The organism is Flagellimonas hadalis (genome assembly GCF_007785775.2).
GTDB lineage: Bacteria > Bacteroidota > Bacteroidia > Flavobacteriales > Flavobacteriaceae > Flagellimonas > Flagellimonas hadalis.
Genome location: NZ_VNIK02000010.1, coordinates 1 through 57,671, shown reverse-complemented (window position 1 = coordinate 57,671; position 57,671 = coordinate 1). Strand labels below are relative to the sequence as shown.

At 46.6% G+C, this 57,671-nt stretch carries 40 protein-coding genes (1 of these 40 running past the window's edge); 20 read left to right on the top strand and 20 right to left on the bottom strand.

What is annotated here, in order from left to right; translation table 11 throughout:
• The 17 genes from FOT42_RS13835 to FOT42_RS13755 all read right to left on the bottom strand — a co-directional run.
• A protein-coding gene (locus FOT42_RS13835; RefSeq protein ID WP_151891127.1) for a T9SS type B sorting domain-containing protein crosses the window boundary here: on the bottom strand, positions 1-6,092 show its 5' portion. 4,696 nt of this gene lie to the left of the window's left edge; 6,092 of the gene's 10,788 nt are visible here — the first part of the coding sequence; its start codon is at positions 6,090-6,092; its stop codon lies beyond the left edge, outside the window.
• 328 nt (positions 6,093-6,420) lie between these two features.
• Positions 6,421-7,440 (bottom strand): LLM class flavin-dependent oxidoreductase, encoded by a 1,020-nt coding sequence (locus tag FOT42_RS13830; RefSeq protein WP_151891126.1) that lies wholly within the window; start codon positions 7,438-7,440, stop codon positions 6,421-6,423.
• Between the two features lie 37 nt (positions 7,441-7,477).
• On the bottom strand, positions 7,478-7,747 hold the full coding sequence (locus FOT42_RS13825) for an ArsR/SmtB family transcription factor (protein ID WP_151891125.1): 270 nt from the start codon (positions 7,745-7,747) through the stop codon (positions 7,478-7,480).
• A gap of 176 nt (positions 7,748-7,923) precedes the next feature.
• Positions 7,924-9,402 carry a sodium:solute symporter family protein gene (locus FOT42_RS13820; protein ID WP_151891124.1) on the bottom strand — a complete coding sequence of 493 codons (1,479 nt, stop codon included), beginning with the start codon at positions 9,400-9,402 and terminating at the stop codon, positions 7,924-7,926.
• A gap of 39 nt (positions 9,403-9,441) precedes the next feature.
• Entirely contained in the window at positions 9,442-10,386 is a 945-nt protein-coding gene (locus FOT42_RS13815; protein WP_226789903.1) for a dihydrodipicolinate synthase family protein, read from the bottom strand.
• A gap of 19 nt (positions 10,387-10,405) precedes the next feature.
• The gene (locus FOT42_RS13810) at positions 10,406-11,578 is read right to left on the bottom strand and encodes a sialidase family protein (protein ID WP_226789902.1); all 1,173 of its coding nucleotides are present in this window, start codon (positions 11,576-11,578) and stop codon (positions 10,406-10,408) included.
• 27 nt (positions 11,579-11,605) lie between these two features.
• Complete coding sequence (locus tag FOT42_RS13805) at positions 11,606-12,733, bottom strand: exo-alpha-sialidase (protein ID WP_192938400.1); 1,128 nt, start codon at positions 12,731-12,733, stop codon at positions 11,606-11,608.
• A 199-nt stretch (positions 12,734-12,932) separates the two neighbouring features.
• Complete coding sequence (locus FOT42_RS13800) at positions 12,933-14,303, bottom strand: arylsulfatase (RefSeq protein WP_192938399.1); 1,371 nt, start codon at positions 14,301-14,303, stop codon at positions 12,933-12,935.
• Positions 14,304-14,352: 49 nt separating this feature from the next.
• Entirely contained in the window at positions 14,353-15,996 is a 1,644-nt protein-coding gene (locus tag FOT42_RS13795) for a RagB/SusD family nutrient uptake outer membrane protein (RefSeq protein ID WP_151891121.1), read from the bottom strand.
• A gap of 26 nt (positions 15,997-16,022) precedes the next feature.
• Positions 16,023-18,992 carry a SusC/RagA family TonB-linked outer membrane protein gene (locus FOT42_RS13790; protein ID WP_192938398.1) on the bottom strand — a complete coding sequence of 990 codons (2,970 nt, stop codon included), beginning with the start codon at positions 18,990-18,992 and terminating at the stop codon, positions 16,023-16,025.
• A 126-nt stretch (positions 18,993-19,118) separates the two neighbouring features.
• A complete protein-coding gene (locus tag FOT42_RS13785) occupies positions 19,119-20,135 on the bottom strand; it encodes a LacI family DNA-binding transcriptional regulator (RefSeq protein ID WP_151891119.1) in 1,017 nt (338 codons plus the stop codon).
• A gap of 165 nt (positions 20,136-20,300) precedes the next feature.
• Positions 20,301-22,082, bottom strand: coding sequence for an L-fucose isomerase (locus tag FOT42_RS13780; RefSeq protein ID WP_151891118.1), 1,782 nt, complete (start codon positions 22,080-22,082; stop codon positions 20,301-20,303).
• 44 nt (positions 22,083-22,126) lie between these two features.
• The gene (locus tag FOT42_RS13775) at positions 22,127-23,797 is read right to left on the bottom strand and encodes a ribulokinase (RefSeq protein WP_151891117.1); all 1,671 of its coding nucleotides are present in this window, start codon (positions 23,795-23,797) and stop codon (positions 22,127-22,129) included.
• Positions 23,798-24,001: 204 nt separating this feature from the next.
• Positions 24,002-27,160, bottom strand: a complete 3,159-nt coding sequence (locus FOT42_RS13770) for a M1 family aminopeptidase (protein WP_151891116.1) — start codon at positions 27,158-27,160, stop codon at positions 24,002-24,004.
• Between the two features lie 11 nt (positions 27,161-27,171).
• The gene (locus FOT42_RS13765; protein WP_151891115.1) at positions 27,172-28,032 is read right to left on the bottom strand and encodes an ABC transporter ATP-binding protein; all 861 of its coding nucleotides are present in this window, start codon (positions 28,030-28,032) and stop codon (positions 27,172-27,174) included.
• A 22-nt stretch (positions 28,033-28,054) separates the two neighbouring features.
• Positions 28,055-28,258, bottom strand: a complete 204-nt coding sequence (locus FOT42_RS13760; RefSeq protein WP_151891114.1) for a helix-turn-helix domain-containing protein — start codon at positions 28,256-28,258, stop codon at positions 28,055-28,057.
• Positions 28,259-28,261: 3 nt separating this feature from the next.
• Positions 28,262-28,771 carry a DUF2975 domain-containing protein gene (locus FOT42_RS13755; protein WP_151891113.1) on the bottom strand — a complete coding sequence of 170 codons (510 nt, stop codon included), beginning with the start codon at positions 28,769-28,771 and terminating at the stop codon, positions 28,262-28,264.
• Positions 28,772-29,053: 282 nt separating this feature from the next.
• Here FOT42_RS13755 and FOT42_RS13750 point away from each other — a divergent pair, with 282 nt between their 5' ends.
• Complete coding sequence (locus FOT42_RS13750; protein WP_151891112.1) at positions 29,054-30,118, top strand: cellulase family glycosylhydrolase; 1,065 nt, start codon at positions 29,054-29,056, stop codon at positions 30,116-30,118.
• Positions 30,119-30,130: 12 nt separating this feature from the next.
• Here FOT42_RS13750 and FOT42_RS13745 read toward each other — a convergent pair whose 3' ends face one another.
• The gene (locus tag FOT42_RS13745) at positions 30,131-30,814 is read right to left on the bottom strand and encodes an NUDIX hydrolase (protein ID WP_192938397.1); all 684 of its coding nucleotides are present in this window, start codon (positions 30,812-30,814) and stop codon (positions 30,131-30,133) included.
• 38 nt (positions 30,815-30,852) lie between these two features.
• Here FOT42_RS13745 and FOT42_RS13740 point away from each other — a divergent pair, with 38 nt between their 5' ends.
• From FOT42_RS13740 to FOT42_RS13720, 5 genes are read left to right on the top strand one after another with little or no spacing between them, the layout of a single operon-like run.
• Positions 30,853-31,740: an SDR family oxidoreductase gene (locus FOT42_RS13740; protein WP_226789901.1), complete on the top strand. Its 888-nt coding sequence runs from the start codon at positions 30,853-30,855 to the stop codon at positions 31,738-31,740.
• A 16-nt stretch (positions 31,741-31,756) separates the two neighbouring features.
• The gene (uxuA, locus tag FOT42_RS13735) at positions 31,757-32,974 is read left to right on the top strand and encodes a mannonate dehydratase (RefSeq protein ID WP_151891184.1); all 1,218 of its coding nucleotides are present in this window, start codon (positions 31,757-31,759) and stop codon (positions 32,972-32,974) included.
• A gap of 38 nt (positions 32,975-33,012) precedes the next feature.
• A complete protein-coding gene (locus FOT42_RS13730; protein WP_226789900.1) occupies positions 33,013-34,395 on the top strand; it encodes a 3-keto-disaccharide hydrolase in 1,383 nt (460 codons plus the stop codon).
• Position 34,396: 1 nt separating this feature from the next.
• Positions 34,397-35,725 (top strand): Gfo/Idh/MocA family oxidoreductase, encoded by a 1,329-nt coding sequence (locus tag FOT42_RS13725; protein WP_151891110.1) that lies wholly within the window; start codon positions 34,397-34,399, stop codon positions 35,723-35,725.
• Between the two features lie 6 nt (positions 35,726-35,731).
• A complete protein-coding gene (locus FOT42_RS13720) occupies positions 35,732-36,928 on the top strand; it encodes a Gfo/Idh/MocA family protein (protein ID WP_151891109.1) in 1,197 nt (398 codons plus the stop codon).
• 62 nt (positions 36,929-36,990) lie between these two features.
• On the opposite strand, the gene FOT42_RS13715 is transcribed toward FOT42_RS13720, so the two are convergent.
• Positions 36,991-38,022 (bottom strand): LacI family DNA-binding transcriptional regulator, encoded by a 1,032-nt coding sequence (locus FOT42_RS13715; protein WP_151891108.1) that lies wholly within the window; start codon positions 38,020-38,022, stop codon positions 36,991-36,993.
• Positions 38,023-38,193: 171 nt separating this feature from the next.
• On the opposite strand from FOT42_RS13715, the gene FOT42_RS13710 reads away from it, so the two are divergent.
• From FOT42_RS13710 to FOT42_RS13670, 9 genes are all read left to right on the top strand, one after another.
• Positions 38,194-39,288 (top strand): GHMP family kinase ATP-binding protein, encoded by a 1,095-nt coding sequence (locus FOT42_RS13710; protein WP_151891107.1) that lies wholly within the window; start codon positions 38,194-38,196, stop codon positions 39,286-39,288.
• Between the two features lie 2 nt (positions 39,289-39,290).
• Positions 39,291-40,190, top strand: a complete 900-nt coding sequence (locus tag FOT42_RS13705; RefSeq protein ID WP_151891106.1) for a sugar phosphate nucleotidyltransferase — start codon at positions 39,291-39,293, stop codon at positions 40,188-40,190.
• On the top strand, positions 40,183-41,109 hold the full coding sequence (locus tag FOT42_RS13700; RefSeq protein ID WP_151891105.1) for an SDR family NAD(P)-dependent oxidoreductase: 927 nt from the start codon (positions 40,183-40,185) through the stop codon (positions 41,107-41,109). Before FOT42_RS13705 ends, FOT42_RS13700 begins: the two co-directional genes overlap by 8 nt.
• Before the next feature lie 6 nt (positions 41,110-41,115).
• Positions 41,116-42,927 (top strand): sodium:solute symporter family protein, encoded by a 1,812-nt coding sequence (locus FOT42_RS13695; RefSeq protein WP_151891104.1) that lies wholly within the window; start codon positions 41,116-41,118, stop codon positions 42,925-42,927.
• 31 nt (positions 42,928-42,958) lie between these two features.
• Positions 42,959-44,881 carry a glucosamine-6-phosphate deaminase gene (gene nagB / locus FOT42_RS13690; protein ID WP_151891103.1) on the top strand — a complete coding sequence of 641 codons (1,923 nt, stop codon included), beginning with the start codon at positions 42,959-42,961 and terminating at the stop codon, positions 44,879-44,881.
• A gap of 567 nt (positions 44,882-45,448) precedes the next feature.
• Positions 45,449-46,378, top strand: coding sequence for a hypothetical protein (locus FOT42_RS13685; RefSeq protein ID WP_151891102.1), 930 nt, complete (start codon positions 45,449-45,451; stop codon positions 46,376-46,378).
• A 45-nt stretch (positions 46,379-46,423) separates the two neighbouring features.
• Positions 46,424-47,125, top strand: coding sequence for a hypothetical protein (locus FOT42_RS13680; protein ID WP_151891101.1), 702 nt, complete (start codon positions 46,424-46,426; stop codon positions 47,123-47,125).
• A gap of 97 nt (positions 47,126-47,222) precedes the next feature.
• A complete protein-coding gene (locus tag FOT42_RS13675; protein WP_151891100.1) occupies positions 47,223-48,167 on the top strand; it encodes a hypothetical protein in 945 nt (314 codons plus the stop codon).
• A 3-nt stretch (positions 48,168-48,170) separates the two neighbouring features.
• Positions 48,171-49,295, top strand: coding sequence for a gliding motility-associated C-terminal domain-containing protein (locus tag FOT42_RS13670; protein ID WP_151891099.1), 1,125 nt, complete (start codon positions 48,171-48,173; stop codon positions 49,293-49,295).
• 15 nt (positions 49,296-49,310) lie between these two features.
• Here FOT42_RS13670 and FOT42_RS13665 read toward each other — a convergent pair whose 3' ends face one another.
• The gene (locus FOT42_RS13665; RefSeq protein ID WP_151891098.1) at positions 49,311-50,318 is read right to left on the bottom strand and encodes a glycoside hydrolase family 43 protein; all 1,008 of its coding nucleotides are present in this window, start codon (positions 50,316-50,318) and stop codon (positions 49,311-49,313) included.
• A 199-nt stretch (positions 50,319-50,517) separates the two neighbouring features.
• Between FOT42_RS13665 and FOT42_RS13660 the strand changes: the two genes are divergently transcribed.
• The 5 genes from FOT42_RS13660 to FOT42_RS13640 form a co-directional block, all read left to right on the top strand.
• Complete coding sequence (locus tag FOT42_RS13660) at positions 50,518-51,126, top strand: RNA polymerase sigma-70 factor (protein WP_151891097.1); 609 nt, start codon at positions 50,518-50,520, stop codon at positions 51,124-51,126.
• A 70-nt stretch (positions 51,127-51,196) separates the two neighbouring features.
• Positions 51,197-52,141 carry a FecR family protein gene (locus FOT42_RS13655; protein WP_151891096.1) on the top strand — a complete coding sequence of 315 codons (945 nt, stop codon included), beginning with the start codon at positions 51,197-51,199 and terminating at the stop codon, positions 52,139-52,141.
• Positions 52,142-52,279: 138 nt separating this feature from the next.
• Positions 52,280-55,654: a TonB-dependent receptor gene (locus FOT42_RS13650; protein ID WP_226789899.1), complete on the top strand. Its 3,375-nt coding sequence runs from the start codon at positions 52,280-52,282 to the stop codon at positions 55,652-55,654.
• Between the two features lie 18 nt (positions 55,655-55,672).
• The gene (locus tag FOT42_RS13645) at positions 55,673-57,250 is read left to right on the top strand and encodes a RagB/SusD family nutrient uptake outer membrane protein (RefSeq protein ID WP_151891094.1); all 1,578 of its coding nucleotides are present in this window, start codon (positions 55,673-55,675) and stop codon (positions 57,248-57,250) included.
• Positions 57,251-57,380: 130 nt separating this feature from the next.
• The coding region (locus tag FOT42_RS13640; protein WP_151891093.1) for an FAD-binding protein at positions 57,381-57,671 on the top strand (291 nt) is incomplete at its 3' end.

Genomic DNA, 57,671 nt, shown 5'->3' with positions numbered 1-57,671 from the left:
TCATTACAATCGACAACAATGGCTGATATGGAAATATCCAAATCATCCAAAGGATAGGTCAGGGTGTATCTTGGCAAATCATATCTACATAGGGTGTTACCACTACCATCCACGGTTCTGATGGAAGGGTACACTTCATCGCCAGAGGTGAGCCCTAGATTGTCAAAAGTATCACTGGTTCTCCAAGTACTTCCATTGTCGTGACTGAACTGAAGTGTTCCATTCAATCCGGATGTTGGGTATCCTGTAAAACTAAATCCTATGGCAGGTGTACAGGTTCCGGTAGTGAACTCGGTGATGACATTGGCTGTCAATGCAGGCGGGTCCACTATATCAATAGGAGTTTGGAAGAGAGTACAACCCATGCCATCTGTAATTCTGATCTCATAGCTGCCGGCCACCACATTGTTGAAGGTATACGATACATTGGCCAAATTGGTTACGGAGGACAATTCTGTTGCTCCTTGGTACAGTGCATAGGTGAACGGGCCTGCTTGTGCAATCTGGGCCGCAGAAAGGCTTCCTCCTCCTACGAGTTGCACATTGGCCACAATACTGCCATTACCACCATTACAATTAGGGTCTTCTGCAACAGCATCCACTTCCCATTCCACGGCGGGGTTTACGATAATATCTTCTTCGACGACCTCACAATACCCAGGGTCCCCATTACTATCACGCACATAGAGGTCAAACCCTGTTGGGTTTGCAGTGGCAGTGGCATTGTCAATAGGGAAATTGATTGTTGCCCCAAAATCAGTTGGAACCGGTGTTGCCCCATTGGGAACAAGGGCATAGATCAATATTCCATTGCCTCCCGAAGCAGTTACTTGTATAGATCCATCGGCACAACTGCTCACATCTGTTGCCGTAACATTTACCACTAATTGTGGTTCAATGGTCACTGGGGTGGCCACATCGGCGCATCCCAAAGCATCCTTTACATTTACCGTATACGTACCATTGGAAAGTCCTGTAAAGATATAAGTGTTGGATGTAGCTGGACTTGGTGCCTGCCATGGACCGCCATCGATTTGGAAGAGATAGCCTCCGTTTCCTGAGGTCACCGTAAGTTGTATGGTCGCATTGTTCCCCCCATCGTAGCAAGTGGTGAAATCCACATCATATGCCAACAGGTCCGGTGCATCCAAGGTGATGGTTGCGCTTCGTGCTTCGCATCCGTTGATGTCCCTGGCGACGATCACATAATCTCCTGCAGCCAATCCATTGAAGCTGTTGCCGGATGCATTGGGGAAGGGAACCAAATTATTGCCCGAACCGTCCTCCAAAGCATATTCGTAAGTGGGTGTTCCCCCGGTTACGGTCGCTTGAATGGAGCCCAACGGATCGTTACAACTGGGATTTTGCAGAATGCTGGTATTTATGGAAAGAGCCGCTGGCTCATCGATGTCTTGATTCAGGGTGATGGAACAAGCAGTATCATCTGCTTTGCGAACCATCACACTTTGTGTGCCGGAAGGCAATGACGTTGCCGTGGTCACTGGTGATGTTGTGGAAGTGATCCAGTTGGTCCCCCCATCTATGGAATACTCAAATCCAGCGGTTGCATCAAAGTTCTCCACTTCAAAAGTGATGGAACCATCGTTTGCTCCGTTACAGCTAATGTCGGTATGTCCTAGAACACCAGCGCCAAAGGCATTGCCAGATTCGATGACCACGGGGATGTCCATGGTTCTTGGACAGGTTTGTGGAATTTGTTCCACCAGAATATCGTCTATGGCCACATCGTTTCCACTGTTGCCACTTTTCTTCGAGATAAGTATAAAATCCAGTTCTTCATGGATTCCTGGATTGATGAAAAATTCAAATTCGTCATGCCAGGCCCTATCTTTGGGAATATCGTGTGTCTGAACTTCGCCAATTACGGTGCCGGTGCCTGGAACCCGCATTTGCACATAAATATCGGGATCGAGTTGGCTACCGCTCCCGAGCAAGTTGATGGCCGCAAAGGAAATCCGCATATCTTGATTTGGGATGATATCCTTGATTGCCTTCCTATAAATGATTTGGGTAGGTGTTGGCGTTCCTACGTTGATGACCAGATAGCGTCCATTGGGATCTGCTCCATTGCTGGTATGGTCCATCGGTCTGATCCATGGCCCAAACGGAGAAACAATATAATTGGTTATGGAATATTCAAAATCATTGATCTGGGTATTGCTGCCCACTTGGTCTTCGTACGTATATCCATAAACATAAGGGCTGGCCACAGTAGGCCCACTTCCAAAATCCTCGTGCAAAAGCACACTTGGATTAGGCGGATCATTCTCCGTATATTCCACAGTTACCGTATAAGTGCCAGGGGCAATTCCTGAAAAGGTACCGTCCGTAGAACTCGTACTGGGCGCCGTATTGATGGTGTAGTTGTAATCGTAAATGGTTTGATCGGCCGATAGGACCACATTTCCATTGCCATCACAATCATACGCTAGATCCAAATCAAAGTTTGGGATAGGTAGTGGTGGATCTATGGTGATCGGCAATGTGATCTCGCATCCACGGGAATCCCTGGCAATAAGAATGTGGTTTCCGGGAGGCAATAGACTGGTCCTCACCGATGGATCCATAGGGTCGTCCGCAATGAAAGAACTTCCTCCATCAAAACTGAACTCATAGGGTGCCGTTCCACCTTCCACGTTGGTAAAGCGGGCCTCAGAATTCCCATTCACATCACAGGTCCCTGTACTTGAGATACCCGCATTGGCCTTGAAGGTCTCCGGGTCATCCAAAGTAAAGGTGGTTTGGTCTTCACAGCCGTCCTGACTACGGACCTGTACAGTATAGGTGCCGGGCGATAGGTTCACAAAGGTCGGGTCCGTCTGTTGGGTGGCCCAATTGTCTATACTGAAGGCGTAAGGAGTCTGTGCTCCTGATACGTTCATGGTGACCTGGCCCGTATTGGATCCTTCGCAGGTAATTTCCGAATCAATGGTAGGTGCAGCAACGGTTAGTCCGCCCAAATCGTTTATGCTAACCTCATTGGAAAGAGCGAAACAGTTGTTACTGTCCACGATCACAAATTGATACGTGCCATTCTCTCCTGAAGGGAAATTGAACACTCCGGGAGCAATGGTGTCCCGTTGGAACTCATTGATCGGAATCTCGGTGATATCATTGTATGGTGCGACCCCGTCCTTTTTCCAAATGGCATAGGAATAGCTCGGCAACCCTTGCGAAGGGGTCAATGTAATGATTCCATCGGTACAGGTGATATGTTTGGTGATCGTTGCACTGACCACTGGATCGGGGATATCAATGATCGAGAAGGTCTCGGTCACTTGGCATCCGTCATCTGTGGTGACCACGACCACGTAATCTCCATCCGTGAGGCCTGAAAAAGTATGGTCGCTGCTGCTTTGTGCCAATGCCTCTCCTGCTGGACTGCCAGGAGCTCCTGCGCCGTTGTCAAAGTAGAGTCGGTAATGGTAATTGGCTCGTGCCTCTCCGGCCTGTATCCGCACACTTCCCTGTCCGTTACAGGTTACAGGAACCGTGGAAAGGGCCAGGGTCAGGTTTCGTTCCCTTATCCCTATATCTTCCGTGCTGAATACACAACTTCCATCCAAAGGATCTCCGGTCATGGGATCCAATTGGGTAAACTCCACACGGTAGGTCCCAGAAGTATCAATAGTGAAGTTGGGACCGTTGTTCGCAGCATAAGGGACCACTACGGAACCGGAGTTGGCATCCACCAACTGGAAACCATATCCAGAACCAACGTTCTGTATGCGAATAAATCCATCGGTGGAGCAGAAAATATCCTGACTGTCATAGTCAAAGTCCAGATTGTTCTGGAACACATCAAAATAGAATATACTGTTACAGCCACCAGAGTAGGAGAGGACCAGTCGGTAACGACCCTCCGCATTTGCGGTGAAGGCATTTCCTGTGGTCACTTGGCTCCACGTACAGCCCATTTGGTTGTTGGGACAGTCGGGTCCGGTTTCGGCACAACTGCCCTCGTTAAGCCTTTCCCACGAGATGTTCTGGGCATCGGTGATGTTCAATAGGATGTTTTGGGTGTCATTGGCACCACAAAGGAATATTTTGGGCAATGGAGATCCATCATTGGCACAGGTGACAATCTCACCTTGGATATCGTTGTTAGGGTCCACATCACCATTCAGCGTATTGAAGTAATTGATGATGGGGTTGGTCTGCGTGTTCCCAAAACGGGTCACCTCGGTGCTCTCAACATTGGTGCCGCAGGAAGCGGACTCTTTCACCACGAGATAAAACCCAGTTTCCTGCACGGTGATGGTGGTAGGATCGTTGTCAGGGTCACTATCGTTATAGACTGTGTCGGAAGCATCCAATTGGCCATTTTCGTTGAGGTCCCTGTACCAAGTGTAGGTATCGTAACCTTCCCCGGCGGTGATCTCTGCACTGGCACCGCAGATCTGCACCTCACTTTCAAAACTACAATTGGTAAGGTCGTCCAGAAGGAAATTGGTGGCCCCCACGGTCACAAAACCACAGTTGTTCACATTGGAAACACTGGCATCCCCTAAACCGGTTTGCCCACTTGTCACGCCATCATAGGAGGAAAAAGCGGTATTTTGTATGGTTGAACTACATGCGGCCACAAAATCATGGCAATTATCGGAAACCTCCACCCTGATCCGAATCTCATAGGTATTGCTCCCTTCGATGACCAAAGCATCCGGTATTTGGAAAGTCACTTCCCTGTCATTGGCAGGATTGGTGCTCATGGTGGTGCCCGGAGCACCGGTTAGGTCAACATTCACCAAGGAAACATTTTCTGGGAGAATGTCCTGGATCGTAAAATTCTCGGCATCATCGTTGCCACGGTTCCAGAACCGCAGTACATACTCCAAGGATTGTCCTAGGTTCACACCCGCACCGGTAATGTCGTTGCCCGCCAAATCTTCTACCTTTTTCTCCACTAGGATCTCTGGGTTGATGATCTCCACGGCAACGGTGGTCAAAAACAGGATAACACCTTCACTGGAGGTGCTGATCAGAATTTCGCCACTATCATGATCGTTGGGCAATACGTTGTTACTGGGATTTGGGAGTTTCAAAATATCCGCATCCCATCCCAGGGTATTGCGGCTTGCCGGGTTTCGGGTGTCCACCCAACTCCCTTGGTTACTGATCGTACTGTTAAAAACATTATTGCTTGGGTTGATGGCATCGCTCAAATAGGTCCAACTGGCCGTATTTGAAGCGCGAAACCTCATACTGGGGCCCGTTACCCGATCCCCATCGATGGTACTGGCACCTATCACGGCATTTACGGGAAGTGGGGCTGGTAATGTCCTAAATCCGCTGAACGGAAAGTTTACGCTTGAGTAGGTGCTCCCCATGGCAGCATAGCCATCAAATGTGGAGATATATTTACTGGTGGAGTTCTGGTTCTCATAAATGACCACCATGGTCCAGCCTGCACTCACGTTTTGTTGGTTGGTGGAAGCCACTACGTTTGCCACCGTGTATTCCCCATTGGGATCGGCCAATCCGGAGAGCAAATGGGTCACATTGGCATAGTTAAGATAGGATGTCATGTTCACCCCGCTCAGATAATCCACATCAACCACACCTGGATCGGTCAATCCATCCCCATCACGGTCACCGTCCTTATCATAGATCTGTTCATATTCGAACACAGGGTCGCTGCCCGGTCCAATATCGATATAAGAGGAACTGCCTGGAATCTTGAATTTCACCGATTTGTAAGGGTCGTCCCTATCCGTATCCCTATAAATACCACCCCAATAGAGACCTGCATATACCACTGCCGAGCATGAAGGTGCATTCAATTCGGCACTACTGGAACTGAATGTGCTGGGATCACCATCAATATCGATGTAATTCATGGTGACATTCTGGTTGCTCGAACTGCCATTGTAAGCAATGTTGGGGTTACTGCCCGTGCTGACTATATTGTTGGCCACATAGACCAAATCTCCCTTTACTTTGATATTCCCTTCGGGCAACCTTGGGTTAAAAGGCACCGAAAGCTGTGCATGGGCTGTCGTCACAAATGCAATGAGCAACAAAAAGGCAAAAAGAATTTGGGAGGTCTTCGTTTGAGGTTTACAAGACATTCTTAAATAGGGTTTGGTGTGGTGTAACAATGCATTTTCAAAGCTATTCCAGTAAGCCTTAGTCCGAAATCTTATGTTGTGGACATGCCTGAATTTGTTGTAAACCTTGGCTTTTTTAAGGGTTCGCTAGTTTAAAACCCTGATTTTATGGGGTGTTTTGTAGGGGAAATCGCAGTATTTGGATGATTTTCAGAAGCTTGATGTAGCAATAAATGGTATAAAAGCAGAGATTCAGTTCCTGAGAGTACTTTCGAACTGGGTCTGTATGATTGTATTTTATATAAGCCTGATAGGACAACCCATCGGGCCCGATGAGCAGATAGGAGCCTTACCTATCCCCGTTGATCTCTGACATGATTTCACCAAACAATTGGACGGATTTGATCCTGTCCGCTATAGCGTACATAGTGGTAACAATTATGAGCTCATCCACTTGGGTCTCCTCCAAAAATGCTTGGATCTTTTTTTTGACGGTCTCCTTGCTCCCGATGAACGAATATCTTGCCATTTGATGGATCCTGGGGTGCTGCATGATCTCTTTCAGGTCAGAAGTCATTTCTTCTGTTGGTTCCTCAATATAAGGTGTACTTGTGCCCGACAGAATGTTGATCACCAATCTTAAATTAGAGGTGTACAATCTTTCGGCCTCTCGGTCCGTATCCGCAACAAATACATTGATCCCAGCCAGGACATAAGGTTCCCCCAACGAAGCAGAGGGCTCAAATTGGTTGCGGTAGATGCGTATCGCATCGTAAAAATGTTGGGTGGAAAAATGGCTCGCAAAGGCATAGGGCAGTCCTTTTTTTGCCGCCAAATGGGCACTACTGGTACTGGACCCCAAAATGAAAATGGGCACGTCCATACCTTCGGCCAGCGTGACCCTTACCTTGGCCGACTTATTTTCCTTGGAAAAGTAGTTCTGTATCTTATCTACATCCTCCGGAAAGGAATGCGTCGCATCTATAAACCCCGGTTTTATGGCACGTGTCGTCTCAGGGTCGGTGCCGGGAGCCCTTCCCAATCCCAAATCGATACGATCGGGAAACAAGTGGGCCAAAGTCCCAAACTGTTCCGCAACGATAAATGGGGAGTGATTGGGAAGCATTACTCCACCCGACCCGACCCGTAAAGTTGAGGTGGCCTGTGCCACATGGGCCATCAGTATGGGCGGTATACTGCTGGCAATCGCAGGCATATTATGGTGTTCGGCAAACCACATGCGCTTGAAACCAGCTGCCTCTGCTTCTTTTGCGAGTACCGCGGTGTTGGCAAATACTTCTCCAATACTACTTCCCTTGCTCACTGTGGCCAGTTCCAAAATGGAAAAGGCTATTTTCTTTACATTCATATATTTATATATGTCTATATGTTGTCCAAATAAAAAATCATAATTTTTCCAAAGCCTTCAAATAGCTGTCCCATACGTCCTTGTTCAGTGAATAGTAATAGAAGCGTCCCTCTTTTTGGGGTTCTATCAAATCCGCTTCCACCAATTTTTTGATATGATGGCTGATGGAGGGCTGGGAAAGGTTCAGAAAGGAAACAATGGTGCTGCACTCCAGTTTGTCCTGACTGGATTGGATGGCCTTCAAAATCTTGAGTCGGTTGACATCGCTCAGGGCCTTGGATATTTTTTCAACGCTTTTCAGGTTCAAAGTGCGAGCAGATATATTGATACATGCAAATATATCAATTAATTATCATTCCAGATGCTAAATCAATACCGAACAAACAACAAAAGAGGCTGCCCTTTTGGGCAACCCCTTTATAAACTAAACTCAAAAACAACTAATGCCTGACTGTAATGTACGTCCCTGTGCTGTTTGACGAATCAGCCCACATTAATTTTCTTTTTACCGATCAGTGACACCAAAAAGCCCACAAGGAAAATGGTAACTGTGCCAAAGACAATGGTCAAATAAGTATGGAAGCTGTTCCCAAGCGATTCTGGCCCCAGAAAAATATTGGAAAGGCTCAACCAAAGGATAACCATAAGTCCGGCTATGACACCGACGATTGCCCCAATGGAATTTTTGTGTCGTGAAAAAATGGCCAAGAGGAAAAGGCCCAACATGCCCCCACTGAATATGGAGGCCAGTTTCCACCAAGCATCTAGTGCACTCTTTACGTTGATCATGGCAATGGCGATGGCTATTCCCAAGACACAGATCACGGTAGATGAAATGTAAAGTACACGCATGCGCTGTTTGTCCGTTACCGGTTTCTTTACGAACTTATTGTAATAATCCGTAAGAAATACCGTGGCGGAACTGTTGAAACTGGTGGAGATGGTACTCATCCCGGCCGCAAAAATGGAGGCGACGAGCAAGCCGCTTACACCGGCGGGAAGCACATTCACTATAAAATAAGGAAATACCCGATCGCTCATATTTTCTCCTTGCAACTCAACGGGCAATGTGGCGGCGGATTGATAGTAGGCGTAAAGTGCGGTCCCTATGAAAAGGAACAGAGCGGATATGGGAACGTACAACAATCCCCCCATCAGGGCCGAACGTTGGGCTTCCTTGTCCGATTTGGAGGCCATATACCGCTGCACATAGTTCTGGTCTATGCCATAATTTTGAAGGTTGATAAAGATCCCATAGACCAAGACCACCCAAAATGTTGGCTGGGAAAGGTCAAGGTTAAAGCTGCCCAATCCAAACTTTTCATTGTCCAGGGCCACTTGAATGACCTGCGAAGGTCCTTCGGGCATAGAGAAAAGTATGTAACCCACACACACCACTGCACCCGCGATCAAGATGATTCCCTGTATGGCATCCGTCCACAGCACGGCAGAAATGCCGCCGAGCATGGAGTACAAGGTCACCACCAGCCCCGTGAGTATGATTATGGTGGTAATGTCCCATCCTGCAATGGCATTCAGGGTCAGTGCCAAGAGGTACAATATGGTCCCTATCCGCATCAATTGGGTCAGCAAATAGCAGAACGACACATATACCCTGGCCCAAGGACCATACCGTTGCTCCATGAAGGTATAGGCCGATGGGCTGTTCACCTTCCGGTAGAGGGGGACAAAGAACCGTGCCGCGATATAGGAGGCTATGGGCAGGGAGAGACTGAACACAAAGGCGTTCCAATTGGACTGGTATGCATTGCCTGGCAAGGCCAGATAGCTGATACTGCTCACAAAGGTCGCAAATATGGACATCGTGATCACCCATCCTGGGATGTCGTTGTTCCCTACGGTGTAGGAGGAGGAGGTCTTGGTCTTTTTAAAGAAAGAACCTCCAAAAACCGCGATACCCACGATATAAACAAAGAAAACGATGATATCTAATGTGTTCATTGAATTTTGGTTGGTTTGGTCAATCCATTTCCGATGATGTTAGGATAGGATCTTGTTCAATTTTTTATTGATGAGTTCCAAATTGTTTTTGATCTGTTCCATTTCTTTTTCCAAGAACGGTTTTAGGGGAGGGGCCAGATAGTTTCCACAAATACCCAACAATGAAGCGGCTCCTTTCAACCCCTTCAAATAGCTTGAATCGAACCTGCCCACGGTATAGAGCAGTGACGAGATTTCGAGGATCTGTCGTTGCAATACCTTGATGGTGTCAAAATCGTGCGCCAGTGCTGCTTCGTACATCCGCACATAAAGTTTTGGAAAAAGGTTTGCACCTCCGTTCACCCCTCCATTGCCACCCATCAGGACCGTTTCGGCCATGATTTCCTCAGGACCCACAAATAGGGCAAAATCATCCTTCTTGATGGTGTATCTCAATTTCTGGAAATATACGGTATTCGCCGAACTGTCCTTCAACCCAATAATGTTCTGATGTTTTGACAAACGCTCCGCTGTATCGATGGACATGGATATCTTGGTCATGGAAGGCATGTTGTACAGAAAGATGGGAAGTTTGGAACGATCGGCCAGATCCCAGTAAAATTCATAGAGTTCCTCCTGGCCCAATTGGAAATAGAAGGGGGGAGCGGCCACCACGGCATCTGCCCCAAAATCATGGGCGAGCGATACCAGGTTCAGACTCTCCTCGATGGAAGTGTCCGTTATGCCCACCAGAATGGGGACCCTACCATTCACATGGCTGGTGGTCTCCTCGATGAGTTCCCTGCGGGTCTGGTAACTGAGACTGGTGGATTCCCCGGTCGTACCCAAGATAAAAATACCATGTACACCACCATCTATCATGTGGTCCACTAATCGTCTAGTTCCTTCATGGTCCAAAGTCCAATCGGACAAAAGTGGGGTCAGCATGGGAGGAATAATACCATGGATGGTCTTTGGGTTCTTTTGGTTCATTGGTTTGCTCATTTCTAACAGCGTTGAAAAATTACAGCTTTTGTGGATCGATCACCACGTGTTTTACGGTTTCTCTCAAATAGGTATAGGTAATATGGACCATGCCATCCGATGCTTGGATGACGGCAGGGTAGGAGTAACCGGCAGGATTTCCTGATTCCGCTTCCAAGGTCATTACAGGCTCCCATTGTTTTCCATCTTTTGAAATGGCCACGTTCAGCATATTCCTATTGTTGGGTTCCTTTCCTTTTTTGGTGGTATGGTTGTACACCAACAGTTGTGTCCCGTCGGAAAGGGTGACCGCATCGGTGCCCGAATTGGGGTTGGGCAGTTCGGTGGCCGTCACTTTGCTCCATGTTTTCCCTTGGTCGGATGACCAGCTTTCCGCAACTACATCTTCCCGGGTCCTACAGAGGACCTGCATTTTTCCGTCGGCATAGGTCAAGATACTGGGCTGTATGGCATCAAATTCGACCCCGTCATTGATAGGGCCGACCACTTCCCAAGTTTTTCCAAAATCCTTGGTCAGTTCAAAATGGACCTTCCAGAAAAGTTCATCATCATCGTTTTCGACCTCTGAACTGGAGGGACAGATTATGGTACCGTCCTCCAACTGTATAGGTTTGTTTTTCACAGGGCCCAATAAATGGCCCACTTTTTCATCGGTTCCCAATTTGGTGGGCTCGGACCAGGTCTTGCCATCATCGGTGGAGGTCATCAGCATGCCCCACCATTCACGGGCACTTGGCCCCACTTTATAGAACAGCATCAACGGACCTCCTTTGGGCTGGAAGAGTACAGGGTTCCAGGTGGGATATCGCAACGTATCGTTCTGGACCCCATTGACGACTTCTTCGGGCCAGGTCCATTTCCCATCCACCAATCTGGATACCCGGATGCCCACATCAGGGTTTCTTTCGTGAGTCCCCGCAAAAAAGGCACTGACCATGCCGGAGGGCGTCTCCACTATAGTGGAGGCATGGCATTGAGGTGTCGGTTTGTTGTCCAAGGGATAGATGAGTTCACCTTTTATGTAGGCTCCTTCGCCCGGTTGTACCAACGGGGGCAAATGGAATTTGCCTGTGATGTCATTGGCCACCTCGGTGGAATCGTTGTTTTGGTCTGTTTTGTTCGTCTTGTCCTTGCAAGAGAGAAAAACAATGACCATCATAGGCAATAGGCCATGTAGCATTTTTTTGATCATCTTCTAAGTTTAGGATTGGTTGGTCATCTAGTTGAATTGTGCTGGGTCGAACATGGTATAGGCAATGTACCGGTATGGTTTGTCCTCTTTGGTGAGGGCATTGTTCCAGTAATATACCATTACGATCTTTCCATCTGCATTTTGGGTGATTCTAGGGTAGCCCGTATCCCGGTTCGCACCATCATCACATCGTAAGGTAATCTCATCGCCCCAAGTTTCCCCATTGTCCTTGCTGAACCTAACGTGTACTCTGGAACCATATTCGCTTCGGAAGATATAGCCCAAGGCCAATCTACCATCCTTTAGTTTGGTCAATGCCGGTGGTGAACCTCCTCGTCCAGTATAGGGAGTCGGGTCTTTGAGTCTTTTCCATGTCTTGCCATTGTCTGTGGAGCGGTAGGCTGATATGTAATCCACCCCGTTTTCGGTTCGGGTCCTTATGGTGGTGAACAGTTCTGTGTCCGAAAGACGAAGGGAGGAAGGCATGATGTCGAAACCACCATGCTCTGGGGTGATCCAAGATTCAAGGTTCCAGGAGAGCCCGCCGTCAGTGGTGCGTACCAAAGCGACCCTTCCTTCTTTTCGGTTGGATTTTGCCGTGGTCACGAACAAGGTCATGGACTGTTTCCCATCAACAATATAATCGGTACGGTTGGCTATTCCGGAAATCCCCAGATCAGGGAACTCAAAAGCACCTTCCCAAGATTTGCCCTTATCCATGGAATAGTAGAAATGGGAGGGGCCATCATCGTTGTTGTGTCTGAGGAACGTCAGGATAAACCCAGGATCGGTAAAATCCTTTATGGGCTTGGTCATGGGCACGGGCCTAACCGCTTCCTTCTCTGGAATGTAATTGTCGTGACCCCATGCTTTCTGTCCTGCTTCGTAGGCATCGGAAATTTTCCAAGTCGATCCACCATCCAAGCTCCGGGCATATTTGTTCCGGGAGGTTGAAATGTCATAGGTGTGCAGCCCCCTGTTCTCTGCATAGTAGGAGGCTTCCACAAAACCTATCAGGATTTCGTTGTCCCAAGTCCATATCCCGTGGTTTGCAGGCCAACCGCCATATTTTCCATCTTCATAAAATACCACGCCGTGTTGAACTTGATTTCCGTCCGTTTGTGCTGAGCCAAAAGTGACAAGGCATAGTGCCATTGACAATAGTCTTAGAGACTTTATCCTGACTCCTGAATTATTTTTGTTTTTTTTCATTGTTTAGTTGAATTATCATATTGTTATTGTGCATCGAGTGTTTAATTCTGGACATTCGATCTTAAAAAGATCAAGTTTTTGAAATTCTGATCAAAGACAAGCATGAATCCCGAATGAGTGGGATATTTTTTGTCCCATCTCTTTATTTCTTCATTTTCATTGGATAATCACTTGATGGAACGTAAGCCTCTTTTATGAATGACTCGAGTTTTAATAGAACATCCTTTTCTTTTGATGCCAAGTCGTTCTTTTCACCGGGGTCAACATTCAAATCATAGACTTCCAGTTCAGTGCCTTGTCCATTTCGGACCCCCTTCCAATTATTCCATCTTACCGCCTGCATAAATATTTCCCGGGAATGTCCATAATCCCAATATAGATATTTGTGCAATGGCGATTGTTTTTTTCCCAACAATGTAGGCAATACCGATACTCCGTCAATCTCCCTTTCAAAAGGCAGATTTGCAATTTCAGCGGCTGTTGGCAAAAAATCCCAAAAAGCCCATACTTGGTCCGAAACCGTACCAGCCTTGATTTTCTCTGGCCATCTGACGACCATGGGTATTCTAATGCCTCCTTCATACATGTCTCGCTTGCCGCCTTTATATATTCCATTGCTATTGAAAAAATCAATGTCATGGAGAGTCGATCTATTTGGACCATTGTCGCTCGTAAAAAAGACAATGGTATTGCTGTCGAGACCCAATTGTTTCAATTTCTCCATGATCTGTCCCACGCTCTGATCAACCATATCGACCATAGTTGCATAGTTTTTCTCCACCTCGGGCCAATCTTTGGAAGCGTACTTTGCATTTGAAGGAACAATATGCGAATCTGCTGTTCGTTCATCGTAATCGGAAAAATGTGGCAACGTCAAGGATAGGTACAGGAAAAATGGATTTGACTTGTTGTTATCAATAAACTTGATCGCCTTATCCATAAAGATGTTGTGCGTATATGCCCCTTTCTTTTCACCTCGATTTTCGAACAGTAGATCGATCTTTTCGTTTTCCCACATGTAATCGGGGTAATAATAGTGGGCCTGATCCTGATTGAGTTGCCCATAGTAGTAATCAAAACCTTGATAGTTGGGCACCCCCCACGAACCAGGATTTCCAAGGCCCCATTTCCCCACTCCTCCAGTTTTGTAACCGGCTTGCTTCAATACTTCGGCAACCGTGAGATCATCTGGCAATAAGAAAACCCCATGTGGAATATTGTCCCTTACCCGATTATGGCCATTGTGCATACCCGTCATTAAGGAGGAGCGGGAAGGTGCGCATACCGATGAGCCCGCATAAGCTTGGGTGAATCGCATACCCTCTTGGGCAAGCTTGTCTATGTGGGGTGTTTCAAGTATTTCTTGTCCATAACAACCTATGTCACCAATACCTAAATCATCAGCCATGATAAAAACAATATTGGGCTTTGTTTTGACCTGCACCTGGGCAACCATCAAATTTGACAATAAACAGATGAAACCTAGCAGTACCTTGATATATCTATGAGTCATAATGTTGTTCATTTTAAAGTTTCGTTAAACAACTTCACTTTTAGATTGGCTAATAACCAGGATTTTGTGATAGTTCAGCTCCAAAGTTGGCATCAATGGCGGACTGGGGAATGGGCCACAGGTTATGATAGTCCTGAATTGTGCTTCTCCATTCTTCCTTCAGCCCATATTGTCTTACGCGCTCCACTAGAAGTCCCATTCTGATCAAGGTTTTCCTTCTTCTGCCTTCGTACATGAGTTCCCTTGCCCGTTCATCCAAGATATAATCAATAGAGACATCCCCAGCAGCAATAGGTGTTGCATTGGATCTTTCCCTTATGGCATTGATATCTTCCGCTGCCAGGTCGGGCTGTTCGTTCCTAAAGTAGGCCTCTGCCCGCAATAAATAGGTTTCGGCCAATCGGTATACGTAAACATCTTCCTGTGTGCGCCCAGAATTGTTGATGCCCTGCCAAGGAAGCCCTTCTATTTTCATGGGGTAAGGATACATGCTCCGCAATGAATCTTCTGCTACCGTGGGTGGCTGCGTGGGCTGTCCAAAAAATGCGGAGTTTGGGTTGTTGTAGACGAAATCGCGTCTAAAGTTGAACTTGGAATTCCGGATATCGTTCGCATCGTCCCAGATGTCATAGATGGCATAATTGGTTCCCCTGACCCTTCCAACACCTCTGTTGAGGCTGTCTGTGGGCACATTGGCCAAACCATTGGGGTCGGATATCCTGACCAAAAAGGGAGCCATGTTCCTTATGGCCCTGTTTCCTCCCTGTGATCCACCGCCGCCTTCAACAAAGGGTTCAAACTGCCATACGTAGATGGATTCCATGTTCCCAGAGCTCCTGTTGAAATTGCCAGTGGCAAAAAGGTCGGAATAGACATCGCCGGGTTGGTCAGCACTCACCCCAAAACGGTTTTCCATCAGATGGTACAGATCGGAATCGATCACATTGGAAGCACTGGTAATGGCATTTTGGTATTCCCCCAGACTGATATAGACCTCTGTGAGCAAATGGTCTGCGGCTGCCTTGACAATCCTTCCTTCTTTGGTCGAAGGTACGGTAGGGGGCAACCACTGGGAGGCAAACTCCAAGTCTTCCTTGGCAAATTCATAGACTTCTTGTCTACTGGCCCTCACATAATCAAACTTTGGGGCGGTTTCCACAGTCTCCACAATGGGCACACCGCCGTAGAGGTTGGCCAAGAAATTGTAGGTGTATGCCCTAAAGAACCGTGCCTCGGCAACAACGGCATTTCTTTCGGCCTCGCTATCCCAAATATCGGCCCTTTCAGGGTCGTTCGCATAGCTGATGATGATATTGGCCTGAGCGATCATCTTGGTGTATGCCCAGTTCCAATTGGTGGCTACCTCTGGTGTCACAGGGGTCAGGTAGGACACCCAGTTTCGATAGGTGAAATATTCCGCCCCCGCATCTTCGGCAACATCTGTCCCGGGGAAGTTGGTGATGTAATAGGTGTTATCGTCCTGCACACATTCTTCCCGGGCGTTCCTTACCAAACCGATGAGGTAGGCTTCAAATCCGTTCTTATTGCTTAGGACGGCATCATCATTCAGGGAAGACAAAGGTCTTTCCTCCAACAGTTCGTCCTCATTGCACGATGAGAAACAAAAGATCATGGCCATCGATGCCAAAAGCATCAATTTTCTATAGTCTGAAGATATTTTGAAAGTCAACATAATGTCTTTATTTATTTCTTGATTTTTTAAAAGGTAACATTCAATCCCAATGATATGGTTCTCGGCATCGGATAGATATCATCACTACCTTGTTCAACATCATAGCCCTGACCGTTTTCAGGGTCTGAACCCAACCAATCGGTGAAGGTGTACAGGTTTTTGGCGCTCAAGGAGACCCTTAGACTGGACAGCTTGAGTTTTTCCAATGTTTTTTGGTCAAAATCGTAGGCGAACGATACATCCCTTATCCGTACAAAGTCACGGCTCATGTACCAGTTGGTGTCCAACGGGTTGCTGTAGTTGAGCCCAGGTCTGTTGTTCGAGCGGTTCTCGGGGGTCCACCATCCAGCATCCAGCTGGTTAAGGCTCCTGCCAGGCACCAACGGATTGATGAGGTTGAAGGGGGCTTCCCACCCCAAAAGCGAGTTCACAAAAACAGACATGGAAAAGTTGCCCATCCTGAAATTGTTCCTCAAACCGAGGATATATCTTGGGTTTGTTCCCGAACCGACCACCGTTCTGTCGTCAGGGGTAATCTCTCCATCACCGTTGAGGTCCTTGACCCTCACAAAGCCAGGTTCCGATCCTTCTGGAATATCGGTGTCACCTTCTTGGTAGATGCCATCGAACACATAATCGTAGAAAGAGTTCACGGGCTGACCGATGAACCAGCTATTGGCCACACTGTCATCTTCCCTGCCATCATTGTCCAGATCGGTGCCAAACAGTTTTACGATTTTGTTCCTGTTGAAGGAGAAGTTAAGGTTACTGCTCCATTCAAATTTATCCGTTTTCACGTTCACAGAGTTCAGCAATACCTCGATACCCCTGTTGTTGGTTTCCCCAATATTGGTCAATATACTCGAGTAGCCACCGGTCACAGGAATGCTCCTGCGGACCAACAGATCTTCGGTCTTGCTGTCGTAAAACTCCACAGTCCCACCCAAACGGCCATTGAACATATTGAAGTCCAAGGCAGCATTGGTGGTATAGGTAGTTTCCCATTTTAGGTCACTGTTGCCCAATGAAGAGGTGACCACACCCAAGCTGCTGCTACCGCCATCTCCGAACACATATCTTTCAGTGTCGGACAAACTCAAGGATTGGTAGGGAGAAATTGCTTGGTTACCCACTGCACCATAAGAAAGGCGTAGTTTCAATAAATTGATGGCAGAATCTTCCTTGAAAAAGGGTTCGTCGGAGATGATCCACGCAAAGGCTCCGGAGGGAAACGAAGTGTATTTGTTGTTTTCGGCGAACACTGAGTTACCGTCCCTTCTTGTGGTCAATGTGAACAGGTAACGGTTCTTGAATCGATAGTTCAAACGTCCCATATAGGAGACCCCTTCTGTCTTTTGGGCAAAAGAGGAGTTAGTGCTCACTGAACCGAGCGAAAGGTCGCCGTAGCCCAGTCCGTCTATGCTCAATTGTTCGGCCGCAGCAGTGGTGGTCTCATATTCCGTGTGGTTGCGGCTATAGAGTAAGGTAAGGTCAAAGGCATGGTCCTCACCAATGGATTTGGTGTAGGTGACAATATTTTCCATAAGCCAATCATAATCGTTCCTGTTGAATTTGGAGGCACTGGTAAGGTTTTCCGTATAGTTGGGGTCTTGTCGCATGTAATTGTAGTTATGACTCCAACGGACATTGGGGGAAAAGTTCAATCTATAGCTTAGGTTACCTCCAAAAAGACCCGTGTTCAATTCCGTATAGAAGTTGCTGAACAGGTTGTTGGATATTTCCTCATTGTCCGTAAAGTAGGCTTGCCAGATAGGATTTTGAACGGCTTGTTCAGAGGCCACAGGGAATCGGGTAGGGCTACCGTCCTCATTAAAGAAGGTGCCGAAAGGACTTGACCTGTAAGCGTTTCTCAGGCCACCTTCAACTCCCGAAAGGTCACGTCGGGTATAAATGGCGTTGACACCCAGTTTCATCCAATCCGTCAGACGGAAATCCAAATTGGTGCGGAAGGTCAACCTGTTCTCCTCATCATTGTAGATAAGTCCTTTGTTGTTGCTAAAGGACGAGGATACGTAATAATTGATGCTTTCCGAACGCCCGGATACATTCAGGTCTATGGAATGTATGGCCCCTTGTTGGGAGACTACATCCCATGGATTTGTAGTGTTGCCGTTGAGGTAGTTCTCGGCTTCTTCAGGGGAGAGATAGTTGGCGATGTTTGCTGGGTTGGCCTCTTGGCCAGTCTGGCTTCTCCAATCCAATCTACGCTCCAAATAACGTTCAGGACTGAGCAATTTGATTTGGTTTGCAGCTTCTGAGAGTCCCGTAAAAACATTCAGCTTCACGGAAGGCTTGTCAGAGGTTCCTTTTTTTGAGGTCACCAAAATGACCCCGTTGGCCGCACGGGAACCGTAGATGGCCGTGGAACTGGCATCCTTAAGGATGTCTATGGTCTTGATGTCCTGTGGGTTGATGTCGTTCAAACTTCCATTAAAGATGATACCGTCCAGTACAACCAAGGGATTGTTCTCCCCACTGAGGGAGTTCTGCCCCCGGATCAGGATGCTACCGCTCTGGCCTGGTCGTCCGTCGCCGATGAACTGGACACCTGCCACCGTGTTCAACGATTGGGTGATGTTCACGTTGGGGAGGTCCTTGTTTACTTCTTCCAGATCTATGGAAGATATCGCACCGGTCACGTTCCTTTTGCTCTGCGTACCGTAACCGACAACGACGACCTCGTCCAATTTGCTGACATCCTCGGCAAGGATGACATTGATAACGGATTCATTGTTGACCGGAATCTCTTGGGTCAGGTATCCGATATAGCGGAAAATGAGCGTTGCATTGTCCGAAGGGACTTCGATACTGTAGTTCCCATCAAAGTCGGATATGGTACCGGTATTCGTTCCCTTTACCAAGATGCTGACCCCGGGGAGGACTTCCGAGGCGTTTCCCTCCGTAATGGTTCCTGTCACCATTTTTTGTGACCAGGCTTCGGTAATGCAAGCAAATGCCACAAGGAATAGGCACATCAATAAGCGAATTGATGGTTTAGTTTGTTGTTTCAAATTTTTAGTGTGCATGTTTGGTGGTGTTAAGTAGTTATGACATTCCTTTTTTATTTAAACGTTTAAGCATATGTTGAAAAAATTTACATTCTAAAGTTCCGACTCCACGCCGGTTTCAAGTTTGGTCCCAAGCTGAATTTTTTGGTATTTCTTGCCCTTTCCCTCAATATCGTCAATGAGCAAAGACAATGCTGTTTGTCCCATTTTTTTGATAGGTTGGTTCATATAGGGTATAAAATTTTCCAGAAAGTGGTAGGTCGAGTTTTGGTCAAAGACAATGACATCCACCTTTTTTAGGATGTCCCTGTCCATACCCAGCATTTGCCGGAGCCCCTCTTCGGCCAAGGTATTGGTTTGAAAATAGATGGCATCCACTGGTTCGTTGCTGAAAAGTTCGTTGATGGCTCTTTTCATTTCCTTTTTTGGGGATTCCCGATCGATTTTCACCACAAGTTTCTCGTCCACGACCATCCCAGCCTGTTCAAGAGCCCGGTAATAGCCATCACACCTGTCCGCAAAGTGGGCCAATTTGGATTTATAGGCTACTGTGGCGATTCTTTTGTGTCCTTTCTGGATCAAGTGGTCCGTAGCTGATACGGAAGCGGAAACATTGTCAATGATGACACAATTGGCTTCCATATCCTTAAAATATCTATCTATTAGCACAACACTTGTTTTTTGTTTCAATAAGTTTGAAATGGAAGGCTTGGAATCCTGAGGTGGAGCGATTATAAATCCATCCACTTGTCTGCTCAACAGAAATTCCAACACCTTGTCAAACTTTTCTTTTTTTTCATCCGACGAGCCAAATATCACTGTATAGTCCCGCAGAAAAGCTTCGTCTTCTATCACTCTTGCCAAATTGGAAAAGAAGGGGTTCGAAATATCTGCCAAAATGACCCCGATGGTCTTTGTTTTGTTGGTTTTTAGACTTCGAGCATTTAAATTTGGCTGATAGTTCAACGCTTTGGCCGCTTTAAGGATTTTTTGGGCCGTTTCCTCCGAAACCCTATTTTCCTTTCCTTTGCCTGTCAATACATAGGAAACCAATGGGATGGATACGCCTACTTCTTTGGCAATATCTTTTAGTGATACCTTTGGTTTCATGGTTGCTTTAACGTTTAAACAAACGTAGAAAATAATTTAGTAACACACAAATAAAATTTCGTGTTTTGGTAAAAAAGATTGCTCCAAATTGCCAAATCCATTATTTTCCTGTTGTTTTTTTATCACCTTCGCCATTGGTTTCGCAGTATCGATGCAAAAATCTTGTCAGTACAAAGGGCCATAGTTGTTACAGGCACGATAGTCGGCCGATTCTTCATGCATACCGAATGAGGCCCAATCCTTGGGTCTGAAAATCCGTTCTTCCTCAACATTGTGCATGTTCACAGGGATCCGCAACATGGAAGAAAGGGTAATCAGGTCATGGCCAAAATGTCCATAGCTGAACGCACAATGGTTCGCTCCCCAATTGGCCATCACGGCATAGACATTTTTAAATGGCTTGCTATCGTTCAGTTTGGGAACGAACCATGTGGTCGGCCAAGTGGGGTCGGTTCGAAGATCTAAGGTATTGTGTACCTCTTCCGGAAGTTCCACGGTCCACCCTTCGGCAATCTGCATCACCGGTCCCAGGTCCTTTACCATATTGATTCTACAAATGGTGACAGGCATCCCTCCTTTGGTCACAAAATGGGAGGAATAGCCCCCTCCACGGAAGTATTCGTACATGGCTGGTGGCCAATCGGTCGCGGCCAGGCAGTCATCCACTTCTTCTTGGGAAATTTCCCAAAAGGGTTTCATGGCAGGGTTACCATCCTTGGTCTGCCTTCCTGTCCCATCCAAGGTGGAGGAGCCTGAGTTGATCATATGGATGATGCCATTGGCCGCCCTTCCCTCCAAAGTATGCCCGGTCACCCTTTTTACCGATTCTGGGCTCCAATAGGTCCTAACGTCGGAGAACATTTGGGCCTGATTGGTGAGCAGGTAGCCGAACAACATGGACACCCCATTGAGGCAGTCATTTTCAGTGGCCATGATGAATGGGTTCCGGATTCCGTTCCAATCAAAGGAGGAGTTGAGCAGGGCCTCCATGAAATCCCCATTCGGCATATAATCGTTCCATTGCCTTTGCCCCTGGAAGCCAGCTGCTATGGCATTATGTCCCAAAGCCTCTTCCCCAAAGCCATTTTCCTTTAAAACAGGATTTCCGATCATGAGGTCCCTGCAGATCATCGTCATTTTCACAACGATTTCCCATTCCTCATCCATGCGCTGTCTGGTCTTATGGATGCGTTCCGGATTGCGGTTTTTGCCTTCCATACAGTGCTCTTTGACCCAAACAAGGGCCTTTTGGAATTCCTCTTGGTCAAAGATATTGTGCTCTAACCTTCGGTTTACCTCGCTCATGTCCACATACTCGTTTCGCATGCCCAGGTAGTCCTGAAAAAAGCCTTCGTTGACTATGGAACCTGCAATGCCCATGGACACAGAGCCGATGGACAAATAGGACTTGCCTTTCAGTTGTGCCACCACAAGGCCCGATCGGGTGAACTGCAGTAGCCGTTCCTCAACATCTTCGGGAATTTCCGTACTGTCAATGTCCTGGACATCCACACCGTAGATGCTGAAAGCAGGGAGTCCTTTTTGCACATGGCCTGCCAAGGCGGCTGCCAGATATACTGCTCCTGGACGTTCTGTACCATTGAATCCCCAAATGGCCTTGGGACGTGTAGGGTGCATGTCAATGGTTTCGGTGCCATAGCACCAGCACGGCGTTACGGTAATGGAAAGGCCCACACCTTCCTTCACGAATTTTTCCTCACAAAGCTGGGCTTCGGGCACGCGACCGATCGTAGAATCGGAAATCACGCACTGTACCGGACTGCCATCAGGATATTTAAGTTTGGAGGATATCAGTTCCGATACCCTCTCGGCCATGTCCATGGTGGTCTTTTCCAGGGATTCCCTGATACCGCCCAAACGGGCATCGATCACGGGCCTTATCCCGACTTTGGGAAAGGTTTTCATTAGGTTGTCAATTTTTGTCATATCGGTATTTTTAATTTTTATGTGCTATTGGAAATGAGAATTTTTTAATAGTTCAGGCTTTCCACAAAAGTTCCAAAATCAGTGTAGCGTAGGTAGAGCTGATGGTATTTCTGGACATTTTCGGGAATGGGATGGAACTCTTTCATGAACCCGGATCCCATGGTCTTTTGGGCTTCTTCAAAAGAGTTGTGAAGCTTACAGGCCACGGCGGCGGCCATCGCGGCCCCAAGGGCCACAGGTTGTTCGGCCTTGGCCACCTTGATGGGTTGGTCAAGCACATCTGCAAGCACCTGCATCACAAAATTGGATTTGTGCGCCACTCCGCCTATGGCGATGATCCCCTCTATCTGGACATTCTGTTCTTTGAAATGAGCTATAATTTTTTTGGATCCAAAAGCGGTGGCTTCCACAAGTGCACGGAACATGGCCGGAGCGGTGGTACCCAAGGTAAGTCCGGTGAACCCACCTTTCAGGAGTTGGTTGGAAAATGGGGTTCTTCTACCATTCATCCAATCCAATGCAATGGGACCGGTTTCGGATAAAGGAAGTTTTTCTGCTGAGATACCCAATTCAGGCAATAATTCACCGGTCACCTTATCGATAATGGTTTGTTTGATGGAGCCATCGATATTCCCATCCTTTTCGAGGATGTGGCGCAGCGGCCAACTGATTACCTCCCCGAACCAAGCATAAATGTCACCAAAAGCAGCTTGTCCTGCCTCAAAACCGATCCTGTTGGGCAGAACGGAGCCGTTTACTTGTCCACAAATACCTTCTACCGTCCCGTTTACCGTTTCTTTTGGCGCCACCAGCATATCGCAGGTCGAGGTGCCCATTACCTTTACGAGCCAACCATCCTGTATTTCTCCACCAATGGCCCCGATATGGGCATCCAGTGAACCCACTCCCACAATGGTGTCGGCCGGCAATCCAAATTTCTGTGCCCATTCCGGCGAAAGTGTCCCGGCAACGGCATCCGAAGTAAAAGTGGCCTTGCCCATCCGTTGGCGAATGTCTTCCAGGCTAGGGTCGAGCCTCTTAAAGAAATCCACTGGGGGCAAACCGTCCCACTCTTCGTGCCACATGGCCTTATGACCGGCAGCACACCTACTTCTTTTTAAATCCAAAGGGTTGGTCTGCCCCGTAAGTAGGGCGGTGAACCAATCGCAGTGCTCTACCCAAGAGAACAACTGCTCTTTGACGCCCACATCATTTCTGAGAACATAGATGAGCTTGGCCCAAAACCATTCGGATGAATATTCGCTTCCCATGTATTTAGTATAGTCCACGGGATGTCCTTCTCTGCATTTTTGGTTGATTTCTGCTGCTTCCCCAATAGCGGAGTGGTCCTTCCAAAGGAAGAACATGGCGTTGGGATTGTTGGCAAAACTTTTTTTCATGGATAGGGGGGTGCCCTCCCGGTCCACGGCAATGGGGGTGCTCCCCGTACTGGCGACCGAAATTCCCTTGACTGCGGACAAATCATCTTGATTTAATTGTTGAACGGCTTCTTGCATGGCCAGCTCAAAACTTTCGATGTGATCCAATGGGTGTTGGCGGAATTGGGATTGCCCGGGCCTGCAATAAAGCCCATCGCCCCATCGCTTGAAACGGGCACTCCCCGTGGCCAATATATTGCCATCAAATGCATTGACGAACTGTACCCGAACCGAGTCAGTGCCAAAATCGACCCCGATTGTATTTTTCTTTATCATTTTATAGTATTCGTAAAAACAACTATTTGCTTTATCGATTAAGCAAGATTATGCAATAATTTTTTAACTTCAAAGAAAAAGAGTCCCATATCTTGGAATTTTAATGTTTAGGCAATGCTTTGCTAAATGGATGCAAAAATGCGCGGAAGACCCTGCCTTCCACCCATGCTAGTGCGCTTCACATCCATTATGGGAAATGGTTTTCTATTCAAAAAGGTCCAAGATCTTTTGATGATGGGTTTCATCGGAAACCTTCAGGATCTCATGCAATAGATCCGTTGAAATAGGTTTGGTGTCGGGGTGACCATATTTTTTCAGAAATTTCTTCAATGCCAAATTCAATTGTTGTTCCCCAATGAGTTCGCTCAGTTCCACAAATACTACAGCTCCTTTGGAGTAGGCCATATAGAGATTTTCCGTATTGGCCTTCAGTAGGGAACTTTCTTTATAAAACCCCCTCTCCGCATCATAGATCTGCTGATGCATGGCCACACGTTCCATCATTTTGGCTTTGCCGTGCATCCGTTTGTAGAGCATCATTTCGGTATACATGGCCAGACTCTCAGTGAGCATCGCATGCCCCTCACGATAATCAGGATCGATTTGGTTGGTGCCCCACCAAAAATGGGCAACTTCATGCCCGGCAAGTTCATTGACCACATCTTGGTTTTGCTCATTGGTTATATTGGCATTGAAGGTCATGTTCTCTGTCATAAAGATGACCCCGGGATAAGCCGTACCTGCAAAACCTTTGGTGAAAGCGGATACCTCAGCAAAGGTGACCGACCTAAAAGAGTAGGGGCCAAAATTCTGGATGCAATAACCCAGCGCTAGTCGGGTATTGGCAATCAAATGGTCCACATTGTGGTGATGCAGAGGGTTATATAGTACCCGTATGACAATACCGTCGTGGTCAACTTCTTTAGAGGCATATGTTGCCGAAGCTACTGCGAAACGAAACGGGATGGACTCTGCGCGGTATTCGAAATAGTTTCGTCCCTCACTGTTCCATTGCTTTCTTAACTCGCCCGTGCCTATGGCAATCTGGTCATCGGAAGTGGAAATTTTCATGGAAAGGCCTATAAAATCATCCACCTTGATTTTTTTGGCTTCCAGTGGAAGCAAAGCGGTTGCCTCTCCCAAGCCTTGCGCCTTGCGAAATTCAACATCTGAAATCTCCCTGCCCGCATCATAACCGAACATCGGAAAGAATCGGCTGATCCGCAGAAAGGAACCGTTTTTAAGGATGGCATTGAAGGATTCATGGCCGTTGATCGGCTTCCATTGGTATTTTAGTTCAAATGCAAGCGTAGCTGAATCCTGTGGCGACAACCCTTCTTTCAAATGGATTTCCGAGATGTGTGTGCCTATCTCGTGCCGTTCGTTTCTGTGCTGATAGACCAGGGAAACCAATTCAAAGTCTTTCGGGACGTTCAAAAGAATCGAGTCTATGGTTCGTGTTTGTTTGTTTTTGATCACGTAACTTCCCTTGATGTGATAGGCCTGACTTTCAGGAAAGAGATCTATGTGGGCAATAACATCGGATATGGTCGGCTGGGGACTAATTTGATAGCTTCTATAGCTTTTTTCATAGTTGGCCCTTTCGGTCATTTCACTGTCCTTATCCTTTTTCTCATAACCATCCAGAAAACGAGAACCGCTTATGACTCCCAAGAGCATACAGGTCAAAAACCCCAACACTTTTATGGTCTTCCTTTGTTGTGACCTTAACCAACGATAGGTGATAAAGAATGCTGTGATCAACGCAAATCCAAAGACCAATCGCCATAAGAATGAATGTAGGTAAGGACCATAACCCAAAAAATCGCTGTAAGGACCACTGTAGCCCGATAAAAACCGCAGCACGGGATTGGTAATGATGCTTTTGGAGACTGGAGTGGCCAATGCCAAGAACACCAGGATGGAAACACCCAATGCAAGGGATTTTTTCTGGGAGATGCTGTTGACCAAAAGCAAAAAGAAAGATAGCAACAATAGCGGAAAGGTATTGAAAACCACGACGCCAAAATAGGCTTGCCAATCCACCACGGAATAGTGGAACAATAGCTGAAAGACCAAGGCCTCAAAGATCATCAACCCTGTGAGGTAACCGACCAACATGACGATACTGCCCATATGTCCCAGCCATTTTTCCTTCGCATAATAGGCAGTGTCCTGAATGATCGAAAACCCAGAGGCATTGCTACGCCAATAGATGTCGTTCACGAAATATACCATGACCAAGGCTCCAATAAAATAAAAGTTGGAATTGATGGTCTGGGCCAAAAGCCCGGAGCTGGCGTATAGTTGTGGCATCCGGATTCCCATATCAATGTCACCATACATTTCCATGCCCACATAAAATAGGAGCAGGGCCGAAACTGCAACCAAAGCAATGCTCTTGAACAGGTAAACCATGTCAATTTTCATGAAGGATACAATGGCCCGCCATTTGGTATTTGGATGGAACCATGTAGGCGCAACCATGAAAGGGATATGGGCATGCTCCATCTGCAATGGAATGGTTTTCTTTTCCACTTTACCTTTATAAATAGGCAGAAAAGAAAATGCTCTAACTCCCCAATACAGCATTCCAAAAGAAAGAATGGCAATTCCCCACCTATTGATCAACAAGAAATTGGAAAATGGTACCACTCCAAGGTTCCGCTGCTCTACGGTCAAATCCTTTGCTTCAAAGAAATATGCGGAAAGGCCGAATATATCCACAAGTGAAGAAATTTGCTGTGCCATCAGTGATTGTGGCAAGGATTGCGCCATGAAAGGGGCATTGGTGAAGACCATGGAAACCATGTATACAATGTAGAGCAATAGACCCGTAACGGCCACCAAGAGTTTGTTTTGGAACTTTTGCGCAACGAAAAACAAAATGCCACACACCAATAGGGTATTGGTAACACCAAACAGGGCAAAGGGGTACAGAAAATGCCAAAGGTGAAAACCAACGTTCATTTGGCTCGACGACTGGGCATGGAGACCAATTACATAGGCTACTATCAAGAGTAAAAAACCAAGCAATGTCAACACGAAAAAAGAATAAAACCGCATCAAGGCAAAACCACGCTTACGGATCGGGGTAGAAAATACAATCAAATCAAAGTTGGCATCCGACTCCTTGAACAACACAGAAAATGCCAATACCGTGGCCATGAAGATAATGGTCAAGCTCATCAGTCCTACCATGAACCCCACAGAGTAGGGGGCATTGACCGCAAGATTGTCACCAACAGAAATATTGAGTTTATATCCCACCCAAAAGCCAATCGCCAAATAGACCATCATAGCGCCGTATGCGGCTTTTTGCCGCAAGGCCATACGGATATCGTTAAAAAAAATGGGGCCCATGCCTTGGTTTTTTATAAATGGTTAAAGTAAACATCCTCCAAACTGGGTGTTGTGCCGTGGAAACCTTTTGGGCAATCATCAGCATACACCGTAACATGCATAACCTTCTCTATCAGTTGTTTGCTGATGACCCTGTGTGTGGCCTCAATGTGTGGCAGTTCGGTTTTTTTGATGGGTTTTCTCCAAAGTTTTTTATTCAATTGCCCAATGAAATCATTTGGTGTGCCTTGGGAAACGATTCTTCCTTGTTTGATGATGGCCATGGTGGAGCAAAGATTCCGAACATCTTCCACCAAATGAGTAGACAGCACAATGATAATGTCCTCACTGATATCACTCAATAAGGTATTGAAACGGTTCCGCTCCTCTGGATCCAATCCTGCGGTGGGTTCGTCAACAATCACGATTTTTGGATTCCCGAGCAGTGCCTGTGCCACCCCAAAACGTTGTTTCATACCACCGGAAAAAGTGTGGACTTCCTTGTTTTTTACATCAAGCAGATTGACCTTTTGTAGGAGATTGATGATTTGCCCATGGCGTTGTTGTTTGTGGCGGACCCCTTTTAATTGGGCCAAATGGTCCAGTAGATTATAGGTGGAAACCTTGGGATACACCCCAAAATATTGTGGGAGAAAACCTAGGTGCTTTTGCAGGTCAAGCGGGTTTTTGACAATATCAGATCCGTTGAAATGGAGTTCTCCTTCCGTCGGTCGTTGTAGCCCAACGATGGTTTTCATGAGGGAGGATTTCCCAGCCCCATTGGGCCCAAGCAATCCAAATATGCCATTCCCTATCTCTAAATTTATGGCAGTAAGTGCCTGGTATCCGTTGCCATAGGCAAGGGATACATTGTCAATTTTCAATGTATTCATGGTGTTTTATTTAAAGCAGAGGCTATTCTACATAGTCGATGATGTCTCCAGGTTTACAATCTAGGGCCTTGCATATCGCTTCGAGGGTTTCGAATCTCACGCCCTTGGCCTTTCCGTTTTTGAGCACGGACAAATTTGCAGGTGTAATGCCAATGGCTTCGGCCAAGTCCATGCTTTTCATTTTTCGCTTGGCGAGCATCACATCGATATTGATAACAATTGGCATATTTTAGATATATAGGTCCTGTTCGTTTTGCAAGGTAAGCCCTTGGTTGAAGATCTCTGATATGATAAAGATGAAAATTCCAAGGAACAGATGCAGAACTGCTATCAAGTACACTTCATTTTCAATTTCGATGAAAAAGGACGAGAGGGCAATCAGCAATGCTGGCAAAAAAAGGTTGACCAAGTAAAATCGTTTCAGGTGGCCAATATTCCCCAAGGTGAACAACCTGTTTTGGAAGAACACCTTGAACACTTTGGAGAGCAGCCAAAAAAATAGGGTATAGGAGAAAACGGGCAGCAAAAATGCAAACAGCAAATAAGGCGTGTTACTGTCCAAAATCAAAAATGAACTGTCCGTGAAAGGGAAATTGATGATTTTTTGGTAGCCTTGTACCTGGATGTTGGTTTTGCTGATCCAACTAAAAGCACCATATAGGCCTGTAATCAGGTACAACCAGGCCAAGACCCTTGTGATTGTATATAGAACTTTGGAAACGAATGCCGTTTTTTTCATTTTGTGAAAATCTTGTTTATTGTTGCAAATATATAAAAATATATCGTTTTACGATAATAATATATTTTTTTATTAAAATTGATTTCGACTTCGATGCGTTTCGCTTTTCAAGCAAATAGGTTTGAGCAGAAATGATTTTGTCAACAAAACAACCCAATTCAATCATCGGATCAATAATCAAGATTGTCTTATCGAACCCAAGTCAGGGATTTTTGTATATTCAAACGATTTTTTTCAGATCGATTATAAAATCATCAAACCTCTACAACTTAAAAGAAAGAAATGGGAACAAAGAAAACAACTGCAATTGTCTTTTTGATGCTATCCGCCCTTATATCGGCACAATCCACCCAAAATGAAAAATGGTCCATTGAAAAGGCCGAAAAATGGTATTCGCAATACAAATGGCTGAACGGGGCCGATTTTATCCCCAGCAATGCCATCAACCAATTGGAAATGTGGCAAGGCGATACTTTTGATCCCGTTACCATCGATAGGGAATTGGGCTACGCCCAAGGCATTGGAATGAACGTGATGCGGGTGTACCTCCACAGTCTGGCCTACAAGCAAGATCCCAAAGGATTCAAGGAACGGATGGACACCTATCTGGATATTTCAGCAAAGCGGGGCATAAAGACTATGTTCGTGTTCTTTGATGATGTTTGGGGCAAGGAACCCAAAGTGGGGAAACAACCAGAGCCCAAAACCGGCACCCACAACTCCGGATGGATGCAAGATCCCGGAGATCCAGCTTCCAAAGAACCCGCCAATTTTCCTTTTTTGGAGATTTATGTTAAAGATATATTGGAGACCTTCAGGAACGACGATAGGATATTGCTTTGGGACCTGTACAACGAACCTGGCAACTCGGGAAAAGGAAACGATTCCATGCCTTTGTTGCAGGCCATATTCAAATGGGCAAGGGAAGTAAACCCTTCACAGCCCCTTTCGGCCGGCATATGGTCATGGGGATTGGTGGATTTGAATGCTTTCCAAGCCCTCAACTCCGATATCATCACCTACCATCACTACGGTCCTCCTGAAGATCACAAACTGATCATTGAACTCCTAAGGACCCATGGAAGACCCATGATCTGTACCGAATATATGGCCCGTACACGGAACAGCCGTTTCTCCAACACCATGCCCATGTTGAAAAAGGAAAACATTGGGGCCATCAATTGGGGATTGGTCAAGGGAAAGACCAATACCATCTACCAATGGGACACGCCCATAGACAGTGGCGAAGAGCCAGTGGAATGGTTCCATGACATTTTCAGGAAGGACGGAACGCCCTATCGACAGGATGAGGTGGATCTCATCAAGAAATTGAACGGGCTCGAATAGTGTTGTAAAGTACTATTCCAATTCATAGAGCATGGGGCCTCCCTTTACTCCAGCTTTTACTTTACCGGTACTTTTAAGGATATCCATTTGGAAGATACGCTTCCTAAAGTTCCGCTTGTCCAGTTCAAGGCCCAAAATATCCTCATACAGCTTTTGCAGTTCGGTGAGGGTAAAGGTCTTGGGCAGTAGTTCACCCACAATGAGCCTATCCTTGAGGTTGTTCTTTAAAAAAAGATGGGCATCGTGGATGATCTGGGCATGGTCGAACCCCAAATTTTTGGGGATGTCATCAATATCGAACCAAGCAATCTGTTCCACATTTCCCTTTAGGGAAAACGGATGGTCCCCCGGTTTTACCATGGCATAGAACGAGACCGTGATGACCCGTTTGATGGGGTGCCTGTCCAAGGCCGAATATACTTTCACCTGCTCAAAATGGATGTCCTTCACCCCCGTGAGGGCAAACAAGATCTTGTTGGCGCAATCTTGAAGCGTTTCATCCGCCTCCATGACTCCCCCGGGCAACAACCAATGGTCGGTAAAGTCGCCGACGGACCTTTTGGTCAATAGTAGCTTCAAGCGATGGTCCACATATCCAAAAACAGCGATATCCGTGGTTATGGGACACGCAAATGAATCAGTGTTTACCTGATAATTTTGAGGAATTTTAGGTGTGTGGTTATTTTTATTGGTCATTTGTTTTTTTTCGTGGAACAAAACACATAATTTAGCAAATGTGTCAAAGGTACACAGAAATAACATTTGAAGAAAGAATTATCAAAGATTTTGATTGGTTGGACCAGATGGGAAATGAGTTGTTCAATATTTCGGGAAGAGTGATCCTGATTACAGGAGGAACGGGTATTCTTGGTGGAAGTATGACCGAATATCTGCTAGGGGAAGGTGCAAAAGTTGTTCTTCTGGGACAAACTGAGGCCAAGGTGGAAGACAAAGTGGAGCAGCTAAAAAAGGTGTACCCAGATGTGATGGGTTTTGCGGGAAATGTCCTTGATAGGGATTTCTTGGAAAAAGTAAAGGATGATGTTGTGGGGACCTGGGGAACATTGGATGTGCTGATCAATGCGGCAGGCGGTAACATGCCCGGTGCCGTGATAGGCGAGGGGCAGACCATATTCGATTTGGAGATGGACGATTTTAGAAAGGTCTCCGAACTGAACCTGGACGGTTCTGTGGTCCCTTCCCTGGTTTTTGGAAAGCAAATGGCCGAACAAGGCCGTGGATGTATCCTGAACATATCTTCCATGGCAGCCACCAGGGCTCTCACCCGCGTGGTCGGCTATTCCGTGTCCAAAGCTGCCATCGATAATTTTACCAAATGGATGGCTACCGATCTGGCCCTGAAATTTGGGGAAGGATTGCGGGTCAATGCCATTGCCCCGGGATTTTTTATCAGCAACCAGAACAGGAACCTTTTGCTGAAAGAGGATAGTAGCTATACCGATCGGGGCAAGACCATTATTACGAACACGCCCATGAAACGATTTGGAAAGGCGGACGAATTGCACGGTGCGGTCCATTGGCTCATCAGCGATGCGGCCAGTTTTGTAACAGGTGCCATCATCCCTATCGATGGGGGATTTAATGCATTTAGCGGTGTATAAGGAACATAAAAAGAACATGGGGCTGGAACAGACGTGGCGTTGGTATGGCCCGTCAGACCCCGTTTCATTGAAAGACATCAAAATGGCAGGGGCCACTGGAATAGTGACAGCCCTGCACGATATCCCCAATGGCGAGATATGGCCCGTGGAAAAGATTGCGGAACGAAAGGCCCTTATTGAAGCCGAAGGGTTAAGGTGGTCCGTGGTGGAATCCCTTCCGGTACACGAACAAATCAAGACCCGATCGGGCCATTTTGAGATACATATTAAAAATTACAAGAAGAGTTTGGCCCATTTGGCCCAATGCGGAGTGGAGGTGGTGTGCTACAATTTCATGCCTGTTTTGGACTGGACCCGTACAGACCTGGCCTACGAAGTGGCAGATGGCTCCATGGCCCTGGCCTTTGAATTTAATGCCTTGGCAGCGTTTGATCTGTTCATTTTGAAGCGCCCCCGAGCGGAAGAAAGCTATACAAAGGAACAAGTGACCGCGGCAAGACAATATTTCGATGGAATGTCCAAAGCGGCCATCCAAGAATTGACCAAGAACATCATAGCAGGGTTGCCTGGGTCTTCGGAAAGCTATTTGGATTCCCAACAGGGAGATGGACTTAAAAGGTTCCAATCCATTTTGGACACCTATGCCGACATTGATGCAGATACCATGCGGAGCAACTTGGTCCATTTTCTAAAAGAAGTGATTCCCGTGGCCGAAGAACATGGTGTACGGATGTGCATCCACCCAGATGACCCGCCCTTCTCCATCTTGGGTCTGCCCAGGATCATGTGCACTGCATCCGATTATGCCCACATATTTTCTGAAGTGCCCTCATTGCACAACGGATTTACCTTCTGTACAGGTTCATTGGGGGTCAGGCCCGATAACGATTTGGGGGACATGTTTGACCAATTTGCGGAAAGGATCCATTTTCTGCACCTGCGAAGCACACAGCGGGATGACAATGGTAATTTTTACGAAGCCAACCACTTGGAAGGGGATGTAGATATGTTCGATATTGTACAAAGGGCTCTGAAAGAACAAAATCGACGTAGGCAAGCGGGCCGAAAGGACCATTGGATACCGATGCGACCCGATCACGGACATCAAATGCTCGATGACCTCAACAAGCACACCAATCCCGGATATTCAGCCATAGGACGGCTCAGAGGATTGGCAGAACTTAGGGGACTGATGATGGGTATAGAGCGGTCCATGCAACCAGGACCTTCATAAAATGGTACAGGACTGATTTGAAATTAAATTTTATTAAAATGGCACATAAAAAAAACAAAGTAATGTATTTGGCACTGTCCCTCTTTTTGGTTTGGGCCTGTGAAGAATCCCCGAAAGATGACACCCCTTGGGTGGATTTGTTTGATGGTTCGACACTGGATGGCTGGACCCAAAAAGGGGGCACAGCCCATTATGAAATCAAAGAGGATGCTATTGTTGGGTCTACGGTCCATGATACCCCCAATTCCTTTTTGACCACGGACAAGATGTACGATGATTTCATTCTGGAACTGGACTACAAAGTGGATTCCACCATGAACTCAGGAATCCAGATCAGGAGCAACAGTTTTCCCCTTTATCAAAATGGTAGGGTGCATGGCTATCAAATTGAAATAGACCCTTCGGACAGGGCTTGGAGTGCAGGCATTTACGATGAGGGTCGAAGAGGTTGGCTGGTCAACTTGGACAATAATCCCGATGCGCAGAAAGCTTTCAAGCAAAATGATTGGAACCATTACCGCATCGAAGCCATCGGGGACACCCTAAAAACATGGATCAATGGGGTGCCCGCCGCCCATTTGATAGACGACAAGACCCCGAGTGGATTTATCGCCCTTCAGGTGCACAGTATCAGCAAAGATCAGAAAGAAGGTACCGAGATCGCTTGGCGAAACATCAAGATTTTGACAGACAGCCTTTCCAAATACACCAAGGAAATGCCTTTGGCCCCCGTAGTGACCCAAAACCAGCTCACCATAGATGAGGCCAAGAATGGTTGGAAACTCCTTTGGGACGGCAAGACCACCAACGGTTGGAGGGGTGCCCGTTTGGACAGTTTTCCGGATAAGGGCTGGGAAATGAAGGAAGGCGTATTGACCGTTCTGTCTTCGGGCGGAGAAGAATCGGCGGCCGGAGGGGACATTGTCACCACCGATGTGTATGGCGATTTTGAATTGAAGGTCGATTTTAAACTCACCGAAGGCGCCAACAGCGGCATCAAATATTACGTGAACACCGATCTGAACAAAGGCCCGGGATCGTCCATTGGTTTGGAATACCAGATTTTGGACGATGAAAGACACCCCGATGCCAAACTTGGTAACCATGAAGGAAGCCGTACTTTGGCCTCTTTGTATGATCTGATCAAGGCGGACCCCGATAAACCTGCCAACCCCATTGGGGAATGGAACACGGCCCATATCATTTCAAAGGATAACCATGTGGAGCATTGGCTCAATGGCATGAAGGTCTTGGAATATGAGCGCGGAAGCGATGATTTCAAAAAATTGGTATCCGAAAGTAAATATGTGGTGTGGCCCAATTTTGGCGAAGCCCCGAATGGCCCTATTTTATTGCAGGATCATGGGGACAGGGTAAGTTTTAAGAACATCAAGATAAAAACCATCAACAACGAACAGTAATATGGGAACAAGACGCGATTTCATCAAAAAGACAACAACGGGAACTGCTGCCGTCACCTTGGGCGGATTGGCTTTTCCTTCATGGGCCAATGCCCGGATTTTAGGTGCCAATGACCATATCAACTGTGCCGTGATCGGTGTGAGGAGCAGGGCAAAGGCCCATGTATTGGCCATCCATCAGGATCCCAATGCCAAGATCTTGTACAACTGTGATGTGGACGACAACATCATTGAAGAGCACAATGCATGGTGCCAGGAACACATAGGCTATGTGCCGAAAGTAGAGAAGGACTTTCGCAAAATATTGGAGGACAAAGATGTGGATGCCATTTTCATTGCCACCCCGGAGCATTGGCATGCCCCCATGGCCATCTTGGCCCTTCAGGCGGGAAAACATGTGTACGTGGAAAAACCATGTAGCCACAATCCCTATGAAAATGAACTTCTAGTGGCCGCACAGAATAAATACGGCAAAAAGGTACAGATGGGCAACCAGCAACGGTCTGCCAAGACGTCCAAGATGGCCGTTGATGATATCCGCAATGGAGTAATCGGCGAGGTATTCAAGGGAGAGGCCTATTATTCGAACAATAGGGAGTCAATCGGTAAGGGAAAAGCAATTGATGTACCTCCGACCTTGGATTGGGAACTCTGGCAAGGCCCTGCGCCCCGTGAAGGTTACAGGGACAACATCCATCCTTATAATTGGCATTGGTTCAGGAATTGGGGCACTGGTGAGATACACAACAACGGCACCCACGAGATTGATATCTGTCGCTGGGCACTGGGGGTAAACCTACCAGAAACGGTCACTTCGTTCGGCGGAAAATATACCTATGACGATGATTGGGAATTTGTGGACAACCAGCAGGTGACCTATACGTTTCCAGGGGAAAAGTTCATCACATGGACATCCCATAGCCGTGGAATCATGAAACCCGAAAGACCGGGTAGGGGAGCTACCATTTATGGTAGTAAGGGAGTGATCGAACTGGATCGTAATTTTTACAAACTATATGATTTGGCCGGAAATCTCATCAAAAATGAAGAGGAAGATTCTATCAGTGCCACCCTCAACACCCAGGGTATTGGAGGTTTGGACATTGACCATGTGGCCAATTTCTTCAACGCCATTCGAAAAGATATATCCCTGAATTCCGACATCAATGAAGCCGGTGTTTCCACGATGCTCTGTCACTTGGGAAATATGGCACAGGATGCTGGACACACCCTCAAAATTGATACCAAAACAGGCAAGGTACTGAACAGTGAAAAGGCCATGCAAAACTGGAAAAGGGAATACGAAAAGGGATGGGAACCTACGCTTTAAACTAGTATGAAACGACGTGATTTTATTGTGAAGGGGAGTTTGGCCAGTTCGGCCGCCCTGTATGCGCCTACCGTTTTGGGATATGGAACCTCGAGTGCCAACGGGACCATCAATGTAGGCGTCATCGGCACCGGGGACCGTGGCGGAGGAATGATTCCCTTCATCAACCAAATCCCCAACATGCGGGTAGTGGCCTGTAGTGACATTATCCCTTTCAGGCTCAGTTCCGGGTTGGAAAAAGTTGATGGAAAAGCAAAGGGCTATTCGGATTACCGGAAATTGTTGGACGATAAGGATGTGGATGCCGTTTTGGTGGCCACTCCGTTCAGTACGCATTCCCAAATCGTGGTCGATGCCCTAAAAGCAGGCAAGCATGTGTATGGTGAAAAAACGATGGCGAAAGGATATGATGGCATAAAGGACCTGGTCCAAACTGCCGATAGATCAGACAAGATATTTCAGGCCGGTCACCAATACCATAGTTCCCGATTGTACACCCATATCGTGGATGAGATCAAGAAAGGGAAAATAGGCAAAATAACCGCATTTGAATGCCAATGGAACCGAAATGGCGACTGGCGAAGGCCCGTTCCGGACCCCAAATGGGAGCGTATGATCAATTGGCGTATGTACCGCGAATTTTCAGGAGGCCTTCTGGCCGAACTCTGTTCACACCAGTTGGACTTTGCCAATTGGGTACTGGGTTCCATGCCCGAAAAGGTGATGGGCATTGGTGGCATAGACTACTGGAAGGACGGTAGGGAGACCTATGACAACATCCACTTGATCTATAGCTATCCCCAAGGCGTAAGGGCCACCTTTACCTGCCTGACCAGTAATGCCATGGGCGATTACAAAATAAAAGTGTTGGGTGACAAAGGAGCGTACGTACTGGACTATGTAAAGGCCTGGTTCTATCCTGAAGGTAGCTACCAAAAAGAAAAGGGCGAGGTTGACGGCGTTTCTGGCGCCACCTTGAACTGGGACGAAGGAAAAGGTATTCCCGTTCTGTTGGACCATGAGGATCCAAGTAAACAGGCATTGATCGATTTTAGGGACAACATAAGGGACAACACCTTGCCCATCCCCAATGCCAAAACGGGTGCCATGGCTGCTATCTGCGTGCAGATGGGCCTCGATGCCATGTACAACAATACCATTGCAGAGGCAGACCAAAGACTTGTCAAAGAAATTTTGGGTTGATCTTGATATAGCCCTTTTCTGATGTTGGACCTTATAAGGCCAAAATTCGTGACTTATTTTGGTCAGAGATAACTTTTGACGTTTTCAGAATTGATGATCTCAATGGGAAGAAATTGCTTTTTGGGATACTCCTTTTTGAACAATAGTTTCTCCACAAGACTCTTAAGGGACAAGGAAGCTTGCATTCGAGGTGCTTGATGGATCAGGAATTGGATTTTGCCTTCGGTCAGGTATTTAATGTTCTCCTGAAGAAGGTCATAACCCACTACAATGCCATTTTTGTTCAATAGCTCAAGAGTGCGGGCAACTTCATAGGTTTTTGAAGTAGTCACAAAGAAGACATTCACACCATGGCTCTCTATAAAATCCAACAGGGTGCTATGGATATTATCCGTATTGATGGTTTTGGTGAATATGTCATACTTGGCGGCATAGGTCTCGTAAAAAGATTTGAACCCTTCTTCTTTTTGCTGCATATGGATGGCATTGTTGAATGCTTCATCTATGTGGACGATACCTATTTTTGATGTCGAAGGATCCAGAAAATCACTTATGAGCTTGGCGCCGACCCTCCCACTCAAGTAAAGGTCTTGCCCCACGTGTTGGTCAACATGGTTTCTGGGCATACTGTTGAAAGTTGCGGAGAGGATGCCTTTTTTGTTCAACTTCCGTAAGAGCACATCACTTTCCCGTTCAAAAAGAGGGACAAACAATACGGCATCTGGAGATTTACGGATCAGCCTGGCACCAACTTGAGAGAATGATTCGGACTCGGAAGGATCAAAATAGTGGACGGAAATATCCACATCGAAGGCCTCGTATTCGGTGATTATTTCCATGATGCCCTGTTGGCAAGGAAGCCAATACGAATCTTTTTGCGGATCGGGGACGAGAATGGAAATGGCATATACTACATTGTTTTTTAGGGAGCGGGCCAAAGGGTTGGCTTTATAATCCAGTTCTTTGAGGGCGTCATTGACCTTTTGAAGGGCTTTTTCCGAAACTTTACCCCTATTGTGTATCACCCGGTCCACAGTGCCTATGGAAACATTGGCCACTTTGGCGATATCCTTTATTGTGATTTTTTTCTTCATTTCCAACAAATATATCTAAAATGGAAAACTAAGTCATGTTAACGATAACACTAAATTTGTGTGTACGTACACATTTTTTTATATATTGCACCCAAATCAAGGCTGGACCCTAGCTTTAATAAGTTGATTTTAAAATATAAATAAGTGATAGGCAATTTGTTATACACTGATATGGACCTGCATGATATCATTGTCCAGGCCCCAGGTCGGACCTGTTTGTTCGGCGACCACCAAGATTACTTGGGGCTGCCCGTGATCGCCTGTGCAATTGACAGGCATATTAGCCTAAGGGCAAAGAAAAATACAAGGAATGTACTTTTTATTGACAAACCGGATATTGGTGAACAGAGGACAATAGATTTGCGGTCTGTTGGAAGGTCCGCTGAAAAGGGAGACCATTTTATGGCCGCGCTCCAGATTTTGGAAACACATGGCTGTGTGCCCGGTCACGGTTACGACATTACCTTATCTGGAAATATAGCCATCAACGCGGGCACCTCAAGTTCAAGTGCCGTTATTATGTCCTGGATCCAGTTCCTGGTCACAGCATTTGGATGTGATGAGCCTATCACCAATGAGTTCATTTCAAGGATGGCATACGAAGCGGAAGTCAAATATCATGGATTTCCCGGAGGTAAAATGGATCAATACAGTATTGGCCTTGGGAACATCATTTACCTCGAAACGGGAGAAGATCTTTCCTATGAGGTATTTCACAAGAAACTGCCAGGACTTATTGTGGCCGAATCAGGAATCCCAAAAGAGACCACAGGTGTATTGGGGGAGCTTCGGCAGAAGGCCCAATTGGCCATCAACAAGGTAAGGGAAAATATACCGGGGTTTGACATAAAACAAGCTACAAGGGAAACTTTTTCCACCTATATGGAACTTGTCCCCGAGGACCTAAAAATCTATTTCGAGGCAGCTGTTCTGAACCATGATGTGACACAGCGTGCTTTGCTGGAATTCCGAAAACCTACATTGGATTTTGTAAAGATCGGAAGTTTGATGAACGAACACCACATGGTACTCAGGGATTACCTGCACATTACCCTTCCGCTCATTGATGAGATGGTGGAAGGAGCCTTGGATGCGGGTGCTCTTGGCGCCAAGATCGTTGGTTCGGGTAGGGGAGGAAGCATTGTGGTCTTGGCCCGGGAGGAAGAACAGGAAAAGGTGATAGCCGCTTTGAAAAAGGCAGGTGCCAAAGATGCCTATGCCGTTAATGTGGACCCTGGAGCCAGTATAATCAAATCAAAAAAATAAAAATGGACCCAATTTCAAGTTTAGTGATTCTGGCCGGAGGCGCATCCTCAAGGATGAAAAAGGAAGCTGCCCAACAAGAAGGGTTGAGCGCCGAGGATATCAAACAGGCAAACGAGCGTAGCAAAGGATTGATAGGGGTTGGACAACAAGGCCGTCCCTTACTGGATTATGTGCTCTATAATGCGAAAAAGGCGGGCTACACCAAAATTTATATCGTCATTGGAGAAAATGGACAACTTTTCAGGGAATTCTATGGTTCCGGTAAAAGCGGGGGAGTGTTCCACGGAATGGAAATTTACTTTGCGACCCAATATGTCCCAAAGGACAGGGTAAAACCATTTGGTACGGCAGATGCCCTCTATCAAACCACAGAACAGTTCCCAGAACTGAACACCAGAAGATATTCCGTTTGCAACAGCGATAACCTCTACTCAGTGGAAGCATTCAAGGCCTTGCGAAATACCGAAGAACCCAATGTCTTTATCGCATATGATCGGGATGCTATGGAATTTCCGGAAGAACGGATTTCCCGTTTTGCACTGGTAAAACTAAATGAAAAGGGATATCTGATGGATATTATGGAGAAACCCGAAGCTGACCAAATAGATGCCTACAAGGATGCCATGGGTAAGCTACGGGTAAGTATGAACGCCTTTACTTTTGATGGGGTAAAAATGGCCCCTTATTTGAAAAATTGTCCGATCCATCCCCAGCGGAATGAAAAAGAACTGCCCACGGCCCTTCTGAACATGTTGGGAGCGTATCCGGAAACAGCCATAGGCATCCCATTATCGGAACATGTTCCGGACCTTACGGCCAAAGAAGACATTGTTGATGTGAAAAATTATCTCGAAAAACACTATCCCATCTTGGATTGGGAAGAAAGCCTGAAGAATGGATAAATACATCATTACCGGTGGGGCTGGCTTCATAGGGAGCCACATAGCAGAAGCTTTGTGTGCACAGGGACATAGGGTAGTGGTGGTGGATAGCCTGAGAACAGGTTTTCAAAAAAACATTGCACATTTGGATGTCGATTTTGTGGAAGAAGACATCCGTAACCATCAGGCGATAACATCCTTGGCCAAGGAAGCCAAAGGAATCTTCCACCTTGCGGCATTGGTCAGTGTACCGGAGTCGTTACAGTTGATGGAGGAATGTCTGCAAATCAATGTGCAAGGAACTTTGAATGTGTTGGATGCAGCCAAAGAGACCCCAGGGTGCAAAGTGATTCTTTCCAGTTCGGCGGCCATTTATGGCAACAACCCCACATTGCCAAAGGTGGAGAACATGCTTCCAGAACCCATGACGCCCTATGCGGTGACCAAGTTGGATGGGGAGTTTTACCTACGGATGTATGCCGACCAATGGAATGTCCCAACGGCCTCTTTGCGTTATTTCAATGTTTTTGGCCCCAGGCAAAACCCCAAGTCCACTTATGCCGCGGCTGTTCCCATCTTTATCCAGAAAGCACTTTTGAACGAACCCTTGACCATTTATGGTGATGGGGAACAGACTAGGGACTTTGTTTATGTAAAGGATGTGGTCGCTGCCAATCTGTTCGCATTGGAAAAAGGAGACCAAGTCTACAATGTTGCCTTGGGGCACAGTACAAGTATCTTGGAGTTGGCCAACAAGATTGTTTCGTTGACAGGCTCAAAATCCCAGATCATTTTTAAACCCGAAAGGGCAGGGGATGTTAAGCATTCGCAATCGGATGTGACCAAATTCAGGTCTTTGGGATATGTTCCAAAGTATGATTTGGACAGTGCTTTGGCAGAGACCATTGCACATTATGAACAAGAGTATTTAAAAAAGTAGGATTCTATGGTAGCATTGGACTTTTGGGATTACATCATCATTTTTAGTTTTTTCGCCATAACCTTGGGCATAGGTCTTTACGTGTCCAAGAGTTCCGGTAGGAGCAGCGCCGAATATTTTCTATCGGGACGGTCCATGCCCTGGTGGTTGTTGGGCATGTCCATGGTGGCCACCACCTTTTCCACCGATACGCCAAATCTGGTAACAGATATTGTAAGGACCAATGGTGTATCCGGGAACTGGGTCTGGTGGGCATTTCTTTTGACGGGACTTTTGACGGTTTTCATCTATGCCGGACTATGGAGAAGATCCAATGTAAATACTGACCTTGAGTTTTATGAACTGAGATATGGAGGGAAACCCGCCCGATTTTTGAGGGGCTTCAGGGCCGTTTATCTTGGGGTCATCTTCAATGTCATCACCATGTCTGCCGTTACCTTGGCAGCCATTAAGATAGGAGGTATCATGTTAGGTCTGGAACCATGGCAAACAGTGGTCTCAGCAGGACTGATCACGGTGACCTTCAGTGCTGTGGGAGGGTTCAAGGGAGTGGTCTATACAGATTTTGTACTGTTCTTCGTAGCGATGGCCGGGGCGGTCGGGGCCGCGTATTATCTCGTCAACCTTCCCGAAGTGGGAGGGTTGGATGCCCTGTTTTCACACGAAAAAGTCAAGGATAAGCTGGAAATAGTGCCGGATGTCAACGATATGGGATCATTGATCCCACTTCTGATCATCCCTTTGGCCGTACAGTGGTGGAGTTCATGGTATCCTGGGGCCGAGCCGGGGGGCGGAGGATATATCGCCCAGCGCATGCTTTCGGCAAAGAATGAGAAACATGCCATTGGGGCCACCTTCTTTTTCAATATCATGCACTATGCCGTTCGTCCCTGGCCCTGGATTTTAGTTGCCTTGGCCTCATTGGTGGTCTTTCCCGACCTGGAAAGCCTCCAAAGGGCATTTCCTATAGTTTCCGATGATAAACTGGGCCACGACTTGGCATATTCGGCCATGCTTACCAAACTTCCAACAGGACTGTTGGGGCTTGTTTTGGCATCCTTGGTGGCCGCTTACATGTCCACAATATCCACCCAGCTCAATTGGGGTTCCTCATACATTGTATATGATTTTTACAAACAGCGCATCAATCCCAAGGCGTCCGAAAAGCAATTGGTGCGCGTAGGGCGATTGGCCACGGTCGGATTGATGGTGCTGAGTGCACTCTTGGCCCTTTTGTTACAAAATGCACTCCAACTTTTTGAGATACTGCTCGTCTTTGGTGCGGGTACAGGGCTGATCTTTATCCTCAGATGGTTTTGGTGGCGCATCAACGCATGGAGTGAGATTACGGCCATGTTCGTTTCAGGGGCACTTTCCTTGATCTTGAAACTTACTCCTATTGGCACATATCTCTTCGCAAAGGATACTGGCATGATGCCGGATTGGTCCGAATATATTGTAGTGGTTTTGGTGACCACTTTGGCTTGGCTGGTAGCTACCTATATCACACCACCGGAGAATAATAGGGTATTGTATCATTTTTATGAAAAGATACGGCCTGGCGGACCTGGATGGAATAAGGTTGTGGAGGATGCCAGTGTTGATGGTGTGGAACTGGAGACAGGCAAAAAATGGAGCGTTCCAAGTGGCATCCTGGCTATGTTGGTGGGATCCATCATGATCTACAGTAGTCTTTTTGCCGTTGGATATTGGATCTATGGAAGATGGTTCTGGGCGACACTCCTGACCCTTTTGGCCATGGCAACAGGAACAATACTGCTCCTATTGTGGAAAAGAATAAAGGGAAACTTGGAATAAATAAAAGACAGATTATAATATAGAATGCAAAATGGAAACACATACAAGATCAAAGGCGATAACGCATCAACCTGCGGGCCAGTTTGAAGAAACCCGTTTTGAAAAAATCCACAATGTCATATTTGAAGATTCCAGGCAGGGATCACAACTAGTGGCCCAAGAGATAGCGGATCTCATTCGGCAGAGAGCTGCCAGTGGACAAAAGTGTGTACTGGGGCTTGCCACAGGTTCTTCACCCATCAAGGTTTATGAAGAATTGGTGCGCATGCACAGGGAAGAGGGACTTAGCTTTAAAAATGTGGCGACCTTCAATTTGGATGAGTACCATCCGATGGAAAGAAACAACATACAGAGCTATCATTACTTTATGCACCAACATTTGTTCGACCATGTGGATATAGACCCTTTAAATGTTAATGTACCTGACGGCATGGTGCCATTGGAAGAGGTGAAGGAATATTGCAGGTCTTACGAGGGAAAAATAGAGGAAGCAGGAGGATTGGATTTCCAACTTTTGGGAATTGGCAGGACGGGCCATATTGGTTTCAATGAGCCTGGATCACACTTGAATTCTGCCACTAGGGACATCACCTTGGACCATATTACCCGTGTAGATGCCGCGCCGGCCTTCAAAGGGTTGGACAATGTACCCAGAAAGGCCATCACCATGGGGATAGGCACAATACGAAAGGCCAAGCGCATCGTACTCTTGGCGTGGGGACAGAACAAGTCGGAAGTGGTCAAGGAGACCATAGAAGGGGAGATAAGTTCTGAAGTACCGGCCACCTATCTGCAAGAGCATGGCAACACCACTTTTGTGCTCGACAAAGAGGCAGCTGCACAACTTACCCGGATAGATACGCCTTGGTTGGTGCGTACTTGCGACTGGAACGAGGACCTTACCCACAAAGCCGTGGTGTGGCTCAGTACCAAGAAGGACAAACCGGTACTCCAGCTAACGGACAAGGATTACAACGAATCGGGTATGTCCGACCTGCTCAGTTCCGAACAGTCTTCATACGACATTAACATAAAGACTTTCAATAGGCTGCAACATACCATTACCGGATGGCCGGGGGGCAAACCCAATGCGGGCGATACCAACCGACCTGAACGGGCAAAACCAGCCAGGAAGCGGGTGATCATATTCAGTCCGCACCCAGATGACGATGTGATATCCATGGGAGGTACTTTTGATCGTTTGGTGGCTCAGGGACACGAGGTCCATATTGCCTACCAGACTTCGGGAAACATCGCTGTGGCGGACCATGAGGCCATCAAGGTTGCGGAAGTGGCGAACAGCATGGATCAAGATGGTCTTTTTTCCCAGGTGATCAGGGATATCCAGGAGAAGACAAGTGAGGATTATGATTCGGAATTGGTCAGAAAGGTAAAAGGGAATATCAGAAGGGCGGAAAGTCTTGGTGCCACTCGTTTTCTTGGCATCCCGGATAGCCAGGTCCACTTTTTGGACCTGCCCTTCTATGAGACGGGCACCATCAAGAAAAATCCATTGGGAGAGGCGGATGTTGAGATCATGAACAATATCATAAAGGAAATAAAACCCCACCAGATCTATGCTGCGGGAGATTTGGCAGATCCTCACGGTACTCATCGTGTCTGTCTGGAAGCTCTTTTTGAGTCCCTGAAAGATTTGAGGGAGAAGCCGTTCATGACCGATTGTTGGGTGTGGCTGTACAGGGGGGCATGGCATGAGTGGGATATCCACGAAATAGAAATGGCGGTGCCCATGAGTCCAGAGCAGGTACTTCGTAAGCGTAAGGCCATATTTTACCATCAGACCCAAAAAGATGGGGTCATGTTCCAAGGGGAGGACTTAAGGGAATTCTGGGTCCGTGCCGAGGATAGGAACAAGGACACTGCCAAAAAGTACCAACAACTTGGCTTGGCAAGTTACGCCGCCATGGAAGCGTTTGTGAGGTATCATTTTTAGATGATTGTCCAAACGGACATTTGGGAATTCCAGCCCTGTGAAATATACAAGACCTTCATATTTTTATGAAGGTCTTGTCTTTGTACATATATTATAAAAGCAGATAAAGTTTGATAATATGTCATAAAGAAAACAGTATACTTCAACATCAATGAATACCCCATAAAAATGCTTGACTTTTCTCTTGCTGATGAACCATTGGCAAACTATCCATGATAGGCAATGTATCCGTAATTCTTAAATCTAATTTATTTGGGGGATGCTTTATTCGCCTGATGTTGGATCGGGAAATGGAAAGGACAGTTCATGAAGTCACCTTTCCTTTATTTGAAGGAAGATATATCATGATTATAGTATTGAAATCCATGTGCTTAGGGTGTTTTTATTTTAGTATTGGATTTTTTAACATGATTATTTTTTCATCAAAACCACATTACATTTTAAGATACATTTACATTTTGTAAGTATTTGACTACATTTTTTGTTTGTTTTACAACAAATACCTCGCTTGGCTCCAAATTAATACTACTTTAATATCAGTATTTCAGTTACTTACGTTTTTGGAGAATGAAATTTTATATCATTTTTATGGGTCTGATGGGTGTGGGTCTGCATTTGGGCATGGCACAGGTCAAGATTGGTGATAATCTCCAAACCATAGATGGGGCATCGCTCTTGGAACTGGAAAGCACTTCCAGAACTTTGGTGTTGACAAGGGTCACCCAAACCCAAATGAACGCCATATCCCCTTTGCATGGAGCATTGGTCTATAACACCGATGCCAATTGTGTGTTCGTATTTAATGGAATGGCTTGGGTAAACCTCTGCAATGCAGGAATTTCCGTGACCACCTCCGTGATGGCCCCTGCCGGCAACCAGATAGGGGATATATGGATCGATGCAAACAGTGATATGGTCAGCGTATGGAACGGAGCGGCCTTTGTGTCCATGAGCTCCAATCCCAAGAGTGGAAATGGCTCTCCCATGACGGTGACCAATGCCAATCCCGGCGATATTTATGTGGATAGGACCACAGGGGACCTGTTTACCTTTAATGGCAGCCAATGGATCATACAGGGAAATGGGATTCTGGCCACCAATGGCCTTACAGAAACCTCGACGAACAACATTGAGCTTGGTGGTACGCTCACCAAGCCGACCCTTATAGAAACGGACAATACCCATACACTTGCCATTACGGGGCTATCAGTGGATGTCGATCCTTCGGATATGTTGGTCACTGTCGACGGCTCCACAGGAGTTTTGGGAAGCACCCTCAAGTCATCATTGGTGCAAAGGCAAGAATCGATCACGTTGGCCAGTAACGGACAAAACCAGTTTATAACACCCATGGTCATCACAGATGCTGAAAAAATCGATGTGTACCGCAATGGTGTCAAGATCGGTTTCACCATTGTCAATGGCAATACCATCGAATTGGACCCCAAAGTCACCTGTTTTCAGAACGATGAGATCCGTATCGTACAGATTTTTTAACAAACCTAATTGAAAACAACAAAAAACACTTTTAAATCTATAATTATGAAAACAACAAAGCGATCAACACTTCTAAAGAAGGCCTTTTTAGCCGTTGCGACCCTCTCCTTCGGCGTGGCCAGTGCGCAGCAGACCTCTGGCGATGTTGCCAAAGCAACCGACATTGACCCCGGTACCACCACCACTGGGGGAGCGGTACGCGTTATCGATAACCGTGGGACCATTAAATACCTACAGACCCAGAACGGTCTTACATTGTTGTCCAATACGACCAATAATGTCACCACGACCACTTGGCAGTTGGGGGGCACATTGACGGATGATACCTTTATCGATGTGGATGGCAACGTATTTGGCCTTGATGGCATTGAATTGATCACTACGGAAGTACCTTCTACTGATGCAACTACTGGATCGGACCATGGTACGGGAACGGGATATACCATTTTGGTAAGGGACGAGGCGACCGGGGCCGTGAAAAAATTATTGACCTCCGACCTCAGTTTGATCCAAAGTGGCCATGAAAGCTTTACCGCTACTGCCGGACAAACAGCCTTTGCGTTGACTGGAAGCCCCACATTGCCTTCCTTCAGTCAGGTTTGGGTCTATAGGAACGGAGCCAAATTGGTAGCAAGTGTGGACTATACCGTGGCAGGATCAACAGTGACCTTGGTGCCCGGTGGGTCAGCTCCCAATGATTGGGCCGTATATGCAGGCGACATCATTGAGGTCCAATTCGTTAGATAGATAAAAGGTTAGGGTGCTGGGGCAGTTCGCTGTATGGCCAGTACTAGTGTACCCATTCGTTAAGGCCATGGATGGTTCTTGGCACAAATCTTTGACTGTGATCAAACAAGGGAACTTTGGACATATCGTGGTTTTCATGCTCATTTGGGCAGTACCAAGAATTGCCCATACCCAAGAGATAAGGGTCATTGACAATAAGGGAACGAAAGTACTGGTACGGAACACCACAGTGAGCACGGGGACATCAGCCCCAGTGGCCCCTGTCCAAAATGATATTTGGTTAGATACTTCGGATGCAGACCATCAAAGGGTAAAGGTATGGAGTGGCAGTTCATGGAGAGAACTGACCTTCACGGGTATTCCGGGCTCCATCTTTTTTGCAGGTCCCGATGGCGTCCCAACACAGGACAACGATGCACTTTTTTGGGATGGGACCAATGGCAGACTGGGAGTTGGAACCTCGTCCCCGACCCAATCTCTGGATGTGAACGGATATGCCCGAATTCGGTCCATGGATGAAGCAGGGAACACGGACCGATTATTGAAGACTGATCCCAACGGGGTGCTCCATACATCAAAAGTCAATTTTGGGGGCAGGTGGACCAATACCAATACCACCACAAATTTGAACGTGACCACCACTGTGGTACCTATTTTTGGCTCCAATGATTATGTGGATGATGGCACAAATCTGTATGAGGTCAGTGGAAATACGCTCATTGTAAAAGAAGCTGGAAGGTATGATATTCGGGTAAACATAACTTTGGAGGCTTTTGATGACAGTATATTGAATGCCAATGAGTTCGATACCAATGTCAATGTGCGCCTGGCCTTAAATGGCACCCCGATCGGGTCCTTCGGAGCAACGGGACATATCAGTTTTGATAATTTCAACAACTTCTCCAGCGTACATTTGAGCGATATTTTGGAATTGGATGCCAACGATGTGATCACCATCATTTCTTACAGAGAGGCCAATTCGGGCACGGTTCGCATGTACAACAGCGGCACGTCGAGTTTCGTCATCAACAAATTGCGTTGACCCATGAAAAAGATACCCCTTTTCCTTACTTTTTTGGCCGTTCTTGGTGCAATGGGTCAGAATGGGTTGCGAAATATGGGCTCGTTCAGAATCTATGATGAAGGTGGATTGGGTTTACATGCAGATTTGGTCAATGACGGTGTTATGGAAAATAACCAAGGGTTGGTTGGCTTTTATGGGAACAACACCATGATGGTGAGAGGTTTTTTTTCCCCGGTCTTCCACGATATTGAGGTAATGACAAACAATGGAGTTCATTTGGCTATTGGAATGGGAGTGGAGAACAATGCCAATTTCATTTTGGGAGACATTGGAACCCCAAGGACGAACGCTTCCGTGGCCCTTACCTTTGAACAGGATGCCTTTTATACCGGTGCCGACCATATGGGCAAAGTGGATGGCTACGTCACTATAAAAAACCGACAAAACTTCATTTTTCCAGTAGGGGACAGGGAACGGTTACGGGCTTTGATCTTGGACTCGGAAAACAACAATGGCATTTCAAGTTGTGCTTATTTTTATGAAGATCCCCATTGGGCCACCAATGCCAAAGAAGCTGCCTTGCAACACATCAGCAATAGAGAGTTTTGGCATTTGGAAGGATCAGTGCCTTCTTCGGTACAGATTTCATGGGACGAACGAAGTTTCATTTCCCTATTGACGGACGATATTGGTGCCATAGTCATTGTGGGCTGGAGCAAATCCAACCGTCAATGGGAAAGTTTGGGGGGAAATGCCGTAGGGGATTTATCCCAAGGTGTGGCCGTCTCCACTTCTTTTGTGCCCGATGACTATGAAGCACTCACTTTCGGGTCGGTCATTGTTCCCAAGCAGATGATGGACCTTCCCAATTATTTGTTGACCCCCAACGGTGATGGCATCAACGACTTTCTCAAAATTGATGCACTCGAACAATCGCCCCGCAATCAGTTGCGCATCTATGACCGCAATGGTATGTTGGTCTTTGAGAAAGAAAACTACACCGATGAGTTCAACGGGTATGCCACCGAAGGTGATGTGGTCATCAATCGCGGCAGTGGCCTTCCATCGGGGGTATATTTCTATTTGGTCCAATTGCATGACCTCCATTTGGAATACCAAGGATACCTATACTTGGCGAACAACTGATTTTGAGGCCGTATTTTAGGGGTTGCCCACCCCCTCAAAGGTCATTTTTATGGGTTTGATGGTGCCATCCGTATTGAACTCCATTTTATCCATACAAGTGACCCGGTGATCGCGGTCTAGGTTCGGGATGGGCCTTCTGTGGTAAACAATGATCCATTCGTCCGTTCCGGGCTTACGGATCACGGAGTGGTGTCCGGCACCCGTGGCAATGTCCCCTTCCTTGGATTCCAGGATTGTGCCGATACGCTTGTAGGGGCCTGTTGGCTTGTCCGCCATCGCATAGGCCACTTTATAACTCCCATTGGTCCATCCACCTTCGGACCACATGAAATAATAGATCCCGTTGCGTTTGAACATGAACGGGCCTTCCACATAGCCCTCTGGTGTGACCTCTTTGAACAGATTGCCATCCTCCCAAGGCAGGAAACCAGTAAAATCGGCATTGAGCCGTCCGAGGTTGCAATGGCTCCAGCCCCCGTAGAAAAAATAGTAAGTGCCCTCATCCTCAAAAACAAATTGATCGATGGGCTGGGCATTGTTGTGGAATTCAGAAATAAGGGGCTTGCCCAAAAGGTCCTCAAAAGGCCCACTGGGGCTGTTGGCCACGGCCACCCCAATGCCCCCAAAATGGTTGATGTCGTTGTTGGGGTCATATCCGTCCCGACCAGGGCGTTGAATATCATTGGCCCCGAAGAACAGGTAATATTTCTCATCCTTTTCAATAATGGAAGGCGCCCACAGGGCCTGTCTCAGCCATTTGATCTTGGTGGTGTCCAAAATCCGTTCATGTTTTTCCCAATGGACAAGGTCCTTGGACGAAAAGGCATCAAAATGCAGCTGCTTGTCATAGTCATCGGAAAATGTGGGATACACCCAATAGGTGTCCCCAAATACGATTCCTTCAGGATCGGCATACCACCCATCAAAAATAGGGTTGTTGTGTTGCTTTTCGGTGGGTGTTTGCGCAAACGTCCAGCCGATCAGCAGTACGTTGCCCACAAAAAAAAGAATCTTGGTCTTCATTCTATATTGTTTTGTTGAGTTGATGGCTCACCACAAAGATTGCGGCAAAGCCACCCCAATAATATGACAATAAATGCGTAACTGAAATTATTTCATTGCATCGGAAGATCTCTTGGACTGGTTCCCAGTATATTCTGTGGTCCGAAAAAAGGAATTATCGATAAAAAATTTGTTCTTAATTCGAAATTTGTAAATTGCAATGAGCAATTCTTTGCATTTTTCAAAAATGACCCCAGAATATTCGCATAACCTCAAAATGAAGACCGCATCGGATTATGGTGATGAGGATGACTTCAATGTGATGTACGGGTTTTATCGGCCCAAGCTCTTTGTGATCGTCAATAGCTATATCCCTTCACGGGAAGATGCAGAGGAAATTGTGCACGATGTTTTGGTGAAACTTTGGGAGAAAAAGAAAACCCTCAAGATCCACTCCAATTTTACGGGCTATGTCTACAGTATGACCCGCAACGCCTGTCTGGATTATCTCCGCACCCGAAAGAACCAACTTTCCAAGGAAATGACCATGGAGCAGCAAGAGTTCTGGTTGAACCATGGAGCTTTGGCCGACGATGTTGCCTCGTCCATTTTGGCAGAAGAGTTGGAGGATTTGGTAAATACGACCATAGGACAGCTACCTGAAAAATGCAAGAGGGTATTCGTGAAGAGCCGGATGGAAGGTCTCAGTCACCAAGAAATTTCAAAAGAACTCCAAATTTCCCCAAAGACAGTGGAGAACCACATTACCAGGGCTTTAACGCAGTTTAGGTTGACCCTGAAGGATTACTTGCCATCTATTTTCCTATAAAATTCCCAACCCGACTAGGGGGTACTTCTCTTTTTTACGTCCTGCTAATAAATACTGTTCTTAAATTACGATGAACAAGAAGGATATCATTGCATTGGTGGAAGACCGCCTTCCTGCGGAAAAAAAACAGGAAGTGATCAAATGGTTGCTCAAGAACCCCAAGCAACAACAACGTTACCACATCCTAAAGGCGAAGCATGTCGCCAAGTTGTTGAGAAAAAGTGGGGATGACAAAATGCAAAGGCCAAGTAAGATTCAAACTGGCTGGTACAAATATGTTGGGTATGCTGCCGGTATAGCTCTTCTACTTTCCTTGGCCTATATGCTGATGTGGCCAACGGGCAATGTGGAAACATCGGTTTATGCCACCATGGAAACTGTTACTTCAATTGGGGAAAATAGAACGATTGAACTTTCGGACGGCACCAAAATAACCTTGAACGCGAACACCACACTTTCGTATCCCAAAACCTTCTCCGGGGAGTCCAGGGAAGTGAGCCTGAAAGGGGAGGCATTCTTCGATGTGGCGCACAATCCAGAAAAACCGTTCGTCGTGTCAACGGACAACGGCATGAAAATCCAAGTGCTGGGAACGGTTTTTAACGTAAGGTCCTATCCCGAGGACCTGAATGTGGAAACCACGTTGGTTTCCGGTAAGGTAAAAGTGGTGGAGGAGAGGGACAAAAAAACAGTGGTGCTGAACCCATCCCAAAGGGCCACCTATGTGAAAAATGAGGACAAGCTTATTGTGGACAATGTACAGACGGAAAATTTCACGGCTTGGCGCGAAGGCAAACTCATCTATGATGAGACTCCTATCCGACAGGTCATCGGGGATCTGAAAAGGAAATACAGGATTGCCTTTTCCGTAGAATCCCCCGAAATAATGGATTATAAATACACAGGGGAATTTGACAACCTGAGTATTGAGCAGATCATGGACCTATTCGAGGTATCCTCGCCCATACTATATAAAATGAAAGACAACCAAATAACATTGTATATGGAGAACTAAGCAAAAAAAGAAAGGGAAGTGCTGCAACACTCCCCTTTCAGCAAATTATTTAATCACATAGTAATTAAACAACGTAAACTCATCAAAATTATGGAAAAAAAGGAACATTTTTTTTCAAAGATTCCAATTGTTAGGATAATGAAAATCTATTTAATCTTAGTGGCGCTTACTTTTGCTAAGTTATTCGCATCAAAAGCAAATGCCCAAAATATTTCGTTGGAAGTAAATAATGTAAGGTTAAAAAGGATATTGAACGAAATAGAGCGCAAGAGCGACTTCAGCTTTTTCTACAATAACAGTATTGTGGATGTATATACGAAGAAGTCACTCAAGGTCGATAATAAAACGGTTGACGAAGTATTGCAAGAACTGTTTTCAGGATCGGACATCGATTTTAGCTTTGTCAGGGACCAGATCATCTTATTTCCAAAGAACAATCCGGAAATAAAAAGGAAAATAGAAAGTCTGCTCAATAAACATGTGGACAGGCTGCCCACTTCGTTGAGCCCGGACAAGATCAACGAACTCATCAGGACTTCCATACAGTTTACCGTAAGTGGAAAGGTCACTGATAATGCCGGAACCCCCATACCAGGAGTGTCCATTTTGGTCAAGGGCACTTCCAAGGGAACAACCACCGATTTTGATGGAAATTATAGCATCATGGCCGATTCAGGTGATGTGCTGATGTTCAGTTATATCGGTTTTACCACCCAGGAAATTGAAGTGGCGGACCAAGAGTCCATCAATGTAGTGCTTAGGGAAAATGTTGCAGCATTGGACGAAGTGGTTGTCGTAGGGTATGGTACGCAAAGGAAATCGGACCTGACCGGTGCGGTCGGCGCGGTGGACAGCGAGACCCTCTTGAAGGCCCCGGTGAGCAATGCACTGCAAGGAATGCGGGGCAAGATTGCCGGTGTGAACGTGTTTTTGAACTCAGGATCACCAACAGGATCTCCCAGGATCGTGATCAGAGGTGTGGGCACCATCAACTCTTCCACAGACCCATTGTATGTGGTGGATGGAGTGGTCATGGATGAGATACAGTTCATCAATCCCAATGATATCGAGCGAATGGAAGTGTTGAAAGATGCTTCTTCCGCCGCGATCTATGGGGCAAGAGGTGCCAATGGTGTCGTTCTGATCACCACCAAGCGTGGAACCAAGGAAAGCAAGGTGACCATAGGATACGATGGCTTTTTGAGCGTGGGACACATCCGTAAAAAAATGGACCTGCTCAATGCTGAGGAATGGTTGGAAGTGGTAAGGACAGGTATGGAAAATACGCCAAAATACCGTCCTGGCGATCCAGCACCCATATTCACGACCAACGACCCCAACCTTTTTGATGCCCAAGGGAACCCACTTTATGATACCGATTGGCAAGATGAGGCTACTCGTACTGCCTATTCCAACAACCATCAGTTGTCCATCCAGCAAGGAAATGAAAAATCTTCGGTGGGAGTGTTCCTGAACTATTCACATATCGAAGGGATCATGTTGAACAATAAGCTGGAGAGAATCAGTGGGAAGATTGCCTATGATGTCACTCCAAAAGATTGGCTGAAATTAGGGGTGAACCTTTTGGTAAACGATGTAAAGGACACTGAATTTGAAGAAGGTGGCGGAGGGCAGGTCCCAAGAAGGACCATGATAGAAATGCCCCCGATCTTTCCGGTGAAATTTCCTGACGGCACATGGAGCAACAGCCAGATGATCGATGATGCCTACAATTTGGAATCCATGGCCAATCCCGTCCATGTTTTGGAGACCCAGGAACGTTTTTGGGAAAGGAACCAGATTTTTGGAAACTTCTATGCAAGTTTCAACATTATGCCAGGACTGGATTTCAGGACACAGTTTGGTTTTGACAAGAACATACGGAACAAGAAAGAATATTCCCCAAGGGATTTGGTGAACATTTCCGCACCTGATGGTTATGCCAGAATATTCAATGAAAAGAGTACCTACTGGCAGCAGGAAAATTATTTGACCTATAACAAGGAATTTGGGGACCATAGGATCAATACCATGCTGGGTTTGAGCTGGCAGGAACGCAACTACGAGTCCTCCAACATCTTTGCCAGAGGGTTCAGTGACGACTTTTTCCGTTACAACAACATAGGCTCTGCCAGTAATCCAAGCGCTCCGGAATCCGCAACAGAAAAGTGGGCATTGAATTCCTATTTTGTCCGTGCCGGTTATACCTATAAGGACAAATATTTGTTGACCCTTACCGGACGTATCGATGGTTCTTCACGCTTTGGAAAGGACAATAAATATGGATTCTTCCCTTCCATTGGAGCAGGTTGGAACATCAGCGAGGAAGGTTTTATGGAAGAGGTAACGGCCGTTAACCGACTCAAATTGCGTGGTAGCTACGGAATTACGGGTAATACCGAAATTTCCCCTTACAGTTCATTGGCAACGGTTTCCTCTGGAACGGTTCTTTTGAACGGTACCAGGGTCAGTTCCAGTTCGGTGAACCGCTTGGCCAACCCTGGTCTGGAGTGGGAGAAAACCAGCCAATTTGATATTGGGGTTGACCTGGCTTTGTTCGATTATAGGTTGAGTCTGGAATTTGACTATTATGACAAGTTGACCAAAGACCTTCTGTTGGACAGACCAGTGCCCTATACTTCGGGATTCACCTCTGTTCGGGACAATATCGGTTCCGTTTCCAATAAAGGTATTGAATTGATGGTTACCGGTGAGATAATCCGCACCGCAGATTTTGGTTGGGAATCGTCCTTCAACATGAACTACAATAAGAACAAGATCGAGAGTTTGGGCGAGAACGATGAAGACATAGAACCGGGACCATTTTGGGTGTCAGGTAGCCAGACCATCCTTAGGGTAGGGGAATCCCTCAGCTCATTTTGGGGGTATGAGCGTTTGGGCACATGGGGCACGGACGAAGCGGACGAAGCAGCTTTGGTAGGAGCGGTACCCGGTGAGGCCAAGCGATCTGTCGACAAGAAAATCCTTGGAAAAGGCTTGCCGGACGTTACAGGTAGTTTCATCAACACCTTCCGTTATAAAAACTTTGATTTCACTGCGGATATCCAATTTGTGGCCGGGGTGGAAATCATGCAACAATTCTATCACTCTACGGAAGACCGTTCGGGAATTGCCAACGGTTTGGCCACCATACTCTATGATGGATGGACCGAGAGCAACCAAAATACGATGGTACAGGAAATCAGGAACCAAGCCTATGCCGGCCAGAACAGCCAAGTGGACAGCAGATGGGTGGTCGATGGATCCTACATCAGGGGAAATCTTTTCTCTTTGGGGTATAATTTCAACCAGCAGTTTTTGGATTTGTTGGGCATGGATCGCTTAAGGGTGTATGCCAGTTTGGAAAATGCCTTCGTGATCCATTCCAAGGACTTTCAGGGGTACGACCCAGAATCGACCTCTTGGGGCGGGAACCAATGGGGACAGAACATCTTTTTCTTCCAGTATCCAAAACCTAGGACCTTCACCTTGGGTTGCAGCCTCAAATTTTAATACATAAAAGAAAACATCATGAGAATTAAATATATAGTATTTCTAATCGGAATGATTTTATTGGGTTCCTGTTCGGACTTTTTGGAAGAAAAACCTCTGAGCGAACTCGACAGTGACCAATTTTTTTCTGAACCTGACCATGCGTACAGTGCGGTGAACTCATTGTATCGAACAGGCTCCCCGAGCATGACGGATGGTGGGGTCTACAGTGGAACGCCCCTGATGCTTGGAGGCTATATGTCCGGCTATTTTACCAATGAATATGCGGGGCAGGAACTGCATGTGAGCAATACCCAAGAGTTGACCCTGAACGGTGACAACATAGGGGGGTATCTTCAGGACAGATGGAGAGACCTGTATTTGGGAATCTCAAGGGCGAACAACGCCATTAAGTATATTCCGGAGACTCCAGAGCTCGGTGACGCAGCAAAAAACCAATTGTTGGCAGAGGCGAAGTTTTTTAGGGCCTTTTCCTACTACTATTTGGTAAGATGGTTCGGTCCAGTGCCTCTCACAACAGAGCCTTATGAATCCTTGGAAAACCTTTACTTGGAAAGAAGTTCCGTGGCAGATGTCTATGCACTCATTGAGAGTGATTTGACCGAAGCCCTTGAACAGGGTGGATTGCCCACAACGAACATGGTGGACAACGGTAAACGTGTCACCGCCGGGGCAGTGGCCACATTGCTGGCCGATGTCTACCTCACGATGAGCGGCAATCCCTTGAATGCGGACAGGTATGCCGATGCAGCTACCTTGGCCCAGGAAATCATCAACGGTACTTATGGGACCTATGGTCTGGTTCAGCATGATGAATTGTCACCGGGAGTGGTTGACCTTGAAAATTCTGCCTACAACAAGATCAGAAAAGCAGATGCATCTGCCGTTGAGCATATTTATATCAAGGAATACGACCCGGAAATTGGTACCTCGGTATATCCAAGGTATTCCTATCCCGTGGCCCTCGCTTCTGAGGTGCTCTATGATATCACCAATGGAGGTTATTTGCCCTCTGAAGGATTTCTAGACCTTTATGACCCAGCTCTAGACCTTAGGGCCCAAGAAAGGCAATATTTCCACACTATTTTTGAACCTACGGGACAGACTTTCGCACCAGCTCCGTTTGTATGGCATGATGACACGGCCATTTTTGAAACTGCAAATTCAGGAAAGGATTTTGCGGTCTATGGGTATGCCGATGTACTATTGATTGCTGCCGAGGCCATCGCAAGGTCCAGTGGGGTAAATGCGGATGCCGTGAACTATTTGGCCCAGGTCCGTTCCAGGGCTTATTGGGAAACCGATTTGGTTGATATAGAGACCAGTCTTTCTGCATTGGGCACGGAAGCTTTCGTGGAAGAAGTATGGAAGGAAAGACACCGCGAATTGGTATTTGAGTTCAGGACATGGTTCGATATTGTCCGAACAGGCCAATTTCCCGTGGCAGATGCACCAGGCTCCATATCTTTCGTGACAGCTGTGGGCCATACTACGGAGCGAGGGAAATCAATTGAGCAAAAACATATGCTTTTGCCATTGCCCGGACCCGAACTGCAAAGAAACCCAAGTCTGGGAACAGACAATAACGGGTATTGATTTAATCAGAACTCATAACAATTGGTTTAGGGAAAACTCCCTATGCTATTATTGAACAGTCCACTGACCAAGCACTTCATACAGGGCATGGTCAGTGGTACTCATTAACATACAATAAAAAAAAGGAACAATGCAGATAAAGGAGAACAGTACGTTGTACGATGCGATCGTTGTCGGGTCGGGCGCTGGCGGCGGCATGGCGACCAAGGTGCTCGCGGACGCCGGGCTGAAGGTGGCCGTGGTCGAGGCCGGTCCGTTTTTTGACCCGGCGGACCCAGAGCAGAAGACCCAGTTGCGTTGGCCCTACGAGTCACCCAGACGGGGAGCGGGCACAGTGCGCCCCTTTGGGGATTTTGATGCCGCCTATGGTGGCTGGGAGATAGAAGGGGAGCCCTACACGCACAAGGACGGCACCAAGTTC

Bases quoted from the DNA above. Each gene is read 5' to 3' on its own strand.
- FOT42_RS13830 (WP_151891126.1), bottom strand. From the start codon at position 7,440: ATGAATGTAAAGAAAATAGCCTTTTCCATTTTGGAACTGGCCACAGTG.
- FOT42_RS13820 (WP_151891124.1), bottom strand. From the start codon at position 9,402: ATGAACACATTAGATATCATCGTTTTCTTTGTTTATATCGTGGGTATC.
- FOT42_RS13815 (WP_226789903.1), bottom strand. From the start codon at position 10,386: ATGAGCAAACCAATGAACCAAAAGAACCCAAAGACCATCCATGGTATT.
- FOT42_RS13810 (WP_226789902.1), bottom strand. From the start codon at position 11,578: ATGATCAAAAAAATGCTACATGGCCTATTGCCTATGATGGTCATTGTT.
- FOT42_RS13805 (WP_192938400.1), bottom strand. From the start codon at position 12,733: ATGGCACTATGCCTTGTCACTTTTGGCTCAGCACAAACGGACGGAAAT.
- FOT42_RS13800 (WP_192938399.1), bottom strand. From the start codon at position 14,303: ATGACTCATAGATATATCAAGGTACTGCTAGGTTTCATCTGTTTATTG.
- FOT42_RS13795 (WP_151891121.1), bottom strand. From the start codon at position 15,996: ATGTTGACTTTCAAAATATCTTCAGACTATAGAAAATTGATGCTTTTG.
- FOT42_RS13790 (WP_192938398.1), bottom strand. From the start codon at position 18,992: ATGTGCCTATTCCTTGTGGCATTTGCTTGCATTACCGAAGCCTGGTCA.
- FOT42_RS13785 (WP_151891119.1), bottom strand. From the start codon at position 20,135: ATGAAACCAAAGGTATCACTAAAAGATATTGCCAAAGAAGTAGGCGTA.
- FOT42_RS13780 (WP_151891118.1), bottom strand. From the start codon at position 22,082: ATGACAAAAATTGACAACCTAATGAAAACCTTTCCCAAAGTCGGGATA.
- FOT42_RS13775 (WP_151891117.1), bottom strand. From the start codon at position 23,797: ATGATAAAGAAAAATACAATCGGGGTCGATTTTGGCACTGACTCGGTT.
- FOT42_RS13770 (WP_151891116.1), bottom strand. From the start codon at position 27,160: ATGGGCCCCATTTTTTTTAACGATATCCGTATGGCCTTGCGGCAAAAA.
- FOT42_RS13765 (WP_151891115.1), bottom strand. From the start codon at position 28,032: ATGAATACATTGAAAATTGACAATGTATCCCTTGCCTATGGCAACGGA.
- FOT42_RS13760 (WP_151891114.1), bottom strand. From the start codon at position 28,258: ATGCCAATTGTTATCAATATCGATGTGATGCTCGCCAAGCGAAAAATG.
- FOT42_RS13755 (WP_151891113.1), bottom strand. From the start codon at position 28,771: ATGAAAAAAACGGCATTCGTTTCCAAAGTTCTATATACAATCACAAGG.
- FOT42_RS13750 (WP_151891112.1), top strand. From the start codon at position 29,054: ATGGGAACAAAGAAAACAACTGCAATTGTCTTTTTGATGCTATCCGCC.
- FOT42_RS13745 (WP_192938397.1), bottom strand. From the start codon at position 30,814: ATGACCAATAAAAATAACCACACACCTAAAATTCCTCAAAATTATCAG.
- FOT42_RS13740 (WP_226789901.1), top strand. From the start codon at position 30,853: ATGTGTCAAAGGTACACAGAAATAACATTTGAAGAAAGAATTATCAAA.
- uxuA (WP_151891184.1), top strand. From the start codon at position 31,757: ATGGGGCTGGAACAGACGTGGCGTTGGTATGGCCCGTCAGACCCCGTT.
- FOT42_RS13730 (WP_226789900.1), top strand. From the start codon at position 33,013: ATGGCACATAAAAAAAACAAAGTAATGTATTTGGCACTGTCCCTCTTT.
- FOT42_RS13725 (WP_151891110.1), top strand. From the start codon at position 34,397: ATGGGAACAAGACGCGATTTCATCAAAAAGACAACAACGGGAACTGCT.
- FOT42_RS13720 (WP_151891109.1), top strand. From the start codon at position 35,732: ATGAAACGACGTGATTTTATTGTGAAGGGGAGTTTGGCCAGTTCGGCC.
- FOT42_RS13715 (WP_151891108.1), bottom strand. From the start codon at position 38,022: ATGAAGAAAAAAATCACAATAAAGGATATCGCCAAAGTGGCCAATGTT.
- FOT42_RS13710 (WP_151891107.1), top strand. From the start codon at position 38,194: ATGGACCTGCATGATATCATTGTCCAGGCCCCAGGTCGGACCTGTTTG.
- FOT42_RS13705 (WP_151891106.1), top strand. From the start codon at position 39,291: ATGGACCCAATTTCAAGTTTAGTGATTCTGGCCGGAGGCGCATCCTCA.
- FOT42_RS13700 (WP_151891105.1), top strand. From the start codon at position 40,183: ATGGATAAATACATCATTACCGGTGGGGCTGGCTTCATAGGGAGCCAC.
- FOT42_RS13695 (WP_151891104.1), top strand. From the start codon at position 41,116: ATGGTAGCATTGGACTTTTGGGATTACATCATCATTTTTAGTTTTTTC.
- nagB (WP_151891103.1), top strand. From the start codon at position 42,959: ATGGAAACACATACAAGATCAAAGGCGATAACGCATCAACCTGCGGGC.
- FOT42_RS13685 (WP_151891102.1), top strand. From the start codon at position 45,449: ATGAAATTTTATATCATTTTTATGGGTCTGATGGGTGTGGGTCTGCAT.
- FOT42_RS13680 (WP_151891101.1), top strand. From the start codon at position 46,424: ATGAAAACAACAAAGCGATCAACACTTCTAAAGAAGGCCTTTTTAGCC.
- FOT42_RS13670 (WP_151891099.1), top strand. From the start codon at position 48,171: ATGAAAAAGATACCCCTTTTCCTTACTTTTTTGGCCGTTCTTGGTGCA.
- FOT42_RS13665 (WP_151891098.1), bottom strand. From the start codon at position 50,318: ATGAAGACCAAGATTCTTTTTTTTGTGGGCAACGTACTGCTGATCGGC.
- FOT42_RS13660 (WP_151891097.1), top strand. From the start codon at position 50,518: ATGAGCAATTCTTTGCATTTTTCAAAAATGACCCCAGAATATTCGCAT.
- FOT42_RS13655 (WP_151891096.1), top strand. From the start codon at position 51,197: ATGAACAAGAAGGATATCATTGCATTGGTGGAAGACCGCCTTCCTGCG.
- FOT42_RS13650 (WP_226789899.1), top strand. From the start codon at position 52,280: ATGAAAATCTATTTAATCTTAGTGGCGCTTACTTTTGCTAAGTTATTC.
- FOT42_RS13645 (WP_151891094.1), top strand. From the start codon at position 55,673: ATGAGAATTAAATATATAGTATTTCTAATCGGAATGATTTTATTGGGT.